The 57671-nt window shown below is 53.3% G+C and carries 52 protein-coding genes and 1 pseudogene (2 of these 53 running past the window's edge); 21 read left to right on the top strand and 32 right to left on the bottom strand.

Annotated features, from left to right (window positions below):
- The 5 genes and pseudogenes from GSQ70_RS04395 to GSQ70_RS04375 all read right to left on the bottom strand — a co-directional run.
- Window positions 1–511, bottom strand: partial view of an MFS transporter gene (locus tag GSQ70_RS04395; RefSeq protein WP_158781425.1) — the beginning only. The gene continues 698 nt to the left of window position 1, outside the view; 511 of the gene's 1209 nt are visible here — the first part of the coding sequence; it begins with the start codon at window positions 509–511; its stop codon lies off the left edge, out of view.
- A gap of 227 nt (window positions 512–738) precedes the next feature.
- Complete coding sequence (locus GSQ70_RS04390; RefSeq protein WP_255455396.1) at window positions 739–2241, bottom strand: 8-oxoguanine deaminase; 1503 nt, start codon at window positions 2239–2241, stop codon at window positions 739–741.
- Window positions 2242–2415: 174 nt separating this feature from the next.
- Window positions 2416–3300: an SDR family oxidoreductase gene (locus GSQ70_RS04385; RefSeq protein ID WP_158781424.1), complete on the bottom strand. Its 885-nt coding sequence runs from the start codon at window positions 3298–3300 to the stop codon at window positions 2416–2418.
- Window positions 3301–3680: 380 nt separating this feature from the next.
- Window positions 3681–4082, bottom strand: a complete 402-nt coding sequence (locus GSQ70_RS04380; RefSeq protein WP_158781423.1) for a VOC family protein — start codon at window positions 4080–4082, stop codon at window positions 3681–3683.
- Window positions 4083–4095: 13 nt separating this feature from the next.
- Window positions 4096–4212: pseudogene (locus GSQ70_RS04375) on the bottom strand (3-oxoacyl-ACP reductase); the annotation flags it as partial.
- A gap of 174 nt (window positions 4213–4386) precedes the next feature.
- Between GSQ70_RS04375 and GSQ70_RS04370 the strand changes: the two are divergent.
- Window positions 4387–5289: an AraC family transcriptional regulator gene (locus GSQ70_RS04370; protein ID WP_158781422.1), complete on the top strand. Its 903-nt coding sequence runs from the start codon at window positions 4387–4389 to the stop codon at window positions 5287–5289.
- Between the two features lie 59 nt (window positions 5290–5348).
- Here the strand turns inward: GSQ70_RS04370 and GSQ70_RS04365 are convergent, their stop codons facing one another.
- Together GSQ70_RS04365 and GSQ70_RS04360 are read right to left on the bottom strand one after the other, a co-directional pair.
- Window positions 5349–6371, bottom strand: a complete 1023-nt coding sequence (locus tag GSQ70_RS04365) for an LLM class flavin-dependent oxidoreductase (protein WP_158781421.1) — start codon at window positions 6369–6371, stop codon at window positions 5349–5351.
- A gap of 14 nt (window positions 6372–6385) precedes the next feature.
- Window positions 6386–6931: an adenylate kinase gene (locus tag GSQ70_RS04360; RefSeq protein ID WP_158785209.1), complete on the bottom strand. Its 546-nt coding sequence runs from the start codon at window positions 6929–6931 to the stop codon at window positions 6386–6388.
- Between the two features lie 119 nt (window positions 6932–7050).
- Between GSQ70_RS04360 and GSQ70_RS04355 the strand changes: the two genes are divergently transcribed.
- Together GSQ70_RS04355 and GSQ70_RS04350 are read left to right on the top strand one after the other, a co-directional pair.
- Complete coding sequence (locus GSQ70_RS04355) at window positions 7051–7959, top strand: AraC family transcriptional regulator (protein WP_158781420.1); 909 nt, start codon at window positions 7051–7053, stop codon at window positions 7957–7959.
- Window positions 7960–8208: 249 nt separating this feature from the next.
- Window positions 8209–9264: an acyltransferase gene (locus GSQ70_RS04350; protein ID WP_158781419.1), complete on the top strand. Its 1056-nt coding sequence runs from the start codon at window positions 8209–8211 to the stop codon at window positions 9262–9264.
- A gap of 48 nt (window positions 9265–9312) precedes the next feature.
- On the opposite strand, the gene GSQ70_RS04345 is transcribed toward GSQ70_RS04350, so the two are convergent.
- Both GSQ70_RS04345 and GSQ70_RS04340 read right to left on the bottom strand, forming a co-directional pair.
- Complete coding sequence (locus tag GSQ70_RS04345) at window positions 9313–9498, bottom strand: hypothetical protein (protein ID WP_158781418.1); 186 nt, start codon at window positions 9496–9498, stop codon at window positions 9313–9315.
- A complete protein-coding gene (locus GSQ70_RS04340) occupies window positions 9495–10115 on the bottom strand; it encodes a TetR/AcrR family transcriptional regulator (RefSeq protein ID WP_158781417.1) in 621 nt (206 codons plus the stop codon). The genes GSQ70_RS04345 and GSQ70_RS04340 overlap by 4 nt, the downstream gene beginning before the upstream one ends.
- Before the next feature lie 162 nt (window positions 10116–10277).
- Between GSQ70_RS04340 and GSQ70_RS04335 the strand changes: the two genes are divergently transcribed.
- Window positions 10278–10949: an SDR family oxidoreductase gene (locus GSQ70_RS04335; RefSeq protein WP_158781416.1), complete on the top strand. Its 672-nt coding sequence runs from the start codon at window positions 10278–10280 to the stop codon at window positions 10947–10949.
- Between the two features lie 57 nt (window positions 10950–11006).
- Here the strand turns inward: GSQ70_RS04335 and GSQ70_RS04330 are convergent, their stop codons facing one another.
- Together GSQ70_RS04330 and GSQ70_RS04325 are read right to left on the bottom strand one after the other, a co-directional pair.
- On the bottom strand, window positions 11007–12260 hold the full coding sequence (locus GSQ70_RS04330; protein ID WP_158781415.1) for an enolase C-terminal domain-like protein: 1254 nt from the start codon (window positions 12258–12260) through the stop codon (window positions 11007–11009).
- Window positions 12261–12431: 171 nt separating this feature from the next.
- Window positions 12432–13136, bottom strand: coding sequence for a FadR/GntR family transcriptional regulator (locus GSQ70_RS04325; protein ID WP_158781414.1), 705 nt, complete (start codon window positions 13134–13136; stop codon window positions 12432–12434).
- 284 nt (window positions 13137–13420) lie between these two features.
- Between GSQ70_RS04325 and GSQ70_RS04320 the strand changes: the two genes are divergently transcribed.
- The 4 genes from GSQ70_RS04320 to idnD all read left to right on the top strand — a co-directional run bounded on the left by GSQ70_RS04320 (window position 13421) and on the right by idnD (window position 18003).
- Complete coding sequence (locus GSQ70_RS04320) at window positions 13421–14188, top strand: SDR family oxidoreductase (RefSeq protein WP_158781413.1); 768 nt, start codon at window positions 13421–13423, stop codon at window positions 14186–14188.
- Window positions 14189–14278: 90 nt separating this feature from the next.
- Window positions 14279–15568 (top strand): MFS transporter, encoded by a 1290-nt coding sequence (locus GSQ70_RS04315; protein WP_158781412.1) that lies wholly within the window; start codon window positions 14279–14281, stop codon window positions 15566–15568.
- A 15-nt stretch (window positions 15569–15583) separates the two neighbouring features.
- Window positions 15584–16960 carry an MFS transporter gene (locus GSQ70_RS04310; RefSeq protein WP_158781411.1) on the top strand — a complete coding sequence of 459 codons (1377 nt, stop codon included), beginning with the start codon at window positions 15584–15586 and terminating at the stop codon, window positions 16958–16960.
- The gene (gene idnD, locus GSQ70_RS04305) at window positions 16960–18003 is read left to right on the top strand and encodes an L-idonate 5-dehydrogenase (protein WP_158781410.1); all 1044 of its coding nucleotides are present in this window, start codon (window positions 16960–16962) and stop codon (window positions 18001–18003) included. The genes GSQ70_RS04310 and idnD overlap by 1 nt, the downstream gene beginning before the upstream one ends.
- A 68-nt stretch (window positions 18004–18071) precedes the next feature.
- On the opposite strand, the gene GSQ70_RS04300 is transcribed toward idnD, so the two are convergent.
- On the bottom strand, window positions 18072–19025 hold the full coding sequence (locus tag GSQ70_RS04300; RefSeq protein WP_158781409.1) for a zinc-binding alcohol dehydrogenase family protein: 954 nt from the start codon (window positions 19023–19025) through the stop codon (window positions 18072–18074).
- A 66-nt stretch (window positions 19026–19091) separates the two neighbouring features.
- Between GSQ70_RS04300 and GSQ70_RS04295 the strand changes: the two genes are divergently transcribed.
- Window positions 19092–19577, top strand: a complete 486-nt coding sequence (locus GSQ70_RS04295) for a MarR family winged helix-turn-helix transcriptional regulator (protein WP_158781408.1) — start codon at window positions 19092–19094, stop codon at window positions 19575–19577.
- Between the two features lie 35 nt (window positions 19578–19612).
- Here GSQ70_RS04295 and GSQ70_RS04290 read toward each other — a convergent pair whose 3' ends face one another.
- Complete coding sequence (locus GSQ70_RS04290; RefSeq protein WP_158781407.1) at window positions 19613–20419, bottom strand: hydroxypyruvate isomerase family protein; 807 nt, start codon at window positions 20417–20419, stop codon at window positions 19613–19615.
- A gap of 5 nt (window positions 20420–20424) precedes the next feature.
- Window positions 20425–21093 carry an aspartate/glutamate racemase family protein gene (locus GSQ70_RS04285; RefSeq protein WP_158781406.1) on the bottom strand — a complete coding sequence of 223 codons (669 nt, stop codon included), beginning with the start codon at window positions 21091–21093 and terminating at the stop codon, window positions 20425–20427.
- Window positions 21094–21374: 281 nt separating this feature from the next.
- Here GSQ70_RS04285 and GSQ70_RS04280 point away from each other — a divergent pair, with 281 nt between their 5' ends.
- Together GSQ70_RS04280 and GSQ70_RS04275 are read left to right on the top strand one after the other, a co-directional pair.
- Entirely contained in the window at window positions 21375–22619 is a 1245-nt protein-coding gene (locus tag GSQ70_RS04280; RefSeq protein WP_158781405.1) for an alpha-hydroxy acid oxidase, read from the top strand.
- Between the two features lie 9 nt (window positions 22620–22628).
- Window positions 22629–23330, top strand: coding sequence for a substrate-binding domain-containing protein (locus tag GSQ70_RS04275; protein ID WP_158781404.1), 702 nt, complete (start codon window positions 22629–22631; stop codon window positions 23328–23330).
- Window positions 23331–23427: 97 nt separating this feature from the next.
- Here GSQ70_RS04275 and GSQ70_RS04270 read toward each other — a convergent pair whose 3' ends face one another.
- The 3 genes from GSQ70_RS04270 to GSQ70_RS04260 all read right to left on the bottom strand — a co-directional run bounded on the left by GSQ70_RS04270 (window position 23428) and on the right by GSQ70_RS04260 (window position 28818).
- Window positions 23428–26730 (bottom strand): autotransporter domain-containing protein, encoded by a 3303-nt coding sequence (locus GSQ70_RS04270; RefSeq protein WP_233268246.1) that lies wholly within the window; start codon window positions 26728–26730, stop codon window positions 23428–23430.
- Window positions 26731–26834: 104 nt separating this feature from the next.
- The gene (locus tag GSQ70_RS04265) at window positions 26835–27632 is read right to left on the bottom strand and encodes a DUF1460 domain-containing protein (protein WP_158781403.1); all 798 of its coding nucleotides are present in this window, start codon (window positions 27630–27632) and stop codon (window positions 26835–26837) included.
- 154 nt (window positions 27633–27786) lie between these two features.
- The gene (locus GSQ70_RS04260; RefSeq protein WP_158785207.1) at window positions 27787–28818 is read right to left on the bottom strand and encodes a LacI family DNA-binding transcriptional regulator; all 1032 of its coding nucleotides are present in this window, start codon (window positions 28816–28818) and stop codon (window positions 27787–27789) included.
- A 223-nt stretch (window positions 28819–29041) separates the two neighbouring features.
- On the opposite strand from GSQ70_RS04260, the gene GSQ70_RS04255 reads away from it, so the two are divergent.
- Genes GSQ70_RS04255 through GSQ70_RS04230 form a run of 6 tightly spaced genes read left to right on the top strand, consistent with a single transcriptional unit; the run spans window position 29042 to window position 35863 of the window.
- Window positions 29042–30355, top strand: a complete 1314-nt coding sequence (locus GSQ70_RS04255; protein WP_158781402.1) for an MFS transporter — start codon at window positions 29042–29044, stop codon at window positions 30353–30355.
- A 28-nt stretch (window positions 30356–30383) separates the two neighbouring features.
- Window positions 30384–31529 carry a beta-propeller fold lactonase family protein gene (locus tag GSQ70_RS04250; protein ID WP_158781401.1) on the top strand — a complete coding sequence of 382 codons (1146 nt, stop codon included), beginning with the start codon at window positions 30384–30386 and terminating at the stop codon, window positions 31527–31529.
- Window positions 31530–31588: 59 nt separating this feature from the next.
- Complete coding sequence (locus tag GSQ70_RS04245) at window positions 31589–32302, top strand: hypothetical protein (RefSeq protein WP_158781400.1); 714 nt, start codon at window positions 31589–31591, stop codon at window positions 32300–32302.
- Between the two features lie 57 nt (window positions 32303–32359).
- Complete coding sequence (locus GSQ70_RS04240) at window positions 32360–33721, top strand: c-type cytochrome (RefSeq protein WP_158785206.1); 1362 nt, start codon at window positions 32360–32362, stop codon at window positions 33719–33721.
- Window positions 33705–34232, top strand: a complete 528-nt coding sequence (locus GSQ70_RS04235) for a sugar dehydrogenase complex small subunit (protein WP_158781399.1) — start codon at window positions 33705–33707, stop codon at window positions 34230–34232. The genes GSQ70_RS04240 and GSQ70_RS04235 overlap by 17 nt, the downstream gene beginning before the upstream one ends.
- Entirely contained in the window at window positions 34229–35863 is a 1635-nt protein-coding gene (locus GSQ70_RS04230) for a GMC family oxidoreductase (RefSeq protein WP_158781398.1), read from the top strand. The genes GSQ70_RS04235 and GSQ70_RS04230 overlap by 4 nt, the downstream gene beginning before the upstream one ends.
- A gap of 94 nt (window positions 35864–35957) precedes the next feature.
- On the opposite strand, the gene GSQ70_RS04225 is transcribed toward GSQ70_RS04230, so the two are convergent.
- The 8 genes from GSQ70_RS04225 to GSQ70_RS04190 all read right to left on the bottom strand — a co-directional run bounded on the left by GSQ70_RS04225 (window position 35958) and on the right by GSQ70_RS04190 (window position 45929).
- Window positions 35958–38348: a membrane-bound PQQ-dependent dehydrogenase, glucose/quinate/shikimate family gene (locus GSQ70_RS04225; RefSeq protein WP_158781397.1), complete on the bottom strand. Its 2391-nt coding sequence runs from the start codon at window positions 38346–38348 to the stop codon at window positions 35958–35960.
- A gap of 277 nt (window positions 38349–38625) precedes the next feature.
- Window positions 38626–39777 carry a glycosyltransferase family 4 protein gene (locus GSQ70_RS04220; protein ID WP_158781396.1) on the bottom strand — a complete coding sequence of 384 codons (1152 nt, stop codon included), beginning with the start codon at window positions 39775–39777 and terminating at the stop codon, window positions 38626–38628.
- Between the two features lie 628 nt (window positions 39778–40405).
- The gene (locus tag GSQ70_RS04215; RefSeq protein WP_233268244.1) at window positions 40406–40888 is read right to left on the bottom strand and encodes a PadR family transcriptional regulator; all 483 of its coding nucleotides are present in this window, start codon (window positions 40886–40888) and stop codon (window positions 40406–40408) included.
- Complete coding sequence (locus tag GSQ70_RS04210; RefSeq protein WP_158781395.1) at window positions 40888–41664, bottom strand: siderophore-interacting protein; 777 nt, start codon at window positions 41662–41664, stop codon at window positions 40888–40890. The genes GSQ70_RS04215 and GSQ70_RS04210 overlap by 1 nt, the downstream gene beginning before the upstream one ends.
- Before the next feature lie 99 nt (window positions 41665–41763).
- Window positions 41764–43077, bottom strand: a complete 1314-nt coding sequence (locus tag GSQ70_RS04205; RefSeq protein WP_158781394.1) for a sorbosone dehydrogenase family protein — start codon at window positions 43075–43077, stop codon at window positions 41764–41766.
- A gap of 12 nt (window positions 43078–43089) precedes the next feature.
- The gene (locus GSQ70_RS04200; RefSeq protein WP_158781393.1) at window positions 43090–43515 is read right to left on the bottom strand and encodes a DUF2231 domain-containing protein; all 426 of its coding nucleotides are present in this window, start codon (window positions 43513–43515) and stop codon (window positions 43090–43092) included.
- 153 nt (window positions 43516–43668) lie between these two features.
- A complete protein-coding gene (locus tag GSQ70_RS04195; protein WP_233268243.1) occupies window positions 43669–44376 on the bottom strand; it encodes a GNAT family N-acetyltransferase in 708 nt (235 codons plus the stop codon).
- Window positions 44377–44552: 176 nt separating this feature from the next.
- Window positions 44553–45929 carry an NAD-dependent succinate-semialdehyde dehydrogenase gene (locus GSQ70_RS04190; RefSeq protein WP_158781391.1) on the bottom strand — a complete coding sequence of 459 codons (1377 nt, stop codon included), beginning with the start codon at window positions 45927–45929 and terminating at the stop codon, window positions 44553–44555.
- A 133-nt stretch (window positions 45930–46062) separates the two neighbouring features.
- Here GSQ70_RS04190 and GSQ70_RS04185 point away from each other — a divergent pair, with 133 nt between their 5' ends.
- Complete coding sequence (locus GSQ70_RS04185; protein WP_158781390.1) at window positions 46063–46965, top strand: LysR family transcriptional regulator; 903 nt, start codon at window positions 46063–46065, stop codon at window positions 46963–46965.
- A 153-nt stretch (window positions 46966–47118) separates the two neighbouring features.
- Here GSQ70_RS04185 and fabV read toward each other — a convergent pair whose 3' ends face one another.
- The 3 genes from fabV to GSQ70_RS04170 form a co-directional block, all read right to left on the bottom strand.
- Window positions 47119–48315: an enoyl-ACP reductase FabV gene (gene fabV, locus GSQ70_RS04180; protein ID WP_158781389.1), complete on the bottom strand. Its 1197-nt coding sequence runs from the start codon at window positions 48313–48315 to the stop codon at window positions 47119–47121.
- 165 nt (window positions 48316–48480) lie between these two features.
- The gene (eptB, locus tag GSQ70_RS04175; protein ID WP_158781388.1) at window positions 48481–50139 is read right to left on the bottom strand and encodes a kdo(2)-lipid A phosphoethanolamine 7''-transferase; all 1659 of its coding nucleotides are present in this window, start codon (window positions 50137–50139) and stop codon (window positions 48481–48483) included.
- A gap of 262 nt (window positions 50140–50401) precedes the next feature.
- Window positions 50402–51724, bottom strand: coding sequence for a D-serine ammonia-lyase (locus GSQ70_RS04170; protein ID WP_304623050.1), 1323 nt, complete (start codon window positions 51722–51724; stop codon window positions 50402–50404).
- Window positions 51725–52066: 342 nt separating this feature from the next.
- Between GSQ70_RS04170 and GSQ70_RS04165 the strand changes: the two genes are divergently transcribed.
- Window positions 52067–53341 (top strand): Glu/Leu/Phe/Val dehydrogenase, encoded by a 1275-nt coding sequence (locus GSQ70_RS04165; protein WP_158781387.1) that lies wholly within the window; start codon window positions 52067–52069, stop codon window positions 53339–53341.
- Window positions 53342–53465: 124 nt separating this feature from the next.
- Here the strand turns inward: GSQ70_RS04165 and GSQ70_RS04160 are convergent, their stop codons facing one another.
- The 3 genes from GSQ70_RS04160 to GSQ70_RS04150 form a co-directional block, all read right to left on the bottom strand.
- The gene (locus GSQ70_RS04160) at window positions 53466–53873 is read right to left on the bottom strand and encodes a hypothetical protein (protein ID WP_158781386.1); all 408 of its coding nucleotides are present in this window, start codon (window positions 53871–53873) and stop codon (window positions 53466–53468) included.
- Between the two features lie 61 nt (window positions 53874–53934).
- A complete protein-coding gene (locus GSQ70_RS04155) occupies window positions 53935–54381 on the bottom strand; it encodes a DUF441 domain-containing protein (RefSeq protein WP_158781385.1) in 447 nt (148 codons plus the stop codon).
- A gap of 96 nt (window positions 54382–54477) precedes the next feature.
- Window positions 54478–55113, bottom strand: coding sequence for a hypothetical protein (locus GSQ70_RS04150; protein ID WP_158781384.1), 636 nt, complete (start codon window positions 55111–55113; stop codon window positions 54478–54480).
- A 249-nt stretch (window positions 55114–55362) separates the two neighbouring features.
- Here GSQ70_RS04150 and hpxO point away from each other — a divergent pair, with 249 nt between their 5' ends.
- Complete coding sequence (gene hpxO / locus GSQ70_RS04145) at window positions 55363–56520, top strand: FAD-dependent urate hydroxylase HpxO (protein ID WP_158781383.1); 1158 nt, start codon at window positions 55363–55365, stop codon at window positions 56518–56520.
- Between the two features lie 29 nt (window positions 56521–56549).
- On the opposite strand, the gene bdcA is transcribed toward hpxO, so the two are convergent.
- Complete coding sequence (bdcA, locus tag GSQ70_RS04140) at window positions 56550–57263, bottom strand: SDR family oxidoreductase (protein WP_158781382.1); 714 nt, start codon at window positions 57261–57263, stop codon at window positions 56550–56552.
- A gap of 75 nt (window positions 57264–57338) precedes the next feature.
- On the opposite strand from bdcA, the gene GSQ70_RS04135 reads away from it, so the two are divergent.
- Window positions 57339–57671, top strand: the 5' portion of a protein-coding gene (locus tag GSQ70_RS04135; protein WP_158781381.1) for a TetR/AcrR family transcriptional regulator. It continues 261 nt past the right edge of the window; only the first 333 of its 594 coding nucleotides appear in the window; it begins with the start codon at window positions 57339–57341; the stop codon falls past the right edge of the window.

The raw sequence follows: 57671 nt of genomic DNA, 5'->3' as shown, positions 1-57671 counted from the left end.
CTGCTCTGGTCGCTCCAGCCAGCGGGACGGCCACACCAGAAGCCAGACTGGCGGTAATCGCCATCGTCGTGGCATACAGGCCAATATATTTTGCCGTATGTTCAGTGAAGTCGCGTTTGATCAGCGGCGGTAACAGCACGTTGGCCGCCGCAATACCTGAACTGAGGATCACTGTCCCAATCCACAAGCCCGCTTCACTACCGGTAATCCGCAGTACAGACCCCAGCGTGATTACCCAGACCGCGCACCACAGTGTTTTCTCCAGACCAAACCGGTTGCCCACCGAGGCCGAAACCGGTGCAAGTAAAGCAAACATCAGAAGCGGGATAAAGTTAAGCAACCCGGCCTGAGAAGAGTTGAGTCCGAAGGTCTGGCAGATGTTCTCCAGGATGGGGCCGGTCGAAGTAATTGGCGTGCGCAGATTGGCCGCGGTGACCAACAGTACGAACAGGAAAGATCCGGAACCGGAAACAACAGAAGTACGCGCTGAAGAGATCTGGGGCTGGGACATAATACCTCGCACAAAAAGCAGCAACAGGCCGCTGATGGTGCGTTGGTTAACGTTAACGCTTACGCAAAAGGGCAATGGCCCTGATGTCTGCGGTCATCATACACAGCTGAATCTGTTCGGTAAACCCTGTTAAACGGGCCAATACACGGTGTGGTGCATCAGTCGGGGTAATATGCTGTGTGGCGGTATTACCCCGACTCCGCTCTGACTTAAGAGCGACTCCACCATCAGCCGGCTACCAGCTTCAGCGCCAGCTTGTTGTGGTGCTCAATGACTACCGGCATATCAGCGGTAACAACTTTGCCCTCTTCTACCACTACCCGGCCGTTGATGATGCTGTAAGCCACGCTGCCCGGGTTACAGAATACCAGCCCGGCAACCGGATCGTGATTGGCGCCCGCCATACCGATAGCGTCCAGCCGGAAAATCGCCATGTCAGCCATCATTCCCGGTGCCAGCGCGCCAATATCATCACGATTAAGGTTTTTCGCCCCACCCAGCGTGGCAATCTCCAACGCCTCGCGGGCAGTCAGCGCATCCGGACCAAATCCCACACGTTGCAGCAACAGCGCCTGACGAACTTCGGCGATCATGTCGGAGCTGTCATTGGATGCGGAGCCATCAACCCCCATCCCGACATGCATCCCTGCATCCAGCATGTGCCTGACCGGCGCAATACCGGAACCAAGACGCATGTTCGAGCAGGGACAGTGCGCCACGCCGGTACCGGTGCGGGCAAAGAGTTTGATACCGTAATCATCCAGCTTGACGCAGTGCGCATGCCAGACGTCATGACCCACCCACTCCAGATCTTCCACATACTGAGCCGGCGTTTTGTTAAACGTTTTTTTGCTGTACTCAATGTCACTGACGTTTTCAGCCAGGTGAGTATGCATGGAAACGCCGTGCGCGCGGGCCAGCTTCGCGGATTCGCGCATCAGCTGCTCGCTGACCGAGAACGGAGAACACGGCGCGACCACGATGCGCAGCATTGAACCCCGGCTGGCGTCATGGAACTGTTCAATCACGCGCTGGGTGTCTTCCAGGATCAGGGCTTCATCTTCAACGATAGAATCCGGCGGTAATCCGCCCTGCTTGCGCCCGACGCTCATGCTGCCGCGACAGGCATGGAAACGCATGCCCATCTCCTGAGCGGCTTCAATGCTGTGGTCAAGTTTAATGCCGTTTGGATAGACATACTGGTGATCGCTGCTGGTAGTGCAACCGGACAGCATCAGTTCTGCCATTGAGGTTTTAGTGGCAATTTTCATCATTTCCGGCGTCAGACGTTCCCAGATTGGATAGAGCGTCGTCAGCCATTTAAATAATTCGCCATCCTGTGCGTTGGGGATAACACGAGTGAGGCTCTGGTACATATGGTGGTGCGTATTAATCAGGCCGGGGATAACAATGTGCCCTTTTAAATCAATTACGCGATCGGCAGTTGTGGGAATATTCTGTTCATTCCCAATCGCGACAATGATATTGTCTTTAATATAGATATTGCCGTTTTTTATTTCCCGGCGTTTTTCATCCATGGTGACAATCACTTCTGCATTCTTCAGCAATAGCGTGCTGCCTGAGGCGGGGATGGTTGAAAGATGTTTTTTATCAGTGGATTGTATCACCGCATTGCCTGCTGCCGAGGCAGGCAAGGTGCTCAGGATGGGAGCCATTAGAGGCACTTTCAATAACAGTCGACGCAAATGGTCAGGTGTGTTTCCTTTCATATAGTAATCCTTTACTAATTTCTGCAGATTGAATTGTTAAACTTCCGGCCTTTTTAAAGGCGACTTAAAATACTCTACTCCTGGAGTTAGCTGTCAGAAAGTTATGGCATTAGGTCGGTTGTAAATTATTATTTCGTCAGCGGTTGCCAGTCTGGCAACCGCTCTGTTACTGACCTAATATTTCATCCGCGACAGATCGTCAATCAGTCCCGGACCGGTTGGCTGCCAGCCCATCTGCTGCTGAGTCCAGCGCCCGGAAGCACGAAGATCCATCCCGGCAAACATCGCGAACCAGCCGAAGTGCTGCTGAGCTTCATCTGGTGTAATGGAAACAGCCGGAATGCCCAGCCCTTTGGCAACGACTTCTGCAATCTGGCGGGATGAGATCGCTTCCTCGGCCACCGCATGATAGCGCGCCCCTTTCTGCCCCTTATCCAGCGCCATCACGTACAGCTTCGCCACATCCAACACGTGGGCTGCGGGCCAGCAGTTATTGCCTTCCGCCACGTAAGCGGCCACGCCCTTTTCTCTGGCGATATCGATATAGGGCGAAATCAGCCCCTGACGGAATGTGTCATGCACCTGCGGCAAACGCATTACGCGCACATCCTGACCGGCATCCAGAAATTTATTGCCGGTAACTTCCGATGCCTTGCGCGGGTTAGGATCGTCAGCATTAAAGACATCTTCCGTGGCAGGACCTCCTCTACCGGCATTACCCATCCCGGTGCCGGAAGTGATGATCAGCGGCCGGTTGCTCCCTTTCAGCGCTTCAGCCAGCGCGGTGATCACGCGGACATCTTTTTCGCAGTTGGCAACAAAACGTGAAAAGTCATGGTCGAAAGCGGTATGGATCACGGCATCAGCTCGTGCAGCACCTGCGGCAATGCTGGCAGGATCTTCGAGTGTGCCGCGACAAACTTCAACGCCCGCTGCCTTCAGGGCTTCAGCTCCGACATCCGATCGGGTCAACCCGAGCACCTGATGGCCAGCGGCCTGCAGTTCAGGAACGATTCGTGAGCCGATAAAACCGGTTGCACCAGTGAGAAATACAAGCATGAGCGACCTCCTCTGTGAGTGTACTGACCATGTTACCCTCTGCGGTCGGACAGAAAAGTAGTGGCTTTATCGTAGTATAAAACCTAACAGGTTCGCGCTTAGCCTGGCGGCGGGTGGTGGCAGGCAAATAATAACCTTTGCAAATAAAACAGATTTTTACAAATCGCCGATTATTTCTTTTTAAGCAGAACAAAAGCGTGAACAGCCATTCTCGCCTCAATGAATACAGGATAGTGACACTCAATAACGTTAATTTTATGTTATTTCACCCGTCGCCAGTGAAGATGAGCTTTTTCATAAAGGTATTGCATCTTTGAAAGGTAATGAGAGTTGGCATTACCCGGGTTACACTCGAGATATTACCTCGCGGAATCATGCTTTCAGCGTCCGTGCTGCCAGCTTTTATAGACAAACTCCAGACTGTATCCATCCGGGTCTCTCACCTGGGCGGCGTAATAGCGCGGGTCATAGTGCAGCTGAGCACCAGGCGGATGGATCTCTGCTGCACCTGCCGCAATTGCCTCTGCGTAAGCCTGATTCACCCTGGTTTCGGAATCTGCCACAAACCCGATATGCACGGCCTGAGGGTAAGGCGTGCCCGATCTTAGCCAGAAAAATACGCGTCCATTGGCACCAAATCCCTTGAGGTCAGGATGGCCTGATGGGCCATTGTTGCCGTCATAATCATGACGGTTGGTGATGCCGAGAAGGGGCAGAACACGCTCATAAAAAGCGATTGAGCGCTCAGTATCGCTTACCGTAATAAAGATGTGGTCAAGCATAAAAACTCCGCAATCAAATACTATAACCGCCCGTGACTTCTATCGTCTGGGCATTAATCCAGCCATAGTCGGCAGACAGTAAACCGGCGATAACACGGGCAACTTCGTCAGGGTCACCAACCCGGCCAAATGCCGCGGCTTCCGCCGGTAATCAGAACATTTTTCATGAAAGCTCCTGAAAGATAAGGATGACGTATATCAGGCTACGCCCTGCCCCGGACGCTGACTCCTGTAATTCTCTCTGATATTTGCCTAATCCTGCTTTTATCTTGTTGCCGAACCCACACCGTGTTATTCAATCAGGATGGAAAATGAATTAGCTGAACTGCGCCTGTTGGCTTCAAAAGCCGGGAATAAAATCACCGAAACCGCTATACCGCGTATCGCAATGGTTCAGGGGGAAATTCCTGAGCACCGGCTTACTGCTGTCTGTGAGCCGATGATTAATCTGATACTAACGGGCTCCAAGAGCATGACGGTGGGAGATAAAATGTGGCAATACAATCCTGCCACCTATTTTGTGATGTCGGTGGATCTGCCCGCCGTCGGCAAGGTTTTTGCCGATGAGCGAACCGGGGCACCCTATCTTGCGGTGAGTCTGACGCCAAAGCCTGAGATTGTTGCTGAATTACTGGATGGCATGCCGGATTCAGGTAAAGCGTCTCCTTATAACGCCGGATTTTCTGTCGCTCCGGTTACGTGTGAATTGCTCGATGCCTGGGTGAGAATGCTGCGACTGCTCAACAAGCCAGAGGAAATTTCGGCTTTAGCTCCTGCATATGAACGGGAAATTTTATTCCGGGTTCTTCAGGGGCCGCAGGGCTGGATGCTGCGTGATATTGCCACGCCGGAATCGCATCTTGCCCGCATCTGTAAGGTGATTAACTGGCTGAAACAAAACTATATGCAAGCCGTGCGGGTAGAAGAGCTGGCCGCCATGGCGGCGTTAAGCGTTTCAGCATTTCATCGCCATTTTCAGGCGATCACCGCGCTCAGCCCTGTCCAGTATCAAAAGCGTGTTCGCCTGATGCAGGCACGATTGAAGTTAGCCACGACCAGCGGCAGTATTACAGCCATTGCGCATTCGGTAGGTTATCAGAGCCATACGCAATTCAGCCGCGAATATGCTCGTTATTTTGGTCTCTCCCCATCTTCAGATTTGAAAAATATCCTGCAAATCAGGAACACTCCGGCATTTCATGAATAAATTTTAACGCTGGGAAATATGTGCCGCGTGACAGAACTTCAATACCAGCCAGTCAGGACTCAGCGCCAGCCCAGAGCGGGGGCAACGTGTTTCAGGATCGCTTCCAGCACGTGGGCGCAATAATCCACACCCAGCTGGTTCGGGATGGTCAGCAACAGCGTATCCGCTTCAGCAATCGCTTCGTCTTTCGCCAGTTGCGCAATCAGCTGCTCCGGCTCTGCTGCATAGCTGCGGCCAAAGATCGCCCGCGTTTTCTCATCCAGATAGCCTACCTGATCGCCACCCTGCCCGCTGGCACCAAAATAAGCCCGGTCGGTATCGTTCATCAGCGCGAAGATGCTGCGGCTTACGGACACTCGTGGCTCGCGCGCATGCCCAACTTCCTTCCACACCTCACGGTATACGCGGATCTGTTTAGCCTGCTGAATATGGAACGGCTCGCCGGTTTCATCATCCTTCAGCGTCGAGCTTTGCAGATTCATCCCCAGCTTAGCGGCCCAGACAGAGGTGGCATTGGAACCGGATCCCCACCAGATACGTTCTCGCAGCCCTTCGGAAAACGGTTCAGGCCTTAACAGGCCCGGCGGATTCGGGAACATTGGCTGCGGGTTTGGTTTGGCAAAGCCTTTGCCGCGCAGTGCTTCCAGCAAGGCTTCGGTATGGCGACGACCCATATCTGCATCGCTTTCCCCTTCCTGTGGGGCATAACCAAAATAGCGCCAGCCTTCCACCACCTGTTCCGGTGAACCCCGGCTGATACCTAACTGCAGGCGACCACCGCTGATCAGATCCGCCACTCCTGCGTCTTCCGCCATATAGAGTGGATTTTCATAACGCATGTCGATGACGCCGGTGCCAATTTCAATCTTTTTAGTCCGGGCGGCCACCGCAGCTAACAATGGGAAAGGCGCGCTGAGCTGGCGGGCAAAATGGTGCACACGGAAATAGGCACCATCTGCCCCCAGTTCCTCAGCGGCTACCGCCAGATCGATGGACTGTAACAGCGCATCAGCTGCGGAACGGGTGGCCGAATGCGGCGATGGCGTCCAGTGGCCAAATGAAAGAAATCCTATGTTTTTCATGCTAAATTTCTTCCTTACAGGGGATTATCAGAGATGTCATTCGGAGTAATGCCGGACTCTGAAGCCAGAGCAGACAAAAATTCCTCAAGCGCTTTTGGTGACGTGAACTGCCATGTTTTACCGCTGAAAGCCTTAACCTTCTGCTGATCACGCCTGCGTTTATCACGCCGGTAATTCAGCGCAAACTTCAGAAAGGCCCAGTCGAACCTCTCGGGACAGCCTTCACCAATATCTGGCCGTGTTTTTCCCCAATATTTTATCGTACGCATCAGGATACGACGCAAACAGGTCAGGGATGAATAATCCAGCCAGATCAGCGTATCAGCGACCGAAAGCCGTTGGTCCAGTGTGCTGCCGTAATTGCCATCCATGATCCACTGCGGCGTGGTGACCAGAGCCTGTACCTTCTCATACCAACGGCTCTTTTCTGTTTCCACCCAACCCGGAGACCAGAAATGCTGGTCCAGATGGATAACCGGAAGCCTGGTTATTGCAGCAAGCCTGAGTGCAGCGGTTGATTTACCCGCGCCTGGGCTACCAATGATCACCACTCTTTTCATCACACATCATCCTGATGATTTTTTCATTGCATAAAAATAGCATAAAACCCCCGGCGTGGTATAAGTGAGACCGGACGGGTAAAATTTTATGCCCCCTTTTCTTTCGCTGGAGTCCTGAAATGATCGATCCACTGACTGAAGTCGTGACGTTGCTGCAGCCCGCCGCCCGTTTTTCAAAAGTGGTGAACGGTGCAGGTCAATGGCGCGTGCAGCGTGCTGAGTTTGGCGATCCTTTTTACTGCGTGGTGCTGGAAGGATCTTCCTGTCTGACTGTTGATGGTCACCCTCCTCTTGCTCTGCATCAGGGGGATTTTGTTCTGATCCCCTCCGTTCAGGGCTTTACCATGAGCAGCGCCATCGCACCACCTCCGGGGCATTTTGAAACGGCACCTGTTATGCTGCCGAATGGCGAATTTCGTCTTGGCGAGCAAAATGGCCCCAGAGATGTACAGTCGCTGGTGGGGCATTGTCAGTTTGCCTCCCCGGATGCAGCTTTGCTGGTGTCACTGTTACCAAAACTGGTGCATGTTCGTGGCGTCGGCAGGCTGACCACTCTGGTTCAACTGGTCATTGATGAGTCCCGCGCACAACGCCCGGCCCGTGAAGTGGTGTTGTCACGACTGCTGGAAGTGATGCTGATTGAGGCATTACGTTCCACCGCAATATCAGGTTCAGCACCCGGGCTGGTTCGCGGTCTGGCTGATGAGCGGCTGGCCGTGGCAATCCGCAGTATGCATGAACTCCCCACTCACCCCTGGACGGTAGCCCAGCTGGCAAAAGCGGCTTCGCTGTCCCGATCGGCTTTCTTTGAACGTTTTCGCCGCGCGATGGGCATTGCCCCGATGGAGTATCTGCTGGCCTGGCGAATGGCTCTGGCAAAAAATCTGCTGCGGGAACAGGGTGTGGGAATGGCCGAAATCGCCCAGCGCGTGGGTTACAGCTCGGCCAGCGCCTTCAGTGTGGCATTTACCCGCTATGTTGGTCTGCCTCCAGCCCGGTACGCTCGCGAAGAGGTAACCAGCCATTAAGCATTAATAAACAGCCTTAAACGCGGCTGCCTCCGCCCAAAATCCTTGCTGAGAAAATTTATTGGCGTTTTTAACACATTAATTGTTGGATCTTTTGTCAGATCCAATAAATAAAATATGACAGCATCTTAAGACCAGTCTGTACTCAAATACCTGCTCACTCTTTAGGAGTAATTCGGATAGAAATTTACGATCTCTTAATGATAATGTAACTCATCTTTACATACACTGACACACTCAGGAAGCATCATGCGTGCACGAATACAACATCTGGATGGGATGCGGGGTTTAGCCATTCTGCTGGTTATTGGTTTTCATGCCTATTCCCGATGGCCAGAAATGCTGCATTATGTCTCCCGTACTAAAGATTTTCCGTTATTTGCGTTTGGCTATCTTGGAGTGCCGTTGTTTTTTATGATTTCAGGCTTCGTCATTTTTATGACGCTTGATAAATCGGAAAGTTATATTTCATTCCTCAAGAAAAGATGGCTGCGATTGTTTCCTGCCATGTTTATTGTCAGTCTGATGATCTACCTCACGGCAAACCTGTTTCCTGAAAGACCAGCAGGCAGTCCGACCCTGTTAAACCTGGTCCCCGGACTGATTTTCACCAACCCTGAGACCCTTTCGATGCTCAGTGGTGTGGAATTTAAATCACTCGAAGGTTCGTTCTGGTCGTTATATGTGGAAGCCGTCTTTTACATCCTGATCGGCGCTGTTTATTATCTGGCAGGCAGAAAATATTGCCTGCCTGCGTTGATTCTGCCAATGTTGGTGCTGTCAGCAGCCTCAGCGATCAAAATGATGGGTTACGCTCCGCTGGCCGATGTCATCTCGAAATTTGGGTTTATCCATTACTCCTGGTTTATGATTGGTTGCCTGGTGTATGAAAGATTGCATAACAGAGACAAGCTATACCATTATGGATTGACGTTTATCGCCATACTGATAAATCTGAGTTTTTATGTAAAAACCAGTGGGCTTAGCGTACTGCTTCCTCTGGCGATGGCATTTATCTTATTTATTGCCAGCTTCTATTCTCCAAAACTGGAGAAAATCCTTTCCACTCCTTTTTTAACGGCGATAGGTTTTGTCAGTTATGCACTCTATTTGATCCATGAAAACCTGATGATTGCCTTGCTGGTGAAACTCGATCACGCAATCAAAAATGATTACGTGATGATGTTCATGTCCATCCCGGTGGTGACCATGATCTATTTGATCGCGTTGTTTATCACCAAATATGCCGAACCTGCTTTCAGAGACATGCTGAAGAGAAAAAGAAAGCAGCCGCAGATCGGCTAATTACCATGACCTACCCATACTCTCTTAAATGCTTTCTTGCGATCTGGTTCACGTCAGCGGCCAGATGTCAGAGTGATATGCAACAACAAGAAGCTCATCGCAGATAAAGACTTGTTTTATCAGGACTCCTTTGCTGAACCAGCCACAGGTAACGGCAGCACCGATCACCTTAAGCACTACCATGATACGGAATGATTTTCTTCGCCGTACCTGCGTGCCGATGGGCAAGGTCATTTGCCACTGCCTTCATTATCGTTACGGCTCAATATTGTGCTGATAACAAAAGAATTTACCTGGGCCAGCATACCACTGTCCGGTTGGATTTTGCCGTAAACCCTCATTCCTTCCAGCAGCATAAACAGTGTTTCCGCCAGGATAGCGGCATCCTGGTCGCGGCGAAATACCCCCGCCTGCTGTCCTTTCACCAAAATGGCGGTCAGGTGTCTGACGATACCGCTGAACTTATACCCGACCAGCCTGCGGATTTCGTCATCTCCGGGCAGCAATTCATTCGCCGTGGCAATGGTGAGGCACCCTCTTTCACCTGCCTTGCCGGTTGAAAGCTCCACGCCAAAACTCAGCGTCTCCTTTAACGCTTCTTCCGGGGAAAGCTGCTGATAACGCTGCTCAAGACGAGCCAGACCGTTGTCCATATATTGTCTGAGTGCCGCCAGAAAGATAGTGCGCTTATCAGGATAAAGTTTGTAGATACTGGCACTGGCAAGCCCCGAGGCTTTCATCAAATCAGCCATTGAGGTGCCCCGGTAACCATGCAGCCAGAAGCACTCCAGTGCAGTGTTGAGCAAATCCTGCGGATCAAATTCTCTGGGTCGACCGACCGTGGGTTTCATTATGCACTCTGCAAAGGTAACGGGAATATAATTTATTGTAGATTGGTCATTCTACAATGTAAACCATTATCCAAAAGGTAACAGCTCATCCGTCCACTGTTCCGGACGCTGGCGCTGTCTGCAGGAAACTGCCATTGTGAAATAAACACAGGAGAAAAGATCATGGCTACAGGTAAAAAAGCGCTTGTTGTAGGTGCCTCTCGCGGAATCGGTTTAGGGTTAGCAAATCAACTGGCCGCGCAGGGTTGGGAAGTCACCGCCACCACGCGCAGCACTGCACCAGTGGCAACGTCAGGCATTCGTTGGTTAACAGTAGACATCAATCACGCCACGCAGCGGGAAGCCCTGAAGCACTCATTAGCGGAAGAACAACTCGATCTGATCTTTATTAATGCGGGGGTTTTCGGGCCGGATCATCAGGATATTCAGCAGTCCGACGATGCAGAACTGGCAGCGTTGTTTATGACTAACGCCATCTCACCCGTACGCTGTGCGGCAGAACTGCTTCCTCAGCTTGCTGCTGATCGGGGTGTACTGGCGCTGATGACTTCGCAACTGGCCAGCCTGAATGAAAACCCTTCAGCGACCTATCCACTCTATTCTGCCAGTAAAGCAGCGCTGAATATGCTGTCCCGTAGGTTATCCGCTCTGCTCAGCCCGTTCCAGACGCTGCTGTGCATTCATCCCGGCTGGGTGCAAACCGATATGGGCGGCAGTAACGCTTCCCTGACAGTGGAGCAAAGCGTCGGCGGGATTATCGGGCAGATTGACGTATGGCAGGGCAAAGGCGGCCACCACTATGTAGAGTATTCAGGCCAGCAATTACGCTGGTAAGAAACAGCCGCCATCAGGAGGGAAAATCCCCCCTGACTTCCCTGAACGACCCGAAAATTAAGGTCGCGCTGCTGAACCATCTGGCAAGCGGGCATTGGTCCAGTCTGGCAGGCCCCCCGTGACAGGGTAACGTCTGGCTTTCTCTTCATCAATATCCACCCCCAGGCCAGCACGGTCGCTAAGGTAAGCATAGCCCCAGTCGATTTCCGGGCAGCCTGGGAACACGTCCATCAGTGCATCATTTACCGGCGTGTATTCCTGAATGCCAAAGTTGGTAACGCTCATGTCCAGGTGAAGATTTGCCGCCACACCCACCGGAGAAATATCCCCTGGTCCGTGCCAGGCGGTGCGTACACCGTGGATTTCGGCATAGGTCGCCAGTTTTTTTGCCGGAGTGATGCCGCCGATGGTGCTGACGTGGCAGCGGATATAGTCAATCAGCTGCTGCTGGATTAAAGGTTTCCACTCATTGACATGGGTGAACAACTCGCCCATCGAGATCGGTGTGCTGCTCTGGGCGCGGATCATCTTCAGCCAGTCCAGGTTTTCCGGTGCCACCGGATCTTCCAGGAAAAACAGTTGATAAGGCTCAAGACTTTTCGCCAGCTGAACCGAAGCCACCGGGGTAATGCGTTCGTGCACATCATGGATAAACTCCACACCGAACCCCAGCTTATTACGCAGATGGTCAAACAGACGCGGTACCGCCCGGGCATAAGCATCCGGATCAAAGTAGATCCCCGGCGTCTGACTACGCGGAGAAACTTTCGGTTTGATATTTCGCGCCTTCGCCAGTTTTCCGGCTATCAGCTTCAGATCCTCGGTGCCCGCCCCGCCATACATCCCCATCTGGCAGCGGACATACTGGTATCCCTCTTCCATCCTCGCCCGAATGTTGTCTTCCACCTCGACTTCATCCGCGCCATCGCAATGACGGTATAACGGGATACCATCCCGACACTGACCGCCTAACAGCTGATAAACCGGTAAGCCGGCCACTTTTCCTTTGATATCCCACAGCGCCATATCAATCCCGGACAGCGCATTGTTCATCACCGGACCGCTTCGCCAGTAACCGCTGACCGCGGCTGACTGCCAGATATCCTCAATGCGCAGCGGATCTTTACCAGTCAGAAATGGTTTCATGTAGTTTTCAATCGCGGCTTCTACTGCGAAGATGCGCTGGGTGAACGTGGCGCAGCCAAGACCGTACAGGCCCGGCTGGTTGGTTTCCACTTTCACGACCACCAGGTCGATGCCGCCTGGTGCCGTCAGCAGGGTTTTAATATTGGTAATTTTTAACCTGTCCATAACTCTCTCCGCCTTGATGCTAAGATGTATGATGTCCTACATGTAAAAGTTCAGAAAAAGCCCATCTTTGGGGCTTTCACTGAGATAGATTCGTCACTGTGTTCTGATCAATCAAGAAGCGTTGTTAATTGTAATGGCTCATTATTCCGCCAGGGTACTGATAGCAGGCAGCTATTTTTCGCTGAGTTTCACCTCAATCGCATCAACGTTATGTGCCATTGCCCTGTTGAGCGTTTCGCTCGCCGTGGCAGCATCGCGGTTTTTCAGTGCCATAAACACTTTTATATGCGCTTCCACGCTTTCCAGGGTGATCCCCAGTACCCGATTGAGCTCTTCCAGATAGTGGATATAGATGTTCTTCAGGGATTCCATCACGTGGATAAAGACCTTGTTATGCGACGCCTTCACGATAGCCAGATGAAAATCATAGTCAGCCTGGGTATATTTTTTATAGTCATCTTTGCTGACCAGCATGCGGTTAAGTGCCTGCTCCAGCAGCCGGATATCCTCATCCGTGGCATTCTGTACCGCCAGATCCATACAGCGAAACTCCACCGTCTGGCGAAACACCCGCATATCGTCGAACTCCTCCTGTGACAGATGCAAAATGGGCTGGTTGTCGCTGAATGCACCGTAGCGTGCGACATCCCGTGTGACGTAGGTCCCCTTTCCCTGATGGGTTACGACCACGCCCAAATCTCTCAGCTTCTGTACGGCACTGCGAACGCTGACCCGGCTGACGTTAAATTGGGAAGTCAGTTCCGCTTCTGAAGGCAGCTTACAGCCTGGCGGCCAGACGCCCTCCTGAATGGACTGCTTCATCTGTTCATAGATAACGTTCACCACGTTATGCTTTTGTACGCTTTCCAGTGTCACGCCGTTTTGATCCTGTCCTACAAGTCAGGTCTCTTTTTAGCACCGGCCTGCCAGCGTTGGCAAGTATTACTTTGGCGCCGAAACAGATTGTGATCCGAATCACGAAATCCATTTATAGCATTGTTAAATAACAACTAATATAAAAATAGAATGTTAACACTCATGATTAATGTGACCGGAACTACATTTCTTCCCCCTGCCGATTGCCGAAAATATTCCCATCACGTAGATCTTATGCATTCAACTTGTTAGTCATGTTACATGGACATCTTCAGGAGCTTTATATGTCTTCACTATTCTCTCTTCACGGCAAAACTGCGCTGATTACCGGTTCAACCCGTGGGCTGGGTTTTGCCTATGCTCAGGGTCTGGCGGCGGCGGGTGCCTCGGTGATCCTCAACGGCACTCAGGAAATACATCTTAAAAAAGCCCTGTCTGTACTGCAGGAACAGGGAGCCAACGCGCGGGGATTCCTGTTTAACGTCGCCGATGAAACCGCTGTAGAAGAAGTATTCCGGCAACTTGATGATGAGAATGTGCATGTCGAGATCGTGATCAATAACGCCGGGATCCAGTTTCGCAAACCCATGCTGGAACTGGAGCTGAGCGACTGGCAGCGCGTGCTGGACATCAACCTGACCAGCGCTTTTCTGATAGCCCGTGCGGCGGCCAGACGCATGGTTGCCAGAGAGAGCGGTGGCAAAATTATCAATATTGGTTCGCTGACCAGCCAGGCCGCCCGTGCCACGGTTGCACCCTACACCGCGGCGAAAGGCGGCATCAAATTGCTGACCAAATCAATGGCGGCGGAATGGGCGCAATACAACATTCAGAGCAATGCAATTGGTCCGGGCTACATCCTTACCGATATGAATCAGGCGCTGGTAGAGAATGCCGAATTCGATCAGTGGGTGCGTGCCAGTAATCCCTCCGGCCGCTGGGGCCAGCCTGAAGAGCTGATCGGCACCGCTGTGTACCTGGCCTCATCCGCCTCTGACTATGTTAATGGCCAGATTATTTACGTCGACGGCGGCTGGCTTGCAACGCTGTAGGAAAGCCCAACATCTCTGTTTAAACGGTTCAGAGCCGAGACAGCAACTCTGCCGTCGCACCTGAAAACGGGGCAATTAAAGGTAAATAAGATGAATCACGTTATTGCAGGAAAATTACCCGCCAGTCGCTGGGGAAAATTGATCCCCATTGCCTTCATTACCTACAGTCTGGCCTATCTTGATCGGGCCAACTATGGTTTTGGCGCGGCGGCTGGCCTTGCTGAAGATATGAATATTACTCCGGGGATTTCGTCATTACTTGGCGCCCTGTTTTTTCTCGGCTACTTCTTTTTTCAGGTTCCTGGCGGCATCTATGCCGAAAAACACTCTGCAAAAAAACTGATTTTCTGGAGTCTGATACTTTGGGGAATACTGGCAGCAGCGACCGGCATGGTTCACAGCATTGCCCTGCTGGCAGTTATCCGCTTTCTTCTCGGCGTGGCAGAAAGCGTGGTGATGCCAGCGATGCTGATATTTCTGAGCCACTGGTTTACGCGGGCAGAACGTTCCAGAGCCAATACCTTCTTATTTCTTGGCAATCCAGTCACCGTGTTATGGATGTCGATCCTGTCCGGATACCTGGTGAACGCCTTTGGCTGGCGCGGGATGTTTATTATCGAAGGTCTGCCAGCCGTGATCTGGGCGGTAATCTGGTGGGTAATTTATGCCGATCGTCCCCGCGATGCAAAATGGCTGAACGAACAAGAAAAGCGGGCGATCGAAACGGCACTGGCCGCCGAGCAGGACAGTATCAAGCCGGTAAAAAACTACCGTGAAGCCTTCCGATCGCCCAAAGTGCTGGCGCTGGCATCGATTCACTTTTTCTGGAACATCGGCATGTACGGTTTTATCATGTGGCTTCCTTCCATGCTGAAAGCCGCCTCCGGCCTTGGTATCGTGGCAACCGGCTGGCTCTCCGCCGCCCCTTATCTGCTGGCCGTTCCGCTGATGCTTTGTGCATCCTGGTTCTCCGATAAATATCAACAGCGTAAATCTGTCGTCCTGTTATTCCTCGGCCTTGGTGCAATGTGTTTTATTGCCTCCTTCACGCTGGGTTCAACCCATTTCTGGCTCTCCTGGGGATTGCTGGTGATTGCCGGTGGCGCAATGTACACCCCCTATGGCCCCTTCTTTGCGGCCATTCCTGAGATGATCCCCCGCAACGTTGTGGCTGGTGCAATGTCATTTGTGGTTTGTTGTGGAGCACTGGGCTCGTTTGTTGGTGCATGGATTGTGGGTTATCTCAACGGACTGACCGGTAGTCCTGATGCCTCATATGTCTTTATGGGCGGCGCATTGGTAGCGGCTGTCTTACTGGCGGCGTTAACGCGGTTCAGCAGCCATCAGCCTTCACTGCCAACAACAAACTCGGCTTATTGACTTCAGGGACTTACCATGATGAATAAACCCACCCGATCCCGGCTGACCATTCTGATGATGCTATTTGTGGTGACCGCCATCAACTATATGGATCGCGCCAACCTTTCCGTCGCCGGGTCGCATATTCAGGGCGAATTTAGTCTCTCCCCTACGCAACTGGGACTGTTGTTCTCGATGTTTACCTGGTTCTATGCCATGAGCCAGATCCCGGTGGGCTATATTCTGGACAGAGTTGGCTCCCGCGTGCTGTATGGCAGCGCAATAGTGTTATGGAGCGTGTTCACCTTTGCGATGGGCTTTTCTTCCCATCACCTGTTCGCAACCAGTGCGGCATCATTTGCCATGCTGCTGGTCTGCCGTGCACTGATTGGCATCGCCGAAGCGCCCTCATTTCCTTCGAACACCAAAATCATCGCCAACTGGTTTCCTGACCATGAACGCGCCCGCGCCACGGCCTTTTATGCCAGTGCACAATACATTGGCCTGGCGTTGCTGACGCCGGTGCTGTCATGGATTGTGGCCACATGGGGATGGGAAGCCTCTTTCTATCTGTCCGGCGGTATTGGGATCTTCTTTGGTATCTACTGGCTGATTGCCTATCGCGATCCGCAACACAGTCAGAGCGCCAACCAGGCCGAGCTGGACTATATCCGTGAAGGCGGTGGCTATGGTTCAGACAGCCAGCAGAGTGGCAACGGCGAAGTGAACTGGAAAAATGTGAAATACGTTCTGCGTCAGCGCATCATCTGGGGCCTGTTTATCGCCCAGTTCGCCGCCTCTTCCACCCTCTATTTTTTCCTGACCTGGTTTATCGTCTATCTGGAAAAAGGACTGGGTCTGACCATTGCCAAAGCCGGTATCGGAGCCATGTTCCCGTATCTGATGGCGATGGCCGGGGTACTGTGCGGTGGGACGCTCAGCGATATGTTGCTGAAAAGAGGCGCTTCCCGCACCTTCGCCCGTAAGCTGCCGGTGATGTCTGGCCTGCTGGTTACGACTTCAATCGCACTGGTCAATTTTTTCCAACACAGTCCGACGATCGCTATCGCCATTCTTTCGATCGCCTTCTTTGCCAATGCCTTTTCCAACCTTGGCTGGGTGGTATGCAGTGATGTGGTGCCACGCCAGCTGATTGGCACTGTCGGCGGTTTTCTGAATATATTTGGCAATCTTTCGGGCATCGTCAGCCCGATAGTGATCGGCGTGATCCTGCAGCGCACGCAGAATTTTCAATATGCCATGTGGTATATCGCCGCCGTGGCGCTGGCAGGCTTCCTGGCCTATACCTTCCTTGTGGGTAAAATTGCCGTTATTCGTCTGCCTGACGAACAGGGAACGGGTAAAAACAGCCAGCAACCTTTTGATAACCCATGCAAAGCCGGGGACTACTGATGAAACAGCAAGAAATTACAGCCAGCGTGGTGAGTGCCGCTTATGAAGTGCGCAACGAGGATCTCATGCTGGAATGTCGCGATGACCAGGTGCTGGTCAAAGTCGAGCGTGGCGGTATCTGCGGCTCTGATATTCATTATTACCAGCATGGGCGCGCGGGGATGTCGATCCTCAAGCAGCCGATGATCCTCGGGCACGAATTTGTCGGTAGCGTGGCGCAGGCACCAGTGGACAGCGGCCTGAAAGTGGGCCAGCGGGTGGCGGTCAATCCGTCTCAACCCTGTAATCACTGCGATTTTTGTCTCAACGGACAGCAGAACCTCTGCCGGACAATGAAATTTATGGGCAGCGCCCAGTTCTTCCCGCATGTCCATGGCGGCTTTGCCAGCTATGTCGCCGCCCAGCCGTCGCAGTGTGTCCCCTATTCCAATAAGGCTGATTCCAAAGTGATGGCCTTTGCTGAGCCGTTGGCCGTGGCGATCCATGCCATCCACCAGGCTGGTGATTTGGTGGGCAAAAAGGTGCTGGTTACCGGTTCCGGGCCAATTGGCTGTCTGGTGATAGCTGCGGCCTTCGCCGCAGGTGCAAGCGAAATTATCGCCACCGATATGAGTGAACGCTGCCGCGCACTGGCGCTGGAAATGGGCGCTTCATTGTCCGTATCGCCGACTGATGAAACAACCACCCGTCAGTGGCTGGAAAATGGCGGCTACTTTGATGTGTGTTTCGAGGCCTCAGGCGCACCTGCCGCTATTGCCTCCACGGTCGGGTTTACCCGTCCAAAAGGCCGCATTGTGCAGTTGGGGATGGGAGCCGCTTCGGTGGATTTCCCGCTTATGCCGCTGCTGGTGAAAGAGATCCAGCTGACCGGCTCCTTCCGTTTTATCAATGAATTCGCCATCGCTGTAAGCTGGCTTGAAAGCGGCCGTATCAACCCGTTGCCGCTGCTTTCCGCCATCTTCCCGCAGGAAGAAGTGGTGAAAGCGCTGGAGATGGCCAGCGATAAAAGCCAGGCCGCCAAGGTTCAGGTGACGTTTAACTGAGGGCCTCAGTCCCAGCCCGTCCGGCATCCTGTGCCCGGACGGGCTTATTGATGACGGCTGTTTCAGCGTCAAATCGTGAACACTGTTCTGCTACTGCTGTCATTTTCAGACCAGCTCTTCGTCACATCTGATAACGGCACTGCCCGGGTGGCAATTCTGAACCCTGCCTGAGGCGTGGCCTGTAACAAAGCTGTGATACAGCGGATCAGACCTTCGTTGGAAACGCTGCCCAGGCCACTGCCCATCAGCACAATGGCCTTTGAACGCAACAGGGAGCCCGGCAGGGTGATATCGCCGCCGCTCATTGAGCCAACCTGCACAAAGCGTACGGCCTTCGACCCTGCAGTGGCTTTTGCCGCCGCTTTCAGCAGCAGTTCCGCACTGTTTCCCCACAGATAGTCGACAACCACGTCTACTCCACGGGCAAATTGCGCTTCGAAGTTTGCCATTTGGACAGCGCCTTCTTCCGCCAGCGAAACTACTTCATCAGCACCAAGTTCCTTCAGCTCCTGCAGTGCCACTGGATTTCGGCCAGTGACGATAATTTTTGCCGCACCAAGATGTCTTGCAATCTGCACTGCCAGCTTGCCGGAAATACCGGTAGCTCCATTAATCAGCACGGTTTCACCCTTCTGAAGCGCAGCACGCTCAGTCAGCGCTGCCCAGCCCGACATGCCCGGATTGGCAATCGCTGCCGCAGTAATATCATCCAGCCCGTCCGGTAGCGTTATGCACTGTGCGGGTCTGACCACGGCCTGTTCGGCCATGCTGCCAAAAGGCGCTTTTGGCTGGAAAAAGTAAACGCGCCTGCCGTCTGACAGTTTGCCAACGCCATCAACTCCTGCAACAAAAGGAAACTCACCCTCAAAGCTGTAATGCATACCGGAAGCACGGCCTCTGACCAACTGGCTCAATGCTGCCGCACAGACGTCGATACTGACTTCATCACCCTGCGCGACAGGATCGCTAAAATCTCCGTACACCGGTAACTGACCGTCCAGATTCACAATGGCACCTTTCATTTTCTGCTCCTGACGATATTAATATGTGTATAATGCACACATTAGTCCTTACCCTGGAGATCGTCAATGAATAATGTGCATAATACACACATAAGCCTGCAATTACGGCAACTACACCTTGCAATGCTGGAAATCGTGGCGGTCATGAACCGCCCACAGGGCGACGAAAGATTGATCCGTGAAGCCGGGATTACGCTCGATCGCGCCCTTTTCCCTCTGCTGGTCGGCGTTGAACGTTTTGGGCCAGTTGGCGTGGTGGAACTGGCTGACCGTGCAGGCCGCGATTACACCACCGTCAGCCGTCAGATCGCCAAACTGGAAAGCGCAGGACTGGTGGAACGCCGTGCTGGTCAGTTCGACCGCCGGGTGCGGGAAGCGGTAATCACTCCGTCAGGTAAAGCAATGACGGACAGCGTGGATGCAGCACGGGAAAGGTTGTCCCGTGCTATTTTCGACAGCTGGGAGCCGCAGGATCTTAACGAACTGGTCAGGCTGATGAGCCGGTTTGCCGGGCAGCTAACGGACTCGCTGGCAACGGACCCAGCTGAATGAATCAGGGAGCCCCAGCCGATACAGATGCCGGTTACTTACACCGGCTTTTCAGTCATCCAACTCAGACTCTCTGCTGTACTGGTGAGCGGCCGGTATTCGCAGCCGATCCAGCCATCATAGCCCAGCCGCCGTAACTGACTGAAAACATAGTGCCAGTTCAGCTCGCCGCTGCCCGGTTCGCTGCGGGTGGGCGCATCGGCTATCTGCACATGGGCCGCCAGTGGAAGTAACGAAGCGATATTGCGGCTGATATCGCCGTGCATCACCTGGCAGTGATAGAGGTCCAGCATCAGCCGCACCGACGGGCTGTTAATCTGCCTGACAATATCTGAAGCAAAATGGTAATCACTGAGAAAAAAGCCGGGAATATCATGACGGTTGATCGCTTCCAGCAACAGGATCACGCCCTGTTTCTCCGCCAATTCTTTCGCCCAATGGATGTTCTCCAAAAATTGCATCAGCGCTGCGGCAGCCGTGACGTTATCGGGCTGCAGACCAGCCTGCAGATGAATATACGGACATCCCAGCGCCTCAGCATACTCCAGCGCCTGCAGCATACCGTGCTGAAACGCCGCCACCGAGTCAGGCTGGCAAGCCATACCCGAGCGCTGTGGCGAGTGTGCAGCGCCAACCGGCGTGTTGATCAGAATTTGCTGCAGGCCGTTCGCACGCAGCTTTTCCTGCAGAAAACCAACCGGCCATCCGTAGGGCAGCGCATATTCCACCGCGCGGAATCCGGCCTGAGCCGCCGCCATAAACCGTTGCTCAAAAGGCAGTTCGGTGAACAACCATTTCAGATTCGCGCAAAAACGCAGTCCGCCAGCCGCTCCGTCTTCGGCCATGAAGCTCACTCTTTCACGCCAGCAAGCACGCTGGCCCGCATACGTTTCACCGCTGCATGTGGCGCGGTCAGCACCGGAATATCCACTTGCGCACGGACGCTCGTCGCAGCGCGGGAAGTTGAAAAATGAGCCAGCATAATCACGTCACACTGCGCCAGTTCCTTCGCCCGTGCTGCCACCAGCCGGTTATGGCTTTCCGCATCCCCTTTTTTCAGCAGGCCAATCGCATCATCCACCAGAAGGGTGTTCAATCTGGCAGAGGAACCGCTCTTCGCCACGTACTCGTTAAATTCTTCGGTCATGGTCTCCACCGCCGGTCCAAAAGTGGCCAGCATGCCGATGTTTTTACCCTGCGCCAGCGCATCAAAAAACATGGCCTCATTCGGCTTCAGTACCGGCACCGGCACCTCTTTTGCCAGCCGGTCAATCGCAGGGCCAAAAGCAGAGCAGGTAATCAGGATACCCTGCGCCTGCATGTCATAAGCGTAATGGCCAAAACGCACAAAACGGTCAATCATTGCGGATGACAATTCCGGCTCTCTGGCGCGGTCGATCGACAATCCGTCGTCCAGCAGATTAATGGTTTCGGCCTCTGGCCAGACTTCATTAAACGCCGTGTGGATTGGGGTCATTGCTACCGGTGTGGCATGTAGTAATACGATTCTTGCAGTCATCCAGCTCTCCAGTGATAAACGCTAAAATCAGGAAGTTCAGCGTGGCTGAATTTCTCCGGCCACTATCTTTTTTGGGTACACTCTAAATGTAAGGGCTTACAAATGTTTCTGTAAAGTGAGGCGGATCACATAAAAACGCCAAGGTAGTGTTACGGTGTTATTGAAATGTTAGTCATGATTGCTCAGAATTGAAAGCGCTTACAAATAAAACGCATTATTCGTCATGACTGGTCATGCCGTTATGCCTCACCGCTAACCCCAATGGACTGTGAGAACGCATTATGACTTCACCTGCTAACTCTTCTTCACTGCAAAATGTGGTAACAGGAGCGGCGGCTGCCGCCAGTTCTCCTGCAGTAAAAAAACTGCCCCGCCGGTTTCGCGACCTGCTGGCGCTGGATGATTTTGAACGGCATGCGCGACGGCGTCTGCCCGATATGATTTATCAGTATGTGGCAGGAGGCGTGGAAACCGGGCGCGGTATCGCCGGAAACTTTGAAGCCTATCAGCAATATACTTTTATTCCCCGCATGTTCCGGGACGTCTCCGGTCGCGATCAGCGCACCACGTTGTTTGGTTATACTTATCAGCACCCCTTTGGCGTTGCGCCGCTGGGTGGCGCTTCTTTTGTTGCCTATCAGGCGGATATTGCGCTGGCGAAAGCCGCCCGCGAGATGAATGTGCCGATGATCCTCAGCGCCTCCTCACTGGTAAAGCTGGAAGATGTGCATGCCGCCAATCCGGATGCGTGGTTCCAGGCCTATCTGGCGGGAGATCAACCCCGTATCGACCGGCTGGTGGATCGCGTGGCGGCGGCTGGCTATCAGACGCTGGTGGTCACCGGTGATACGCCGATGCTGGGCAACCGGGAACACAATACGCGCAGCGGTTTCAGCATGCCGATCAAAATCACGCCAAAAGTCGCTTTCCAGAGCGCGATGAATCCCCGCTGGCTGCTGGGTACCGTGGCACAGACTTTCCTGCGCCACGGTGCGCCCCACTTCGAGAACACTGACGCCGAGCGCGGGCCGCCAATGATGTCCAGCAAAGTGCGTAACACCCAGGCCCGTGACAAGCTGAACTGGAAAAACGTCGAGGCGATCCGCAAAAAATGGTCGGGCAACCTGGTGATCAAGGGGCTGATGTCGCCGGAAGATGCTTTTATTGCACGCGATTTGGGAGCCGATGCGGTGATCCTCTCCAATCATGGCGGCCGTCAGCTGGATCACACGGTTCCCCCTTTGCATACGCTTCCCGAAATTGCGGCGAACAAAGGCCAGATGAAGGTGATCATCGACAGCGGTATTCGTCGCGGCACGGACGTGATGAAAGCGATGGCGCTGGGTGCAGATTTTGTCTTTCTGGGCCGTCCGTTCCTGTATGGTGCCGTCGTGGGTGGTCAGGCGGGTGTTGAACATGCTATGCATATACTGCGCGATGAAATTGACCGGGATCTGGCGCTGATTGGCGTGAAAACGCCAGCCGGACTGGACAGCAGCTATCTGCGAAAACGTTCTGATTATTAGGAGAGAGTGATGGCAAATGCAAAAGAGATCCGCCTGTTCAGCTCGCTGGCAATCCGCGCACCGTTTATCGGGCTGGAGAGCGACTGGCAGCATCAACATCCTGACCAGCCGTTATTGATTGACTGGAATCCAACCTCGATCATTGAAAAGAAAATGGCTGCCGGAGAGAGAGCCGATGCGGTAATCCTGACCGTACCAGTTATGGATCGGGCGATAGCGGAAGGAGTGATTGTACCGGAAAGCCGGGTTGAGCTGGTTAACTCTTCGATCGGCCTTGCCATGCTGCCCGATGCTCAGGCACCCGATATCAGTAGCGTGGAGGCGTTAAAATCCGCCCTGCTGAATGCAAAGTCAGTGGCTTATTCTCTGGGTGGCGCGAGTGGGATCTATTTCCAGACGCTGTTGAAGAAGCTGGGGATTGAAGATGAGATTAATGCGCGGGCAACGACCATCCCGGAAGGTTTTACCGCTGAGCAGCTGGTCAAGGGGAATGCTGATATTGCAGTGCAGCAGATCAGCGAGTTGCTGACGGTAGAGGGAATCAAAGTTATCGGTCCGTTGCCTGAGGCAGTACAAAAAGTGACGTCATTCTCCGGCGGGATTTTCAGCAATGCAGCTAACCCGCAAGGGGCTGCCATGCTGCTCGATACCTTGCGTTCTGCAGAGGCACGTAAGGCCTATGAGGCTTTTGGACTGGAGTGCCGGGATTAACCCCCGCCCGGCGCTTTTTAAGTAACAAGAACACGCTTTCAGCCTGCCCGGCTTGCATTCAATCGCACCGGGTAATAATTTATGCAAATCAACATGTTCAGAAATGCCAGCTAACGGAAAGGTCACCTGACAGTGAATCATAACCGGAACCAAACAGTTCGCTACTCACTCCGGCACCCAGTTCGACATTTCTGTTAATCTGATAACGCATACCTGTTTTTATCCCGAGTGCATTGCGTCCCACAATCTGATTGCGGTGAGTGAAGCGGCTCCGGTTGTAACCAGCAAAATTAGCTGTTTGCCTCAGGCTTGTATCAAGAAGTTCGTGGTCCCAGGTAAGCTTCAACGCTGTTGAAATTTTCGTCCCGGAGTAAAGAGAATAATTCGCACTGTATTTCAGTCCAACACTGGAACGCAGGGAGTTAAACGTTGCCGATCCCAGCTTAAGACCGCTGCCATCACCGTTTTCCGTCACACCCGGCCGGTGCAACATTGTGTAATTCAGCCCGGCTACCGGCCCCACATTGTTGTTATCGCTTAATGAAAAATTATACCCGCCCCCAAGGGACGCTGACCCGGCCAGACCTGTCCAGCTTGCCCGGTGGTTAGCCGTATAATCCCCCACACGCACGCGGCGCTCCAGCCAGCCATCTTCCACACCAACGCGCGCGTTTCCAGACAGATACCCTCCTTCCTGCTGCGTGAAACCATAACGGGCCTGCAAGCCAATGTTAAAAGCCGTGGTTTTGCCAGTGCCTGAATCCGGCGATTTCATCGTGACTGACTGCCCACTTACTGCGCCGTGAAAGCCAAATGCCCGGCTATTGTCCCCATTTTGCCTTTCCGCGCCGACTATCATCCCATAACTGTTTGAGCTGTAGCCGGACCTGTATGCCTGATGCTGCCGCTCAAAGTTTCCAACGAATGGAATTGCAAAACTTATCCATTCATCTCCTTGTTTTATCTGGCCGTTGTTTGAACTCAAGTCACTGATTATATCTGCAATCTGTTGCTCCCGATGTAGTGAGCTTGCAAACATTGAACCCCAGGCGGCGGGGGAAAGCTGCTGAAGTGCACTGACGATATCACTGCCGTCGGCTGCAGAAAAATCTAGCGCACGATAAAGCTTCTGTATCGCCGGTTGCGCCTGGCCGACAATGCTATCCAGCGCAGTTCCTGTGCTCTTTTCGTTGCGATCCCGTCCATACTGACTGTAAGCATCCTGAGCACGCGACATTCGCAGCGTCCAGTCATTATTTGTTGCCGGAACTGCCGTTAATTTCAACGTGGGCGAAAGGAACAGCCCGGTTATTTCACTGAACTGGCCACTGTACGAAGTGGTTTTTAAAAATTCATTTGAGTTCAGCCGCCAGCCTGGTGAATACCAGTCCCGTTGCGGGACGAAAGACAACCTGCCGTTGAATTCAGCATGACCTTTAACTTCCAGTGTGTCATGCCCTCCGCTACCATTAATGCCCAGTCGCAACTCTCCATCAGCACCCTGCTGATAATTGCCGACAATGTTGGCTTTCCCCATAGCCTCGCCGGGGATAAATGTTCCCCTGTTGATGAACATTCCTGCCTGATTCAGGGTGTAATGACTGTTACCTGTCAGGGTTGCGCCCGGAGCAACATAAAGGCTGTAAATTTTATGGGTTCCGGTAAGTGAAGTGGTTCCGCCCAACATATTCAGGGCAAAGTTATCGATCCCCTCTATTTTCCCCTTATAACTGAACCGGAAGAGAGGATCTGGTTCCCCGGTAGCCCGCCCCTCAGTATCCGCTCGTTGACCAAAAGACAGATCGGTTAATCGCTGCAGGCCGTAGATGTCCTGTTGACTATAATCGGAGTAAATATCACCATAAATTTTTGCGCCATTCAGAATATTAATATGGTTAACGAGTGCATTCGGGGACTGATAGATAGCCGCACCTTTCCCTGCCACCCGACCACTGATATCAACGTTATCCACAAGCGCCCCTGTCAGCTCAGGTAATAATGGGGCCGCGTAACCTTCAACATTATGAATCCATGAGCCGCGATACTCCGCATTATTCCCCAGTGAATTATCACCGAAGTCAAAGCTGATGGCGATACCGTTCATCCCCAGAGACTGCACATCCCCACGCTGAATTAAATTATGGTCTTTACCATAAGCGAACAACACTCCCCGGCCATTGATTCCGTCAGCATGGACCTGCGTTTCCGGCTCAATTGTCAGAGTATTATTTTGTCCATCAATACGAATACCTGCACCACCCACACCTGAAGTTAACAAATCAGCCTGTTGATATATTGTGTTATTGCTGCCGTAAACATGGAGCCCTAAGCCTAACGTTGCTGTGTTATACTTTCCCTGCTGATAGCCGCCATTAGTGCTTTCACGCAAAAAATATCCGTGCTGATTAATCAACACCTTTCCATTACCATAAAGTGAGAAACCGAAAAAGTTACGCCTGTCAATCTGATACCCCATATCCTGCAGCAAGGCCAGTTCGGCTTCCATAAACGTCATATAATTACGGTAATTCTGATGACTCATCATGCTGTTTTTCAGTTCAATATGACTCATATAATCAGTGTCAACATATCCATAATCATTCAGCATTTTCACCGGAATACCAGGCATATCCCCGGCAAGAACTTCACTTACATGTTCCCCCGTAAAATACCCCTGGTCTTTTCGCACATCAAATCCCCATGGAACCCGTTGATTATTACATCCCTGACAGACTATTACCTGCCCCGGATAAGCCGCATTCCCGTTATCATCGCGCAATGAGGCCGTCCAGGTACCTAACGGGAAAAAGTCAAAAGCAGGAGTAAAGGCGCCGTTATAGTCGGAAGCCATACTTGTAATTCCAAGACCATGAGCGAGTTCATGAATGGCAACATTGACCAGATCGGTATGGCCGGTTCTGGGAAGCTGCGAGGGGACATATGGCACATCATCAAAATCCATTTTCCCCATAATGAACTGAGCGTGAGAACCAAACGATAAATCACCGGTATCAATGCCCGTCATGGCTCCCTGTAACTGAGTGATACTGGTCATCCCATCCGTGACTGAATCGCTGCTACCAGCAGCATTCACATCATTAAACGTGCCCACATTCACAATGGCAGGCAGTTCGCCCGGCAGAGGAGTAATAATTTCGGCCCAGTAACGCATAGCGTGCAGTATTTTTTCTTTTTGCTGTTGATTAAGATCCCATGTCGACGCTGAAGGTTTGGGCCAGTCAGACATAAAGGGACCATCCCCTGTATCAAAGAAACGAACCTCAAACACAGCAACTTCCTGTGGGCTGTAAACCAGATAACTTTGCACAGCAAAGAGTTTATTGCTGAACAGGGAAATCATTACGGAAGTTGTCAGTAATAGTTTTTTCATTTTTGCCATCCTGGCGCGTGGAATAAAAAAATCCTTATTTTATACTATTTTCACAATCCAGAGCATGATGAGATAACCTGAATAACCAGGCAGGATTAGCAATCTGTCGGGCATTATTCGACTGCGCGCAACACAATAATACCCGGTTTAGTTTTCATATATTCCAGCAGCGGTGTATCAACAACCTTCATGTTTTTTTCAAGCGAGGAAGCGTTTCTGAACCACACTTCATTGTCCACTTTAATGACGATGCCAACGTGCGTTACATCCAGCCCTTCCAGTGGGGTGTAGACACCAATAAAATCGCCGTTCCTGAGATTTTTCAAAATGGAGTTATTGAGTGAGTCACCTGGTATGTATTTTAATTCCCGGGGAATAATACCAAGTCCGGCAATGTACTCTCCTCCATCAGCCTTTCTGTTCAGGTTCTTTCTAACCATGACATAATTACTGCTGACAGTTGCCGTCACATTTTCAGCATTTCTCGGAAGAGTGGCATACCAGTCAGAAAAAAAATGCTTACGATGTAGATAATCGACCTTCCCATCAACGTACCGCGTTTTCACTAATTCCGACAGAAAGTCTCCCGTTTTTTTTGACAGGCTAAGTGCCTGCACATAATCAATCAGCGTAAAACAATCCACCCCATTAAAGTCAGCAACCAGTCTCTCTCTGGTAGTAGTAGAGCCTTTGAGCGTATCAGCTTTGTAGGGAGTGCCCAGGAAAGATTCAGAGATATGAGCAATCATATCGCCTGGCGGGAGGCCTGTTTCCGGGATAACAATGGATTGTATTATAGCATTGGCTTTTGCTTCGGTGTCAGGATCTATCTGGGTTTGATAGTCTGTTTTACTCTTCATGGCACAGGATGTCAGACAGGCTATCAGTAATAATAAAGGGTACTTTCTCATTCGCTGTCTCCTTCAGCTTAATTCCTTTCAACATAATAACTTCATTCCTTTACGGCAACACATCATGTATTACCGTTAACAGTGTGTTTAATAATAGGGAGATTTATATTTTATACCGTGCATCATTTCACATATTTTTAATTGTCACGGTGGCTCAACGTCCCCGTGGTGCTGACCCGGTACTGCCACGCACAATCAGCTCCGGTTTCAACACTGTCTGTCGCTGTGCTGGCTGGCCGTTTAATTCTGCCAGCAGATATTCCGCTGCGCAGACGCCAATCTGGTCCAGCTCCACTCTCATGGTGGTCAGGGGATGTTCCAGATGCTCCGAATATTCATAATCATTGAATCCGGTAATAGAAACATCATTCGGAATGCGCAGGTAGCGCTCGCCTGCAGCCCGCATCGCCCCGAAGGCCAGCAGATCGTTGCCGCAGATTATGGCTGTCGGCGGATTCGGCCCGTCCAGCAGCCGGAACATCGCCTGCCGCGCGTCATTCATCGTGAAGGCGCTGTTGATCAGATTGGCTTCATCAATGCCTAATCCCGCTGCTGTCAGCGCCTGTCGGGTCCCGGTGATACGGTCTGATACGCGATCGTTCGATGGCGGCGTCCCGACAATCACGCCAAAGGTTTTATGCCCCAGTCCCAGCAGATGCGCGGTTAGTTCCCCTGCCGCCTGTTCGTTATCGTAACCCACGCCCGGATAGCGCTGATCGACAGAAAAAGTCTGAATACACGGGATACCCTGCTGGGTGATCCGCTCCCACAAACGTGGATGGTGTGAGTTGCCGACCAGCATCAGCGCGTCAATGCCGTACTCCACAAGCTTGTTCACTTCCTTCAGCTCGGTCTCCGGATCGAAATCCGAGTTGGCCAGCAGCATCGTATAGCCTGACTGGTGGATCTTCTGCTGGAAGGTCGCCAGCGGTCGGGAAAATGTCTCCGTGGCCAGCGTGGGAACCACAGCCCCAATAGTCATGCTACGCCGGGAGGCGAGCGTCCGCGCTGCGCGGTTAATCACGTAGCCCAACTCCTCACACGCCTTTTCCACCGCTTCCCGCCGCGACTGCCGCACGGTCGTGCTGCCATTCAGGACCCGTGAAACCGTTGCCGTAGAGACGCCCGAACGCAGAGCCACGTCTTCCAGAGAAACTCTTACAGGGGGAGAAGGCTTATCGGTCATCTTCAGGCTCCAGGTGAAATTAGTGACGTCGTCCACAAATTCAGCAGACAACCAGGGGTTCATTTTGAAAGCGCTTACTTTTGCCTTGACTGATTTTTGTAATCGCTTACTTTTAACATCATATTATCAATAGAGTCGTAATTTATCACCATTTGATAACAAACAAACGGGCATTCGCCACATCAGCCCTTCTGAAAACACCGAGATAATAAAGGAATTTACCATGCGTAGATACCCACGGGTCCGCTGGCTGATGATCGCATTTTGCTTCTTCGCCATCGCCATCAATTACATAGATCGTATCAATCTGGCCATCGCTGCACCGCATATTAAACAGGATCTCGGACTGGATGACACCAGTATGGGGCTGATCCTCGGTGCTTTTTTCTGGACTTATGCCCTGATGCAAATTCCGGCCGGTCGCCTGATTGACCGCCTGGGCGCACGTGCCGGACTGGCTGTTGCCGTTGGCTGGTGGTCGTTGTTTACCGTGTTTACTGCGTTTGGCCGTGGCTTCACCTCGATCTTTGCCTCCCGTCTGATGCTCGGGCTGGGCGAGTCCGGTGGCTATCCCGGCTGCGCCAAGGTGGTTTACTCCTGGTTCGCCAAAAAAGAGCGCGCCACCGCCAGCGGTATCTTTGACGCCGGTCCGCGTGCTGGAAGCGCCATCGCCCTGCCGCTGGTTGCGTGGTTAATCAGTACCTGGGACTGGGAAACCTCTTTCGTGGTCACCGGCGGGCTGGGGCTGGCCTGGGTTGCCATCTGGCTGATGTTCTATCGCGAACCGGAAGAGATGAAGGGCCTGAACGAACAGGAGCGACAGAACTTGCTGGCCGATCGCAGCGTCCACAGCGTGGATAAAAACGAGAAGGTCAATATCGGCGGTCTGTTCCGTTACCGTACGGTGTGGGGCATGATGATCGGCTTCTTCTGCATGAACTTCGCCACCTATTTCTTCGTCACCTGGTTTCCCACCTACCTGACCATGGCGCATGGTTTCTCGCTGAAAGAACTGGGAACGCTCGGGGCCATTCCGGCACTGATGGGCATTCCCGGCAGCCTGCTGGGCGGCATCACCTCAGACTGGATGTATCGAAAAGGTTTCTCGCTGACCACTGCCCGTAAAACCTGTCTGATCGGCGGTATGTTGCTCTCATCGGTCATCGCCTTCGCGGCCTTCACCGATAGCGTTGCAGTGATCCTGAGCCTCTTCTCCCTGACCTATGCAGGTCTGGCGTTCACTGCCGCCAATATCTGGACCTTACCGGCAGACGTCGCACCAAACTCGGGTTATGTCGGCACGCTTGGCGGTATCCAGAACTTCGCCGGCAACCTGGCGGGCATCGTTACGGCTTCCTTTACCGGTCTGATGCTGACCCTGAGCCACGGTTCGTTTGTGGTCCCCCTGCTGGTGGCAGGCGGTATCTGCCTGTTCGGTGCGCTTAATTTCATGTTCATCATGGGAAAAATCGAGCCGCTGGAGATTAAAAAAACCGCAGAAGTCAGTGAAGTGATGACCGTGAATCACAAAGCTTAATCCTCCCTCCTACAAACTGGATATAACAATGAAAAACAGTCTTTATGCAGGCGCGCTGGTCTCGATGATGGCGCTGGCAGGCAGCGTTCAGGCGCAAAGCCTGGTATATGTTTCCAATGCCGACAGCGGAACGGTGACCGGTTACCAGCTGGATAAAACCAAAATGACGCTGGTCCCGGTAGGCGCATTCCCCGCAGGTGCCAGGGCCATGTCATCGGTGGTTTCACCAGACAAAAAGATGTTCTATGTTTCAGTGCGCAGTAAACCGTACAGCGTGGTGGCCTATCGTATCCAGCCGGATGGCAAGCTGGAAAAAGTCGGGCAGTCGCCGCTGCCGGAGAGCATGGCTTATCTCTCTACGGACAAACAGGGGCATTTCCTGCTGAGCGCCTCCTATGGCGGCGATCTGTTCAGCATTAATCGCATCGACAGCAACGGCCTGGTGGAAGCAAAACCGGTGCAGGTGGTACACACCGGCAAGCGGGCACACGCCATTCAGGTCGATCCCACCAATCATTATCTCTACGTCACGCTGCTGGGTGCTGATCAGCTGTTGCAGTTCCATTTTGATGCCGCTACCGGCAAGGTCACGCCGAACAATCCGGCGTTTATCAATATTCAGAGCGAAGCCGCCACCGGTCCACGCCACTTTGTCATTGCGCCGAACCTGGATAAACAGGGTAAGCGCAATATGTACATTCTGACCGAAATGGCCGGCAATATTACCCGCCTGACGCTGAACAAAGGCGGCACTGCCACGCCGGTTGAAGATGTGAATTCCGTGTCGCCGAAGGAAGATCTGCAGCGTGGCGAGGCCCGTCCGCTGACCGGTGATGATGACCTGCCACCGTCGCACAAACCGCGTATCTGGCAGGCCGATATCCACCTGACGCCGGACGGGCGATATCTGTACTCCACGGAGCGCACCAGCAGCACCCTGTCCTCGTTTTCCGTTGATCCCACTGACGGACATCTGACTTACCTCAGCAGCATCAAAACTGAACAGCAGCCTCGCGGTTTCGCTATTGATAACAGCGGGCGCTTTCTGATCGAATCCGGGCAGAAGTCCACCCAGCTTTCCCTTTACACCATTGGTGCAACCGGTGCGCTGACGCTGGTTGGCCGCTATCCCACCGGGAAAGGGGCTAACTGGATTTCACTGGTCGAAGAGTAGCATCAGCTGAGGCCCGGGAGGGTTTCCCGGGCTAACAATGTGCCACAACAGGAGTTTATATGAACCACAATCCGCATCCCCTGCTTTCCGCCCTGTGCGCCACCGGCCTGTTTGTGCTGGCCACCTCCCCTGCAGTGCTGGCAGCCGAACCGGTCGTCGCCACTAATCTCGAACCGCTACATCACGTTATTCTGGAAAACCAGTACGTAACCGTGATGCGGGTGATGATCCGTCCCGGCCAGTCGACGCTGTTTCATGAGCAACACCTCGACTACGTCAACACCCATATTGACGGCAGCCTGACGCACACCTCATACCCGGATAAACCCGCCAGAGACGGCGAGATGAAAAGTGGCAACGTCAAGTTCGGCGCGCATCAGGGCAAATCTGAGACGGATAAGGTGACCAATACCGGCACCACACTGAACCAGCAGGTTGCTTTTGAAATTAAGCAACCCGGCCCGCAGCACTTTGGCGGGGCCACCCGACCAGACAAACCTGTTTTTAATCAGGTGCTGGATCAGAAAACCGTCAGGGGCTGGAAAGTCACCCTGCAACCCGGCGAGAGCACCACTTTGTATACGCAGCATGGGCCAGGCGTGCGGGTCTTCTTTACCGAAGGCCGCCTGCTGGAATCCATCCCCGGTCAGCCAAACCGCAATAAAGAAGTCAGGATCCACCGGGGCGACGCAATGCTGACCCAGCCGGAAAAGGTTGAGCTGACCAACGGCGGAGAGACCCCGCTGATCTTCAACGATTACGAGCTGCTTTAAGTTCCGCGTTTCGTTACAGGAGCATGTCAGGTGAGAAGACTGAGTCTGCCTCTGGCGATGGGGCTGATCTTTTTAACCGCAGGGCACATTACGCTGGCCTGCGCAAAGGAAGACACGATCGCTAAAGGAAAGTATCTCGCAACGGCTGCGGACTGCGGTGCCTGCCATACGTCACCTCATCATGGTGCGCTAATGGCGGGCGGATACGCAATTCGCTCCCCGATGGGAAGCATTTACGCCAGTAATATCACCCCATCGCGCAGCGAAGGCATTGGAGATTACAGCGAAGAGGAGTTCGCCCGCGCGGTGCGTCAGGGAGTCAATAAGCAGGGACAGCACCTCTATCCGGCGATGCCCTACACCTCCTATGCAAAAATAAACGATAAAGATATCCACGCGCTCTATCAATATTTTATGCACGGTGTTCAACCGGTTGATACTCCTGTACCACCAACCCGTCTTCCCTTCCCTTTTAATATTCGTGCCTCAATGAGCGTGTGGAATCTGCTGTTTGCCGGGCGCTTTACCCCGACGGCGAATAAATCGCCGGAGATCAACCGTGGCGACTATCTGGTTAACGCACTGGCGCATTGCGACACCTGCCACACCCCGCGAAATGCGCTGATGGGCCAGCAGAATACCAAAGCATTTTCCGGCGGCAGCCTGGGCAGCTGGTATGCGCCAAACATCACCCCCGATCCGCATTCCGGCATTGGTAACTGGAGCAGCGCTGAGCTTGCACAGTATCTGAAAACCGGTCATCTCAGCGGGAAAGCCCAGGCGGCGGGACCGATGGCCGAAGCGATCGAACACAGCCTGCAGCACCTTTCTGACCGCGATATACAGGCAATGGTGGCTTATCTGCGCCAGGTGCCAGCCATCAACACTGGCGCGGCGGTGCCACGAGACAGTTATGGCAAAGCTGCGGATAGCGAGCAACGGTTGCGCGGCCAGACGCCGGTTGATCCGGGCTGGGAAGTCTTCAGCGGCAGCTGCGCTAACTGCCATCAGTCCAACGGCCAGGGCAATGCTGAGTATCCTTCGCTATATCACAACAGCGCCACAGGCGCAGACCGCCCGGACAATCTTGTGTCAGCCATTTTGTATGGCGTGCAGCGAGAGGTGAATGGCAAGGCGATTTCAATGCCAGCCTTTGGAGAGGATGCGGATTTCACCACCCGACTCAGCGACCGGCAGATTGCCGATGTCAGCAATTACGTGCTGAAAAACTTCGGCAATCCAGAGATTTCCGTGACCGCTGCGCAGGTCAAAACGCTGCGCGAAGGAGGCGATACACCGCTGCTGGTCAGGCTGACACGCCCTGCCGTACTGGCGGGAGTAGTCACCATCATCCTGCTGGCTGGCGTGGCCGGAACAGTGATAGTCAGAAGAAGGAGATCACATGCCTCAGCAAAATAATGTGCCAGTGGGGTTCAGCCGCCGTCGGTTACTGAAAGGCATGGCGGTACTCTCACTCAGCAACGTTTGTGCCTCACTGTTCCCCGCACAGCTGGCAGTTGCTCAGCAAGCCCGGGACACTGATTTTGCAGATGTCTCTTCATTTCTGGTCAGCCGACGGACCAGCCAGCTCCTCGGCCAGCGCTACCTTGCTGCGCTGAACAAGCATTATGCCGATTTCGCGGTTCGATTAAACTCGCTGGCAGCGTTTCTGGACAGCCATCATTTCGCCCATGTCGATGATTTTCTTCAGGCGGTGAATGATGAAGATCCCCTACGCCATACCGCCGCACTGATTATCGGCAGTTGGTACACGGGCGTGGTGGGAGAAGGCGCAGACAGAGAACTGATTGCCTATGCCGAAGCGATGATGTATCTGCCCACCAGAGGCATTCTGGTGGTGCCAACCTATGGCGGCGGCCCCGATTCATGGGGCAGCAAGCCGCAGACAGAGAAAGGAAAGGCAGCATGACCAAACCAGACGCAGACGTCATTATTATCGGTTCAGGAGTGATGGGCGGTCTGATCGCCACACAACTGGCGAAAGCGCGGAAATCCGTGATCATCGTGGAAGCCGGACCTCGCATTAAGCGTCAGGAGATCGTGGAGCGTTTCCGCAATTCACCTTTTAAAATGTCGCTGACTAACATGAAGCTGCAGGGTGTGGGATCGCCCTATCCGGATCTGCCCCATGTTCCTTCCACCTACGGTGACTATCTGCAGCAAACCGGTCCGGTGAAATATCCAACTAAATATCTGCGCGTGGTCGGCGGCACCACCTGGCACTTTGGCTCTGCGCTTTGGCGCATGATCCCCAATGATTTCAGGCTGAAAAGCCTGTATGGCCGTGGGCGCGACTGGCCGTTTGACTATCAGGAGCTGGAGCCGTGGTACGGCAAGGCCGAACAGGAACTTGGCGTCTCCGGCATGGAGGGGCAGGATGAGAGCGGTCATGGCGGAGGTGCCTGGCCACCTCGATCCACACCGTTCCCGATGAAGGGACTGGCACCGAGTTACCTCTTTACGCGCCTGTCGGAGCTGCTGGGGAAAGGAGGCTACAACCCGGTTCTCGAACCCAACGGTCGCGCCACGCGCCCTTATGGCAAACGCCCGGTTTGCGCGGGCAATAATAATTGCAATCCCGTTTGCCCGATTGGTGCCAAATATGACGGTTCCATGCATATCGACGAGGCAGAACGCCACGGCGCCAGGCTGCTGGATAATTCCGTGGTGTATAAAATCGATGCAGACGACGAGGGAAAAATTACCGCTATCTGGTACCGCAAACCGGACGGCTCCAACCACACTCTGACCGCAAATCACTTTGTGCTGGCCGCTTATGGCATTGAATCACCCAAGCTGTTGCTGATGTCCACTTCAGAGCGATACCCCACCGGTATCGCAAACCGTTCCGATCAGGTTGGACGCAACCTGATGGGCCATACCGGCATCAGCATGAATGTGATGATGAACGAAGATGTCTGGCCCGGCCAGGGACCAACAGAATTGCTGGTTTATCTCAACAACAGGGATGGCGCATTCCGCAAGGATTTCCCCAGCTACAAAATAAAAGTGCGTAACACCGTGCCCACCGCGGACTATGCGGCAGGGCTGATCGCGAAAGGCGTACTCGGTTCAAAGCTGGATGAAGAGCTGAAGCGAGTGTCCGCCCGTTCACTGAATTTTGCCATCGATTTTGAGACTCTGCCGCTGCCTGAAAACCGCATTGTGCCCAGCAAAAGCAAAAAGGACGCGATAGGCATCCCGGTGCCGGAAATCTACTACAGCGTCACTGATTACTGGCACGCGGGCAAAGAACAGGGGCTGAAGGATTTTGATCGCTTTACCCGGCTGCTCAATGCAGAAGTGTCGAAAATCGACACGGGCTATCAGGATCGCCAGCACATTATGGGTACGACAATTATGGGCGATGATCCAAAGACTTCAGTGGTTAACCGACACTGTCAGTGCCACGACCACCCTAACCTGTTTATTGCCGGAACCAGCGTGATGCCTTCAGCTTCCTGTATGAACCCGACGCTGACCGGCGCAGCGTTGAGCCTGAGGCTGGCGGAGCATTTGCTGAAAACGGTGAAAGTGTAGTGGAAATGCTGTAGTGGAAATGCTGAGGAGGTATTTGTCGCGGAAGCAGATAAAGAGTGACGCCGGGCGTAAACTACCCACCCGGCGTTGTGACTTATTTCAGACGGTATGCCACCACGGCATCACCCTCTTTGGTGCCCAGTGAACCGTGTCCACCCGCAGCGATGATAATGTACTGTTTGTTATCCGCGCCCATATAGGTAGATGGCGTCGCCTGGCCACCGGCTGGCAGCTCGGTCTGCCACAGCAGTTTACCGGTGTTGATGTCATATGCACGGAAGAAGTTATCCGCCGTTGCACCATGGAACACCAGATCGCCCGCCGTGGTCAGAGGACCACCGTGCGCCACCATTCCCATCGGGAAACCAATCGGGAAGCGGCCTGGCAGGAAGGTCGTTTTCAGGTTTTTGGTGGTACCAACGCGACGCAGCCACTCCGTTTTACCGGTGGTCAGGTCAACACCCACCATACGGCCCCACGGTGGCGCGATACATGGAATACCCAGGCTTGAGGCAAACTGCTGGATATGGATAGCATAATCACCGTTGAAGTTTTCGTTCCAGTACGGCGTGCCGTCTTTGGTGATCAGACGTTTATCTTCAGTCTGCGGCGTACGCTTCACCAGGTTGTATTTGTATGCCAGACGAACCGGGGAAGCGATCAGGATCTGACGCTGCGGATCGACAGCCACAGAGCCCCAGTTGAAGACACCAATGTTACCCGGGAAGATAATGCTGCCCGCTTCGGTGGATGGCGTCCACGGGTTGCCATCGTAACGCATGGATTTAAAATCGATACGGCAGGCCATCTGATCGAACGGCGTCAGGCCCCACATCGATTTCTCTTTCAGCGGAGCCGGGATAAAGTTCAGTGCAGAAACCGGCTGCATCGGTGAATACTTCTCACCTTCAATACCTTTGGTTGACACATCAACCTGGTTAACCGGATACACCGGCTGGCCGGTCAGACGGTTCAGCACAAACAGGTTACCGGTCTTGGTTGGCAGGATCACCACCGGTTGGCGTTTGCCCTGATAGTCAATATCCAGCAGCGAAGGCTGAGATGGATTGTCCCGATCCCACAAGTCATGTTTTGAAGACTGGAAACGCCACTTGAATGCACCGGTTTTCAGATCCAGCGCCACCAGCGTGTCGCGGAACTTCTCGGTGTTGCTGTCTGGATCGCGTTTAAGGCCCAGCTCATCCGGCGAGGCGTTACCGAAAGGCACATAGACCAGGCCATTTTTCATGTCGGCACTCAGCGTGCCCCAGGCCACAGGCGTGTCCTGCGGATAAGTCTGACCGGCTGGCAGCGGCTGGGTGTTATCCGGATTAGCCGGGTCGAAGTTCCACACCAGGCGACCGGTAATCACGTCATAAGCGCGGATTACGCCAGACGGGTTGCCGCTGTTGAAGCCGTTATCCATCACCGAACCGCCCACAATCACCAGATTACCGGCAACCAGTGGAGCAGCGGTCTGCATCAGCGCGTGTGGGCGAATTTTGCCCATATTTTCGGTCAAATCTACGATGCCGTTATTGCCGAAATCGCTGCACAGTTTGCCGGTGTCAGCATCCAGTGCCAGCAATTTGGCATCGTTAGCCGCGTTGAAGATACGCTTGCGGCAAACCGCAGGAGAATTAGCCACGGTGGCAGGCTGAACGCTGTTCTGTGCTGGTGCTTCCGGCGCTTCATAATAACTTACACCACGGCAGGTCTGGTGCTGCTGCAAATAAGAGCGATCTTTGGTTGGCTCATATTTCCATTTCAGCGCACCGGTTTCCGGATTCAGCGCGTGAACCTCGTTATGTGGCGTACAGAAATAGACAGTGTTATTTGCCTTCAGCGGTGTGGCTTCGAAAGTATATTCGCTGGCATCCTGAGCATCGCGCAGGTCGCCAGTATGATAAGTCCAGGCTACTTCCAGATTGCTGACATTATCTTTAGTGATCTGTTTCAGATTGGAGAAACGCTGGCCATTGTCACTGCCGCCGTAAGCGGTCCAGTCATTACCCGCCGTCGCATCAGAGACCGGGTTACGCTGAGTGGTGATATTGCCTTCCTGCGGATACGGATCGTAGAACATCAGGCCAATGACGATGGCAATCATGACAATGACGGTAGTACCGAGGACAGGATGGAAGTTTGCCGTGCGGGCCGGGTTCTGCGCTTTTGACAGCGGGCGAACCACCCAGGGCATAGCCAACCAGACGCCGATCAGGCCGATCAGATCGCCACGCGGGATCCACTGCCATTTATCGAACCCGACTTCATAAATCATCCATGCCAGGACAATCCACATTAATATGGCGTAAATGGATAACGCGAATTTTTTGTTTTTAAACAGCGCAACTGCGGTAATCAGCAGGCCAATCGCCATCAGGGCATAAAACGGTGAACCCCCGACCATTAGCAGCTTTGCGCCCATGTAAAGCATAGCGAGACCCAATATCGCTATAACAATACTTGTTAATTTGTTAATCATTTTCTTCTCTCAATGTAAACATATGGATAATTATTATCCTTGCTAACCTTTACGATTCTACAACACAAATTTAACTAAAATCACTTCAGAAAAAAACAGTAATTAATTTATGTATTTTAGGTGATTATTTCGTATGGGTTGGACTATTTAATTGCTGAGAAAATAACCGGGTGGGTAATGTGTGGATCGGAGGATTTTTTATGGATCTTTTCGGGTCAGGCATGTTATCACCTGCCCGCTGACGGAATTTCTTCAGCAGCGGGCAGAGAAACGATCGCTATTGATTATAAAGCGTACGGAGCTTCGCCTGATAGGCTTCCACATCATGCTCGATACGGATTCGTTCAATGGCAGCATTTGCTTTGAGGGTGATTTGTTCCGGCTGCGAGACAATGTCCAGAATCAACTCCTTCAACTGCTTCACGGTCTGCTGACGAAGCTTGTCACGATCCAGGCCTGACAGGACTGAATACTCCAGGTCATCGTTCAGCTCGTGGCTGATTTGCCAGCCTGCTTCCAGCGGATTAATCTCCGGCAGTGCACGGACGTTGGTGGTGATCACAGGACAGCCGCAGGACTGCATCTCCAGCACCGAGAAACCATAAGTCTCGGCCCAGGTGGGCAGCAGACCAACATCGGCTTTCTGCAGGAGCGACAATACCTGCTCGTTGGGCATAAATTTGACATGGTCAAAGATGCTGTGTCCGGCTATAGCCGCTTCTGTGGCCGTGGAGAATTGCGGGTCGTCCTGATGTTTCCCCAGCGCATAGTTATGGCGTTTTTCCAGGTCACCAATCAGCGTGACTTTCACCTGATCGGGCTGAATTTTTCCTTCCGTCAGCAGCTGTTCAAAAGCACGCACCACTTCTCCACCCCCTTTGCGGTAAAATTCATTACCGACGAAAACGAAGTGGACTGGCTGCGCGTTCGCCCGTGGCTCACGCTGCTGAACATAAAGTTTTTGCGGCGGGTGAACGACCACCATTTTATTCAGAATGGCGTCTGATACTTCCGGGCTACAGCGGAATAATTTTTGTTCCATTCTGTAAGCCGCGCCAGAAAGCGCAATCAGCGCCACGCAATTCCCCGCAGCAAGTGCCGGAAACAGCTTCTTCAGCTCGGAAATGTTTTCGCTTTTATTGCCGCTCGGCGGAGGCAGGATGCGGGGGAGTTCTGTTTCGAAGGTCGCCACCCACTTGCGATCGGTCAGCGCTACTTCATTGAAAAGATGGAAAATATCGACATCAGGCTGTCGCAGCTGTATGACCGGCTTAAACAGAAAGTTTTTGCGTTTTTTTAACACTTTCTGATTAAAGAGGTTGAGATAGTAATACAGATTTTTATTTTTATAATTTACGTATTCAACGCCGGAATCGACAATTATCGTCCTTTTTTCAGGGTAGTTATCATTAGAAACGCCAATTCTCATTACAGCCACCTCATTAAGGTAAGAAATATGAACCGCATGAAGCAGGTCTTTATAGTAATAAATTGAAAGAAATTTTCCCTGGTTACCCAATCCGGGTGTGTTAATAGAACACCACAGTTTTTTTTTGCTGTAAACCAGGGGAATTCTTAATGTATTTCTGAAAGAATTTACTTCAGAACCATTACACGTTCCGGCCAAACTATTTTGTAAGAAAAATTTAAGTTCTGCACAATAATTCATCATTACACTCTTGACATCATTGGCTTCTTACTTTCATTACTTCTTTTTTATAGCAAAGTTACAACATGCAAAGCACCTCAAATCCTTGATATTATTGTTATATTAAAAACCTTTTGTTATTTTCAGACAGGCATCAGAGGTTTTTCTTAATCACCCCTCATGTTAATGGAATGTAATAAATGACACGTTTTATTACATAAGGTTATAAAAATATTTGCACTTGCTCTCTCTTCCTTCATGGGTTTTGTTGACGAACGCTAATATTAGAAATTTAACATACGAGGCTTAGCCTCCCTCCTCATACATTAATAAATTTGATCAATAAGAGGTGATACCTTTCTACGAGCGGCATCTGATTCTGGGGATTATGCTTTCTTCCCCGGTTGGATTATTCAGGGCTTCTCTCAATTTTCTTCGCCGCCTCGTCCAGCGCATCAATAATCTGGTGGAGCGTTTGCTGAGATAAATTGGGCTGCGACAGGCGGGTATGCAGAGCCATCTTCATATTGTGAATAGCGCGCTCAACTTCAGGGATACTGCGGTTGTTAACCAGCACCGCCAGTGAAGAGAGCCTGCAGATAATAAGATGGACAGCTTCCTGGTTTTGCCGCAGCTGAAGCTCTCCCTCGGAGGTCAGGCTGAACGCTTTGCGCGCGGCCTGCGGGTCAGCCACCCGGATAAGTTCCCTCTCCTCCAGCAGGGTAAGATTAGGATAAATGATGCCCGGGCTGGGGGTGTACTCCCCTTTTGATAAATCTTCGACAGATTTGATCAGCTCATAGCCATGCGCAGTCCCCTGCGCAATAAAATGCAGCATCAGCAGGCGAATATCGCCTGCATCCAGCATCTTTTCACGGCGCTTTCTGTTCATTATTTATGGTGCCAGTATGCCACGGCACGCACGTAATCGGCGGCCAGCCCGCGCTGCGCGGTAAAATAGTCGCTGAGTTGCTTAACCGCCGCCCCTTCACCGGTCAGCCAGATAAAGTAATCCTTTTCCGGGATCTTCAGCTTGTCGAGTTCAGCCATCAGGCTGTTCACCGCGTCAGCGTTCATTTTGCCGCTGCCCAGCCAGCAGACTTCCACACCGGTCAGATCCTGAAGGTAGGCGCTTCCTGTTGTTTCATCAGCCCAGGCGTAAAGTTTAATTTTTCCGGTCATATTCTGACGACGGCGTTTAAAGGCAGGCAACCCGGTTTCGTCACAGACGTACAGCTGGAAATGATAATCTTCCGGCACAATCAGTGAACCGCGTGGTCCGCCGATTGCCAGCTTATCGCCCGGTTTGGCCTGAACTGCCCAGTCACTGGCCAGCCCGGATTCATGCACGTAGAAGTCCAACGTCAGGTTGCTTTTGCCATCAAAGAATAGCGGCGTGTAATCACGCGCGGCCGGCCGTATACCGTCTTTCCACACCACGCCATCTTCAGTGATTTCCGGCAGGTGGAACGCCCCTGTCTGGATATCGGGGAAGAACACTTTGATATGGTCATCAAAACCAGGTGAAGTAAAGCCGGACAGCGCTTCACCCCCCAGTTCAATGCGGTAAAAGCTGTCGGCAATCAGTTCTTTTGACAATACTTCTACCGGACGAAAACGCAGTTCGTTTCTGACGCGATAAGGCGCGCGATTTGGGGTCTCAGACAAGATGATTCTCCTCGATGCGGGAAAGGCTAAAGAGTAATATGACTCATTCTCATTAGCCTGAAAATATATCTATGATATATCTTGATCGCAAGAAAATTTTCACTGCGCCGTGACCCGCCACACCACATTGCCCGCATCATCTGCAATCATCAGGCCGCCCTGCTTATCCATAGTCATGCCGACAGGCAGTCCACGCACCTCTTTTTGATCTTCCGTCAGGAAGCCCGTCACCACCGGTTTTGGCAGACCGACCGGCTTACCGTCCTTAAACGCCACCCAGACCACCTGATAACCATTCAGCGGTTTGCGGTTCCAACTGCCATGCTCGCTGATAAACGCCCCGCCACGATACTCCTCCGGCAGGTTGCTGCCGGTATAGAACCACAGCCCCAACGGAGCAACGTGCGAACTGAGGGCGTAGTCCGGCCTGATGGCTTTAGCAACCAGATCCGGACGCTGAGGCTGAGCACGCTCATCCACATGCTGGCCGTAATAGCTGTAAGGCCAGCCGTAAAAGCCCCCCTCCTGAACCGAGGTCATGTAGTCCGGCACCAGATCGGCGCCGATCTCATCGCGTTCATTGACTATTGCCCACAGCTTGCCGGTCTGCGGCTCCCACTGCAGCCCGGTTGGATTTCGCAATCCGCTGGCGTAGATCCGGCTGGCTCCGGAGGCGACATCTACCTCAAGAATATCCGCCCGGCGATATTCCGCACCGATGCCATTCTCAGTGATGTTACTGTTGGAGCCAACGCCAACATACAGCTTGCGGCCATCCGGACTGGCCAGCAGAGATTTGGTCCAGTGGTGATTAATGGGGCCACCCGGCAGATCGGCCAGTACAGTGCCCGGCCCGGTGATGCTGGTCGCGCCACTCTCATAGTGGTATTTCATCAGCGCATCGGCATTCGCCACATAAAGCGTGTCACCAATCAACTGGACGCCGAAAGGCGAGTACAGATTTTGCAGGAAAGGATGTTTTTCCCAGGTTTTGCCATCTCCGTTGCTGTTACGCAACAGCGTGATGCGATTGCCGCCCGGGCCACCTTTGCCGGAAGCATTTTTGATCATCCCGGTAATCAACTCTTTAGGCTGGCTGGTTGGCGCAGGCGGTCCGCCGGCCTCCACCACAAGAATGTCGCCGTTTGGCAGCGTATAAAGCTGGCGTGGATGCTGAAAACCTTCCGCCACTTTTTCTATTTTCAGCCCTTCGGCAACGCTGGGTTTCTCCCCCTGCTTCCAGGGTGTACCGCTGGGAACCTGCATCGGCGGGATCAGAAAGTTTTGCGACGGCGGTAGTTCAGGATTTGCGCCGGTCTGTCTGGCCGGATCGATTTTTGCTGCCTGATCGCAGCCCGCCAGAGTTAAGGACACGGAGACGGCCAGCAGGGAAAGTAAGGTTGTTTTCTTCATTGTCACTCCTCCTTAAGCGCTGCGTTCGCGCAGGGCGAGTTGCAGGTTAGCGAACAGGATCACTATCACCGCCACTGTAGACAGGATTACGCCAGCGGGAACCACAGCATAAGCATCGCGGCTATGGATAAAGGCGTTAAAAATCTCCAGAAGGATTGCCACAAAGTAAGCCCAGAAATGGATTTTTTGCGCCGAGTGCACAGGATATGAGACCCCCACCCACACCTGAGCCAGATTGATTAATCGCGGCAGAATGGAAATCACCAGACCCAGTGCAATAAGCCAGCTTGCTGCCCGGGTCCAGAGCGGTTCCATGCTGTAAACATAAATGATATCGAACAGCCAGGCACCGGCGAAAAAACCGGGCGTGACGGGATGTAACAGAGAATAAACGGCCACGGCAAGGGTGGACTGTGATGTTGTTGCCTGTGAGGTCATTAAACCGGCTCCTTTTTGCAAACAAACGTGAGCGACACCCTGCCGGTCACGCTGACCTGTAAAAGGTTAGTAAATTTAATGATTTTATGTGCGGAAATGTGAGTACTAAAAACAACCGGCTCTGCCACAGAAGCAGCAGACCCGGGGAGATTGTCAGCCTCGTAGTGCGGCGAGACTCCGGCGCTGCCTGCCATGCGCATCGAAATTACCCGCATCCAGCCAGCGCTCAAATCCGGTGCGCACCGCTGGCCATTCGGCATCGATTATGGAAAACCAACTGGTATCTCGCGTGCGCCCTTTATACACCAGCGCCTGGCGAAACAGCCCTTCATAACTGAAACCAAGACGTTCCGCAGCTTTACACGAAGGGGCGTTCAGGCTGTCACATTTCCATTCATAACGACGATAACCCAGTTGCTCAAAGGCATAGGTCATCAGCAAAAAATGGGCTTCAGTGGAGACTGGCGTCTGCTTAAGGTCAGGGGAAAAGGCCACGTGCCCGACTTCCATCACCCCATGCGCCGGTTCGATCCTCATCAGCGCTAACGTGCCGACAGCCCTGCCGCTTGCCAGATCAATTACCGCATAATGCAGAGGATCCTCGCTCGCTGCTGCGCTCTCAATATGGCGGCGAAAAGCCGCTTCATCGCTGAACGGACCGCTGAACATATACGTCCAGTCTCTGCCGTCGCCTGCCTTACCATAAGCCTGATACAAATCCGCCAGGTGACGGGCGCTGTCCAGCGGTTCCAGCATGCAGAAGCGCCCTTTCAGCGTCACGCGATCCGGCCGCTGACGCGGGGTCCAGGCTTCAAGCGACTCGCCCACTGGTTGCTGATATTCATTAACTCTGACTGACACGTTCCTTCTCCTTTTCGCAGATGAAAACAACAACATACGCCAGAGAATACAGGCTGTCTAAGGAAACGTCAGCCCTGCAGAACCAGCCCCGGCTGCGATGAGATGCAGGGTTTCTTCTGCAGCTGGCCCCTCCCGGCGGAAGGGGTGGAAAAGTGGCTGAACCCACGGGGGCTGAATCAGGACTCGACCCAGACAGTCTGCGCGTTAGTGAACTCGCGGATGCCGAAGTGCGACAGTTCGCGGCCAAAGCCGCTGTGCTTCACGCCACCAATCGGCACCCGCGGATCGGAGAAGCTCGGGGAATTAATAAACATGCCGCCTGTGACAATCTGCGCGGCCATTTTACGGGCTTTATCCAGATCCTTACTCCACAGGCTGCCGCCCAGACCAAACTCTGAGTCGTTAGCCATCCTGACCGCATGCGCAGCATCCTGCGCCACAATCAACGAGGCGACCGGCCCAAACAACTCCTGACGGAAACTGGTCATACCCGGCTTAACGTTACTCAGCACGGTGGGCGCATAGAAGTTACCCTCTCCCGCCATCACATGACCGCCGAGCAGACATTCAGCCCCTTCTGCCAGCGTTGCCTGGACCTGGGTATCCAGCTCGTCACGCAGGTCGGAACGGGCCATCGGGCCGATGAAGGTTGCTTCCTCAGCGGGATCGCCCACTACCATCTCTCTGACCGCCGCCACAAACTTGTCGCGGAACTCAGCAAAGACCGACTCTTCAACAATGATGCGTTTGGCAGCAATACAAATCTGTCCGCTGTTCATAAAGCGGCCTGAAATTGCCCCTTTCACGGCAGCATCGATATCCGCATCCGCCAGCACGATAAAAGCATCTGCCCCTCCCAGCTCCAGCACACTCTTCTTGACCGCGGCTCCGGCAAGGCTGGCAATCGCTGCACCTGCCCGCACGCTACCGGTTAAGGTCACGGCGGCAATACGACGGTCGTTGATCATTGTGGCGACCGCATCGTTATCGGCATTGACCACGCCAAACAAGCCCTTTGGTACGCCTGCTCCGGACAGGATCTCCTGCAGCAACAGCGCACTGCCGATCACGTTAGGTGCTGGTTTCAGCAGATAGCTGTTGCCCGCCATAAAGATTGGCACTGCGCCACGCAATACCTGCCAGACCGGGAAGTTCCACGGCATTACCGCAAGAATCGGCCCCAATGGCAGATAGTTAACTGTGGCTTTGTTATTTTCGACCAGCGTTGGCTCAGGGGCCAGCATGCCTGGCCCCTGCTGCGCGTACCATTCGCACAAGCGGGCGCACTTTTCCACTTCTGCCACGCTCTGGGTAATAGGCTTGCCCATTTCGGCGGTCATCATTTCGGCCAGTTCACGCTTCCGCTGACGCAGGCCAGCGGCAATGCTCAGCAGTAATTCGCTACGATCTTCCACCGCGCTGCTGCGCCAGGCCTGAAAAGCCCCGTCGGTCTGGTTGAGTACAGTTTCCACTTCTGCTGTTGAAGCAAAAGGGGTCTGGCGGATAATTTCACCATTAAACGGATTACGCGATACGGCAAATGAAGCAGTCATAAACTCTCCTGTTACGGTGGGCATCTGTTGCCCGGCGCAAGTGATTAGTGTTGATGACTTTCATCATAGGCTTGCCTGCCTTTCCTGAAAAATGAATAATAATGAAAATATCTGTCTCATAAAGAGAATCAATATGGATCTGACCCAACTCGAGATCTTTCGCGCTATAGCGGAGGAAGGCAGCGTGACGGCGGCGGCAGAGCGGCTGCACCGGGTGCCGTCGAATATCTCCACCCGGTTACGCCAGCTGGAAAATGAGCTGGGCGTGGCGCTGTTCAGTCGTGAAAAACTGCGGCTGCATATCACCGATGCAGGCAGAACGCTGCTGGATTATGCCTTGCGCATTCTGGCGTTAACTGAGGAGGCTCGTGAACGTGTCTCCAGCCAGAAGCCTGCCGGCATATTTACCCTCGGCTCAATTGAAAGCACCGCTGCGGTTCGCCTGCCTCCGCTGATTGCCCGCTATCATCAGACCTGGCCGGAGGTGGAACTGGATCTCTCGACCGGCCCTTCCGGCGATATGACGGACGGTTTACTGGCCGGACAGTTCAGTGCGGTATTTACAGAGGGACCGCCCAGGCATCCGCAGCTTGAGGGAATACCGGTTTTTGCGGAGGAGATGGTGCTGATTTCGTCGCTGAATCATCCGCCGGTCAGCTCAGCGGCGGATATTGCCGGTTCAACCATCTATGCATTCCGCGCCAACTGCTCCTACCGGCGTTTATTTGAGAACTGGTTTGCACGGGACAACGCCGCACCGGGGAAAATTTTTGAAATGGAATCCTATCACGGCATTGTAGCCTGCGTCAGTGCAGGAGCCGGGCTGGCGATGATCCCGCAAAGTATGTTGCAGAGCATGCCGGGACGTGACAGCGTGCTGGCCTGGCCGTTGGCCGGAAAGCGCGGACATCTGCATATCTGGCTGGTCTGGCGAAAAGACAGCCATTCCGCCAATCTGCAGGCCATGGTGAAGCTACTGAAGTCCGATCGGAAAATTCCCACAGGCCAGCCGGAAAGCGACTCCATCCCCGTCTGAGCCGTAGAGAACAACTCCCAGGGTTGGTCAGGTATGGTGCTGGTTTGTGCGTTATTTTATACGCTGATTTTCACGGCAGCGGCCAGATTTTAATTTACTGAATTAAAAACAAAAAAAGCCTGTCCGCAGACAGGCTTTTTGCTTTTCACCTGATTACATCTGCACCAGGTTTTTGATTTTCACATCCGGATTAACGTCGGCTTCGTAATCGACGCCCTGCAGACCAAAACCAAACAGATGCATAAATTCGGTTTTATAGCCGACGAAATCGGTCAGCTCGTTCAGGTTTTCGTTGGTCACCGTCGGCCACAGCTTAACCACTTCATCCTGCACTTCCGGCTTCAGCTCTTTGTAGTCCGCACGCAGACGGCCAACATCATCCAGAATCGGCGACTGGCCATACAGGCTGTCTTTGAACAAGCCATAGACCTGCTCGATACAGCCTTCGTGAGTACCTTTGGCTTTCATCACTTTGAACAGCAGCGACAGGTACAGTGGCATCACCGGGATCGCAGAACTGGCCTGAGTCACCACCGCTTTCAGTACGGAAACGCGCGCATCGCCGCCCTTTTCAGCCAGCGTTTCGCGGATAGACAGCACACGTTTGTCCAGATCCTTCTTCGCTTCGCCGATTGAGCCATTCCAGTAAATGTCATGGGTGATCTGCTCGCCCAGGTAGGTAAAGGCGGTGGTTTTCGCGCCGTCGGCCAGCACGCCAGCAGCTTTCAGATCGTCGATCCACATCTGCCAGTCTTCACCGCCCATGACCGCCACGGTACCGTCGATCTCTTCCTGGGAAGCCGGTTCCAGCGTGATATCGGTAATGGTTTCTTTATCGGTGTTCAGGCCGCGGGTGGTCAGCGTTTTACCTACTGGCTTCAGCGTGGAGTTAAACACTTCACCGGTTTTAGGATGGGTACGACGTGGCGCAGCCAGGCTGTACACCACCAGGTCAACCTGACCCAGATCCTGTTTAATCAGTTCAATGGTCTTCTGCTTCACTTCATCCGAGTAAGCGTCGCCGTTGATGCTTTTGGCATACAGGCCTTTCGCTTCAGCGAACGCTTCAAAAGCGGCGGAGTTGTACCAGCCAGCGGTAGCCGGCTTACTCTCTTCGCCCGGACGCTCGAAGAACACGCCCAGGGTGTCAGCACCGCAGCCGAAGGCAGCAGAGATACGGGCAGCGAGACCGTAACCAGTGGAGGCACCAATCACCAGGACCTTTTTCGGGCCGTTAGCAATCGGGCCGTGGCTGGTGACGTACTCGATCTGTTTTTCAACGTTTGCTTTGCAACCCGCCGGATGGGCAGTAACACAGATGAAGCCACGGATGCGTGGTTTAATAATCATGTCGACCTCAATTGGAACTGTCTTAAGTAAATATGGGCAACAGAATACCTGCTTGTGACGATTCAGGCAAAGATGACAGACACTTATCACCCGCACGGGTGGGACAAATCACCTTTTTGCTCACTCTTCGTCCGTTATCCCCGGTATAGCGTTATGCCAGTCATCTCAGTGGTTAACGTGGCACCAGTTGCGCAGTTCGTTAATCCCACCGTCCGGCGAGGTATAGCCGATACAGCCGAGGATGCTGTCAAACAGTTTCTCGTGGAACACCGGCGTTTTATCCTTCGCCAGCGTTTTCAACTGCCGGAAGGCGGCAGCGTTATAAGGCTGCTGGAGAAATTTATCCGAAGCCCAGACCATAATCGGTACGGTACGCTGTGCCATTGGCGCCTGGTCTCGCGGGGTGCCGTGAAAATGCATGTTTTTGGAGATCGACTCGCCATGATCGGAGGCATAAAACACGATTGCGTTCTTGTTCCGCAGCTGGTTGAACACCTGCTCCAGCACGTAATCGGTATACAGCAGGCTGTTGTCGTAAGAGTTCACCATCTCCTCTGTTGAACAACTGTCATCTATCCCCTTGCATTCCGGCTGGTAGCGGGCAAACGATCGCGGATAGCGTTCGGTATACAGATAGTGTGAACCTTTGGTGTGCAGCACAATCAGGTGTTTGCCCTGCGGATGGCGTTCGACAGAGTCCTTCAACTCGCTGACCAGCGCCATATCGTCAATCGGTTTGCCGACGTTACGCTTCTCGGACTGAATGGTTTCTCGCAGCGCGTAGTCATCTGCCATCACTTTGTTATAAAACCAGGCTTCGCTCTGCATCGCAAACAGCTCGGAAGAGAACCCCTGCTTTTTCAGTACGGAGAATACATTCATCTCTTTCAACGTACGTTCTGGTGCTTCGGAAGCTCCGCCTTCACGGACGAACATGCAGCGCAACGACAGTTTGGTCGAGGTATCGCACGAATATCCCTGTAGCGCGGCCAGATTGGGTTCTTTATCCAGATATGGCGTGTTGTCGCGGCCATAACCATAGACACCCATATGGTCACGGCGGGCACTTTCACCAATCACAAACACCACGTAAAGATCGTTCACATCTTTCGGCGGTGTATAGGTGAAATGGGCCGCAGGATCGAACAGGTTACGACTGTCCTCTGCCTGGCTCCAGCTGCTGTAGGCCAGCAGCCCCATCCCGGACAGCCAGTTTGACGGCGAATAGCTGCCTGCTACCACGCCACCGTAGCTGGCCATCATGCGATTCTGCTGCTTGTCCATCTCCTCCTGGTGGCTCCCCATCACCTTCAGCGGCAGCCAGCAGCACAACCCGGCGGCGATCATCGTGCCGCCCCGGCGCAAAAATGCGCCCGTATTCCTGCGGTGAAGCGCAGCTTCCGGTAGCGGCGTCAACCACAGCATCAGCAGCGGCAACAGGCTGACCAGCACCGTCCAGACTTCAAAGTGCCAGCCCACTGACTCTTTCGAGAGATCAAGGCTGTCAGTCGCCATCACGGCAGCAATGATGCCGTAGCCAATATCCACGTTGAAAAAGATCATGTAGTAGCTGGCGGCAACAGAACAAATAACCAGCACCGAAAGCAGAATGCGGAACAGCAGACGCCCGGCCATTGAGGACAGCAGCGTGGTGAAGAGGACCAGCGCGAAGGCGGCAACCACCTCAATGGCGGTTGACAGGGCCGCATCATAGTGGAGCTGATGGAAGCGGCGGAAAAATATTGGCAGGTTTAACAGGATCCCAATGTAAAAAGCGATAAAGCAACAGACCCGGTTCAGGGTCAAAAAATGCAGTTTTTTCATCTGTGTCGTCGTTGTTATTGCAGGTGAATGTCATGCCAGTAACAGATCTGATTTGCTCTGCATACTGTCATATCGGTGATTTTGCTGAAGGTCAGACAGGGTAAAAGCGGGCGAGTTTAGTTAAAGAGGTGGATTTAAGAGTCTTCTGTTGTAACAAGAAGTGTGAAGGAATCGTAAAACCACCTGTAGAGAGGTTACAGGTGGCGTGGTTAAGGCTGGACCTGCTCAGCGGCATGCCCGACAATAATCCTCCGATGGCTCCCTAAGCCCCAAGATACCTCGCCATCTCCTCCTCCGGCACCATACCGCCGCCGGTGGCCCACACCAGATGCGTGGCCTGACTGAGCTGCTGCGGGCTTATGCCCTGTGCTGCCAGCGCATCCTGTGCCTGCTGCATCCGCCATGGCCCCGGCATCCCCGCCAGCGCCGAAGGCTCCAGCTTCAGGTGCTCATCTCTGGCCAGCAGGCCAAGCAGGTCAAACATCTGCCGATCGCTTACGGTAAAGAAACCAGTCAGCAGTCGTTCCATCGCCCGGCCGACAAAACCGGAAGCGCGTCCGACCGCCAGACCATCAGCAGCCGTCAGGTTATCAATGCCGAGCTGCTGAACGGAAACAGCATCATGCAGACCAGTATGGACGCCCAGCAGCATGCAGGGGGAATGTGTTGGCTCGGCGAACACACAATGCACATTATCGCCAAACGCCAGCTTCAGCCCGAAGGCCACGCCGCCAGGGCCACCACCCACACCGCACGGCAGATAAACGAACAGCGGATGTTCAGCATCAACCTTAACCTGCATTTCCTTCAACTGTTTGCGTACGCGCCCGCCTGCAACCGCATAGCCGAGAAACAGCGTGCGGGAGTTTTCGTCATCGATGAAAAAGCAGCGCGGATCGCTGGCCGCTTCACGCCTTCCCTGCTCAACGGCCATACCATAATCCTGTTCATACTCGACCACGTTGACGCCGTTTACGCGCAGCTTATTCTTCTTCCATTCCCGCCCATCGGCAGACATATGTACGCTGACGCCAAAACCCAGGCGTGCGCTGACGATGCCAATTGATAATCCGAGATTACCGGTTGAGCCCACGGCGATGCGGTAATGAGAGAAGAACTCACGAAAGGCCTGCGAATTTAGGATGCTGTAGTCATCACTTTCCTTCAGCAGTCCGGCCTCAATGGCCAGTTTTTCCGCATGAGTCAGCACCTCATAGATGCCGCCACGAGCCTTAATCGAACCGGAAATTGGCAGATGGCTGTCTTTTTTCAGCAGTAAATGGCCGCCAGATTTGATACCCAGGCGGACATCAAGCGTCTTTTGCAGTGTGGGTAACGGGACGATAGCGGATTCAATAATCCCCTGAGCCGCTGCCGTCTCCGGAAATGCGCTCATCAGAAAAGGAGCAAAACGCTGCAGGCGCTGAGCGGCTTCTTCCACCTGATCTGCTGTGAGTCCGACATAAGGCATACCCTCTTCGGTGCTGGTGGCCTTTGAGTTAATCCAGGTGACCGGCTCAAGATCGCACAGTGTCTTCACCAGCGGAAAGGCATTTTTTAACTGTTGCTGCATATCGGCGTCCATCGACACTCCTCCGTTATCTTACGGTTCGCCGCGGCCGGGTTCACTCACCCTGACGGCAGAATTTGATCGCATTCAAAGTTTTGAAAAATAACACCAAATCGGACGATATGCACTTTATATGCATAAATATGGGTATAACACTGAACGCCATCAGACTGCCTGCCATTTACCTAATTATTTATTCGCCATCCATTCGTACAAACGCAATATCGCAACAGATTTAACATTAATTTAAAGGATTACATACATAAGAACGGTGATAGATTGAGCCACGCAGAAGTCATATGCACTAAACACTCCGCGGTTTTGCAGCACATATAACTAATTCAATAAAGGTTTGTTATGGACAAGCTATCCTACGTTTCCGACAGCAGCACAACGGCCTGGTCAACCTACTTACAACAAATCGACCGCGTCGCCCCTTACCTGGGCGATCTCACCCGCTGGATCGATACCCTTCGCCATCCCAAACGCGCTCTGATTGTTGATATCCCCCTGCAGATGGACGACGGCTCAATCCGCCATTTCGAGGGCTTCCGCGTTCAGCACAACCTTTCACGCGGGCCGGGTAAAGGCGGCATCCGCTACCATCCGGATGTGGACCTCAACGAAGTGATGGCGCTGTCAGCCTGGATGACGATCAAATGTGCCGCAGTTAACCTGCCTTACGGCGGTGCGAAAGGCGGCATCCGCGTCGATCCCTTCAAACTCTCTGAAGGAGAACTTGAGCGTCTGACTCGCCGGTATACCAGCGAGATTGGGTTGATTATTGGACCACAAAAGGATATTCCGGCTCCGGATGTCGGCACCAACGCCAAAGTGATGGCGTGGATGATGGACACCTATTCAATGAACCACGGTACCACGATCACTGGTGTGGTCACCGGCAAGCCAATCCATCTGGGCGGATCGCTGGGACGTGAAAAAGCCACAGGTCGCGGCGTGTTTATCACCGGCCGTGAAGTGGCCCGCCGCTCGGGCATTGAGATTGCCGATGCGAGAATTGCGGTGCAGGGCTTTGGTAACGTGGGCAGCGAAGCCGCACGTCTGTTCGTGGCTGCCGGTGCACGTGTGGTGGTGATACAGGATCACTCAGCCACCCTGTTCAACCCGGACGGTATTGACCTGGCAGCGCTGACCGAATGGCAGGCCGCCAGTAAAAAAATCGCCGGATTCAGCGGCGCGGAAGAGATTGCCAGCGAGGCATTCTGGACAGTTCAGATGGATATTCTGATCCCGGCGGCGCTGGAAGGCCAGATCACCCGTGAGCGCGCGGAAAAGCTGAGTTGTAAGCTGGTGCTGGAAGGGGCAAACGGCCCGACCTATCCGGAAGCTGACGACGTGCTCAGTTCACGCGGTATCACCGTGGTGCCGGACGTGGTCTGTAACGCAGGCGGTGTGACGGTCAGCTACTTCGAATGGGTGCAGGACATGGCCAGCTTCTTCTGGAGCGAGAGCGAAATCAACGACCGCATGGACAAGATCATGACCGAAGCGATGATCCACGTCTGGGACAAAGCCAGAGAGAAAGAGTGCAGCCTGCGTACAGCCGCTTATATCGTGGCCTGTGAACGCATTCTGATGGCCCGTAAGGATCGCGGTATCTACCCTGGTTGAGAATAAATGAAAGATGGCCGGCCACCAGATTTAGCTACCGGGAGCCGGTCACTTTTTTCTGATCTGTTACACGGATGATGGTCAACAAGTGGCCATTATTGAACCTTCTGGCCATTTTGTCGCGCTATTCGCCCCGAACTGCCTGATACTGGGTTTTAAACGCCTCGTTCTCTTCAGTCAGACGGATAGCGGCCTCAATCATTTCATTCTGCACCAGCGAGGTCGCCCCTCCGCTGGTCCGCCAGTGGATATACAGCACGCAAAGCGCGGCAACCTGCAACATATCGTTTTCCGCACTGCCACCGTCAAAGCCGTACTCTTCATCGGACCAGCGGTAGATCTCCGCCACAAACGGCATTTCACCGTTTTCATCCAGCGGGGGCAACGTGGCAAAAAGCGCCAGCATATCCGGCGTGGCGACATAGCTCTGGCGACCTACAGCATCCAGCTGTTTGCCCCTTGCACGCGCGTTATTTGCTTGTCTGGCCTTAACTTTTGCGCGCTTATTACGCTTGTCCTGTTTACTACTCACCGGCTTTCTCCCGCATCAAAAAAAGAGCGTAATCATAACAGAGTTCACCGGTGCAGGACGGCTACATTTTACCGATAAACAGGGAGACCAGACCGGCCGCAATCAACGGTCCGACCGGTACGCCACGAAACAGCGATACGCCAATAATCGTGCCGATCAGCAAGCCGCCCACTACCGTGGGTTGCGTACTCATCAGGGTCACACCGCGCCCGCCAACCCAGGAGACAAAGATGCCAACCGCAATTGCCAGCAGGGATTTCCAGTTCATAAAGGAGTGCATCAGTGTGCTGGCGGGAATGCCACCGCTGGCAATGGGAGCCATCACTCCGATGGTCAGGATGATGATCCCCACCGTCACACCCTGCTTCTCAATCCAGGGGAAAGTGGCGTTGAGCGGGGTCATTCGCACCACAATCAGCACCAGCAGGGCAATGGCTACGGTCAGGTTGTGGCTGAAATAGCTGAGGCCAGCCAGGAAAAGCAAAATAAACAGCGTCAGATCGAACATGGTTTTCCCGCAAAGGTATTGGTAACTTATTGTCCCTACACCTTAAAACGGTTTTTCACTCCGCTCTACTGTTTTTAACACTCTAAATACATTTGCTCAGTAAATCGTCTCAATGGCGGCCTGCAGGCTGACCGACGGTCCGGTCAGTACCGCCAGCGTGCTGGTGATATATTTTTCAGCACCCGCCATCGAGGTCTGTGCCAGCACGATGCAGCCCAGCGAACATTCCGGGCGCTGCTGAATATAGCTGGCAATTTGCTGGTGATAACCTTCAATATCACCAGCGTTAAAAAAGGCCCAGGCGCGGGGGATCAGCTCGACGGAGAGACGGTCGCCAGGGATAAAGGCGGTAAAAAGATGTGTGGTCATTCCCATCGTGGACTCTGCCGTGCAGAGCACCAAAATCGAGCCATGATAGCGGGAAGCCACCTTCGCCAGCGAGGCATCCACTCTCAACACCGGCTTACTGAACTGTTTTGCATCCCATGCCACCGCGCCGAGCGTGGTACAGGTCACAATCACCGCATCAGCGTGCTGGCACATCTCTTCTATGATCTGCCGGGTGGTATCGGCGATGGCAGGTGTGACCTCATTGGCCTCAATGGCACTGGCAAGCAGTTCACTCTCCACGCGGTGCAACAGCTGGATATCTTCATAATCCAGCGTCTGTAGTGCCTCTTCAAACACGTCAATGTTGCTTCTTGCAGCGTGCAAACAGGCTATGATCGCCATACGGGTCTCTCCGGCAGAGTAATCCTGACACTGTGGCAAATTCGCCGGCCTTTGCCAACCAGTCCTGTGAAATAAGGCAAATGTTTCACCGGACAATCACCAAATCAGTGCAACGCCCCGCCCCGATGCAAAACTTCATGAAACTATAGTTTCATTTATTGTGAAAACCCGGTACTGGCGGCATTTCCGATTCATATGAAACTGGTATGGAAATTGCTTCACTGTTGATGAATCCTGAAGGAGAGACAGATGAAAGCAATAGTGATTGGAGCGGGGATCGGCGGCATGTGCACCGCGATTGCCCTGAAACGTTTTGGTATCAACACTACGGTCTGTGAAGCCGTCAAAGAGATCAAACCCGTGGGTGCGGCGATCTCCATCTGGCCTAACGGCGTCAAGTGCCTGAACTTTCTTGGGATGAAAGAGCAGTTGCGCGCGCTCGGCGGCCCGATGCGCTCGATGGCCTATAACGATTTTCTGCATGGCAACACCCTCACCCGCTTCAGCCTTGACCCGCTGGTAGCGGACTCCGGCGAACGACCCTATCCTGTTGCGCGGGCCGAGTTACAGGCGATGCTGCTGGACACTTATGGCCGCGACAAGGTGCAGTTCAGTAAGCGGGTCACCCGCGTGGAGCAGGATGAAAATGGCGTCACCGCCTGGTTTGAGGACGGCAGCGAAACCCATGGCGATCTGCTGATTGCCTGCGACGGCACTCATTCCGTGGTGCGAAAATACGTGCTGGGCAGAACGGTTGAACGTCGTTATGCAGGCTATGTGAACTGGAATGGTCTGGTGGCGATCGACGAAAGCATCGCCCCTGCGCAGCAATGGACCACCTTTGTTGGCGAAGGTAAACGTGTTTCACTGATGCCGGTGGCGAACGATCGCTTCTATTTCTTCTTTGATGTACCGCTACCCGCAGGTCTGGCAGAAGACCGCAGCAGCCTGCGCAACGATCTGAAACGCTACTTCAGCGACTGGGCAGAGCCGGTGCAGAAGCTGATTGACCAGATCAACCCGGAAACCACCAACCGTGTGGAAATCCATGATATCGATCCTTTCGCGCAGCTGGTTAAAGGTCGTGTTGCCCTGCTGGGTGATGCCGCTCACAGCACCACGCCGGATATCGGCCAGGGCGGCTGTGCCGCAATGGAAGATGCCGTGGTGTTGGCTAACGTACTGCAGACCAATTCGCTGGGGATTGAAGATGCCCTGCTGCGTTATCAGCATAAGCGCGCCGACCGGGTGAAAGATCTGGTGCTGAAGGCGAGAAAACGCTGTGATGTGACGCACGGCAAAGAGATGGCGGTGACCCAGCAGTGGTATGAAGATCTGAAAAGCGAAACCGGCGAACGCATTATCAATGGTATGTGCGACACCATCCAGGGCGGCCCGCTGGCCTGAAAAACGGGGACGTCAGTCCCCTGTTATTCTCAGCAACCAAACGCACCATCAATGGTATGCATCGCTCCCGTCACGAAACCGGCTTCCGGACCCGCCAGCCAGGCAACCATCCCGGCCACTTCTTCAGGGCGCCCATGACGTTTCAGTGCCATAAAGCTGTGCATCAACTCTTTCATTGGCCCTTCAGCCGGATTCGCATCTGTATCGATCGGCCCGGGTTGTACCACATTGATAGTGATGCCACGAGGACCGAAATCACGTGCCAGTCCTCTCGCCATTCCCTGCAGGGCTGATTTACTCATGGCGTAAGAGGCCATGCCGGGAACCGGCATCCGGTCACCATTAACGGAACCGATGATGATGATCCGTCCGCCCTCAGACATCTGCCGGGCCGCCTCTACGGACGCATAATAGGGCGCGTGGATATTGATGCGAAAAAGACGGTCGACTTCGTCAACATCCTGTTCCAGCGCATCGCCGAACAAGACGATCCCGGCATTAACCACTAACACGTCCAGTGGGCCGCTATCCCTGACCCGCGCTATAACCGACTCCCGGTCTGAACTGTCGGTCTGGACCGCCACGCTGCCCGTGTCATCTGCCACTTTTCCGGCAGCCTCTGGCGAGCCGGAATAAGTGAACGTCACTGCCGCACCTTCTGACGCAAAGCGCTGAACGATGGCTGCACCAATCCCCCGGCTGCCGCCAAGCACCAACACAGACTTACCTTTAAATACAGACATAGAAACACTCCTGAGTAATTTTGTAGTAACCTATATAAAATGTCTCAGAAGACGCTGTCAATTGGTTTTGTAATAATGACTACAAAAAGCTTACGTTCTCCTGGCCGTCCCCGTCGTTTCGATCCGGAACAGGCTGTAGCAACAGCTCAACGTTTATTTCATGCGCACGGCTACGATGCTGTTAACGTCGCGCATGTTACTGAAGCGCTCAGCATTAATCCTCCCAGTTTCTATGCTGCTTTTGGCAGTAAGGGCGGGCTCTATTCACGGGTTCTTGATCGTTATGCCTGTACCGATGCGATTCCCCTCGAAGATCTCCTTCTGAGTGACCGGCCAGTGGCTGAATGCCTTGTCTCCGTGCTGGAGGACGCAGCCCGACGCTATGCATCCGATCCCGGCGTAGCGGGC

It is taken from the genome of Pantoea sp. BAV 3049, assembly GCF_009765445.1.
Taxonomy (GTDB): Bacteria; Pseudomonadota; Gammaproteobacteria; order Enterobacterales; family Enterobacteriaceae; genus Erwinia.
The sequence above is the reverse complement of the archived record's forward strand: the minus strand, read 5'-3'. Positions and strand labels throughout refer to the sequence as shown.

Excerpts from the sequence above, each read along its gene's own strand:
- GSQ70_RS04390 (WP_255455396.1), bottom strand. The coding sequence starts at position 2,241 with ATGAAAGGAAACACACCTGACCATTTGCGTCGACTGTTATTGAAAGTG.
- GSQ70_RS04385 (WP_158781424.1), bottom strand. The coding sequence starts at position 3,300 with ATGCTTGTATTTCTCACTGGTGCAACCGGTTTTATCGGCTCACGAATC.
- GSQ70_RS04380 (WP_158781423.1), bottom strand. The coding sequence starts at position 4,082 with ATGCTTGACCACATCTTTATTACGGTAAGCGATACTGAGCGCTCAATC.
- GSQ70_RS04370 (WP_158781422.1), top strand. The coding sequence starts at position 4,387 with ATGGAAAATGAATTAGCTGAACTGCGCCTGTTGGCTTCAAAAGCCGGG.
- GSQ70_RS04365 (WP_158781421.1), bottom strand. The coding sequence starts at position 6,371 with ATGAAAAACATAGGATTTCTTTCATTTGGCCACTGGACGCCATCGCCG.
- GSQ70_RS04360 (WP_158785209.1), bottom strand. The coding sequence starts at position 6,931 with ATGAAAAGAGTGGTGATCATTGGTAGCCCAGGCGCGGGTAAATCAACC.
- GSQ70_RS04355 (WP_158781420.1), top strand. The coding sequence starts at position 7,051 with ATGATCGATCCACTGACTGAAGTCGTGACGTTGCTGCAGCCCGCCGCC.
- GSQ70_RS04350 (WP_158781419.1), top strand. The coding sequence starts at position 8,209 with ATGCGTGCACGAATACAACATCTGGATGGGATGCGGGGTTTAGCCATT.
- GSQ70_RS04345 (WP_158781418.1), bottom strand. The coding sequence starts at position 9,498 with ATGACCTTGCCCATCGGCACGCAGGTACGGCGAAGAAAATCATTCCGT.
- GSQ70_RS04340 (WP_158781417.1), bottom strand. The coding sequence starts at position 10,115 with ATGAAACCCACGGTCGGTCGACCCAGAGAATTTGATCCGCAGGATTTG.
- GSQ70_RS04335 (WP_158781416.1), top strand. The coding sequence starts at position 10,278 with ATGGCTACAGGTAAAAAAGCGCTTGTTGTAGGTGCCTCTCGCGGAATC.
- GSQ70_RS04330 (WP_158781415.1), bottom strand. The coding sequence starts at position 12,260 with ATGGACAGGTTAAAAATTACCAATATTAAAACCCTGCTGACGGCACCA.
- GSQ70_RS04320 (WP_158781413.1), top strand. The coding sequence starts at position 13,421 with ATGTCTTCACTATTCTCTCTTCACGGCAAAACTGCGCTGATTACCGGT.
- GSQ70_RS04315 (WP_158781412.1), top strand. The coding sequence starts at position 14,279 with ATGAATCACGTTATTGCAGGAAAATTACCCGCCAGTCGCTGGGGAAAA.
- GSQ70_RS04310 (WP_158781411.1), top strand. The coding sequence starts at position 15,584 with ATGATGAATAAACCCACCCGATCCCGGCTGACCATTCTGATGATGCTA.
- idnD (WP_158781410.1), top strand. The coding sequence starts at position 16,960 with ATGAAACAGCAAGAAATTACAGCCAGCGTGGTGAGTGCCGCTTATGAA.
- GSQ70_RS04300 (WP_158781409.1), bottom strand. The coding sequence starts at position 19,025 with ATGAAAGGTGCCATTGTGAATCTGGACGGTCAGTTACCGGTGTACGGA.
- GSQ70_RS04295 (WP_158781408.1), top strand. The coding sequence starts at position 19,092 with ATGAATAATGTGCATAATACACACATAAGCCTGCAATTACGGCAACTA.
- GSQ70_RS04290 (WP_158781407.1), bottom strand. The coding sequence starts at position 20,419 with ATGGCCGAAGACGGAGCGGCTGGCGGACTGCGTTTTTGCGCGAATCTG.
- GSQ70_RS04285 (WP_158781406.1), bottom strand. The coding sequence starts at position 21,093 with ATGACTGCAAGAATCGTATTACTACATGCCACACCGGTAGCAATGACC.
- GSQ70_RS04280 (WP_158781405.1), top strand. The coding sequence starts at position 21,375 with ATGACTTCACCTGCTAACTCTTCTTCACTGCAAAATGTGGTAACAGGA.
- GSQ70_RS04275 (WP_158781404.1), top strand. The coding sequence starts at position 22,629 with ATGGCAAATGCAAAAGAGATCCGCCTGTTCAGCTCGCTGGCAATCCGC.
- GSQ70_RS04270 (WP_233268246.1), bottom strand. The coding sequence starts at position 26,730 with ATGGCAAAAATGAAAAAACTATTACTGACAACTTCCGTAATGATTTCC.
- GSQ70_RS04265 (WP_158781403.1), bottom strand. The coding sequence starts at position 27,632 with ATGAGAAAGTACCCTTTATTATTACTGATAGCCTGTCTGACATCCTGT.
- GSQ70_RS04260 (WP_158785207.1), bottom strand. The coding sequence starts at position 28,818 with ATGACCGATAAGCCTTCTCCCCCTGTAAGAGTTTCTCTGGAAGACGTG.
- GSQ70_RS04255 (WP_158781402.1), top strand. The coding sequence starts at position 29,042 with ATGCGTAGATACCCACGGGTCCGCTGGCTGATGATCGCATTTTGCTTC.
- GSQ70_RS04250 (WP_158781401.1), top strand. The coding sequence starts at position 30,384 with ATGAAAAACAGTCTTTATGCAGGCGCGCTGGTCTCGATGATGGCGCTG.
- GSQ70_RS04245 (WP_158781400.1), top strand. The coding sequence starts at position 31,589 with ATGAACCACAATCCGCATCCCCTGCTTTCCGCCCTGTGCGCCACCGGC.
- GSQ70_RS04240 (WP_158785206.1), top strand. The coding sequence starts at position 32,360 with ATGGGGCTGATCTTTTTAACCGCAGGGCACATTACGCTGGCCTGCGCA.
- GSQ70_RS04235 (WP_158781399.1), top strand. The coding sequence starts at position 33,705 with ATGCCTCAGCAAAATAATGTGCCAGTGGGGTTCAGCCGCCGTCGGTTA.
- GSQ70_RS04230 (WP_158781398.1), top strand. The coding sequence starts at position 34,229 with ATGACCAAACCAGACGCAGACGTCATTATTATCGGTTCAGGAGTGATG.
- GSQ70_RS04225 (WP_158781397.1), bottom strand. The coding sequence starts at position 38,348 with ATGATTAACAAATTAACAAGTATTGTTATAGCGATATTGGGTCTCGCT.
- GSQ70_RS04220 (WP_158781396.1), bottom strand. The coding sequence starts at position 39,777 with ATGAGAATTGGCGTTTCTAATGATAACTACCCTGAAAAAAGGACGATA.
- GSQ70_RS04215 (WP_233268244.1), bottom strand. The coding sequence starts at position 40,888 with ATGAACAGAAAGCGCCGTGAAAAGATGCTGGATGCAGGCGATATTCGC.
- GSQ70_RS04205 (WP_158781394.1), bottom strand. The coding sequence starts at position 43,077 with ATGAAGAAAACAACCTTACTTTCCCTGCTGGCCGTCTCCGTGTCCTTA.
- GSQ70_RS04200 (WP_158781393.1), bottom strand. The coding sequence starts at position 43,515 with ATGACCTCACAGGCAACAACATCACAGTCCACCCTTGCCGTGGCCGTT.
- GSQ70_RS04190 (WP_158781391.1), bottom strand. The coding sequence starts at position 45,929 with ATGACTGCTTCATTTGCCGTATCGCGTAATCCGTTTAATGGTGAAATT.
- GSQ70_RS04185 (WP_158781390.1), top strand. The coding sequence starts at position 46,063 with ATGGATCTGACCCAACTCGAGATCTTTCGCGCTATAGCGGAGGAAGGC.
- fabV (WP_158781389.1), bottom strand. The coding sequence starts at position 48,315 with ATGATTATTAAACCACGCATCCGTGGCTTCATCTGTGTTACTGCCCAT.
- eptB (WP_158781388.1), bottom strand. The coding sequence starts at position 50,139 with ATGAAAAAACTGCATTTTTTGACCCTGAACCGGGTCTGTTGCTTTATC.
- GSQ70_RS04170 (WP_304623050.1), bottom strand. The coding sequence starts at position 51,724 with ATGGACGCCGATATGCAGCAACAGTTAAAAAATGCCTTTCCGCTGGTG.
- GSQ70_RS04165 (WP_158781387.1), top strand. The coding sequence starts at position 52,067 with ATGGACAAGCTATCCTACGTTTCCGACAGCAGCACAACGGCCTGGTCA.
- GSQ70_RS04155 (WP_158781385.1), bottom strand. The coding sequence starts at position 54,381 with ATGTTCGATCTGACGCTGTTTATTTTGCTTTTCCTGGCTGGCCTCAGC.
- GSQ70_RS04150 (WP_158781384.1), bottom strand. The coding sequence starts at position 55,113 with ATGGCGATCATAGCCTGTTTGCACGCTGCAAGAAGCAACATTGACGTG.
- hpxO (WP_158781383.1), top strand. The coding sequence starts at position 55,363 with ATGAAAGCAATAGTGATTGGAGCGGGGATCGGCGGCATGTGCACCGCG.
- bdcA (WP_158781382.1), bottom strand. The coding sequence starts at position 57,263 with ATGTCTGTATTTAAAGGTAAGTCTGTGTTGGTGCTTGGCGGCAGCCGG.